The sequence below is a fragment of the uncultured Lactobacillus sp. genome, from assembly GCF_945290125.1.
In the GTDB taxonomy this organism is placed as follows: domain Bacteria; phylum Bacillota; class Bacilli; order Lactobacillales; family Lactobacillaceae; genus Lactobacillus; species Lactobacillus rizhaonensis.
The window spans coordinates 1-46,298 of the sequence record NZ_CALYQV010000010.1 but is presented as its reverse complement, the minus strand read 5'-3'; the positions used below and the strand labels follow the sequence as shown (position 1 = coordinate 46,298).

Genomic DNA, 46,298 nt, shown 5'->3' with positions numbered 1-46,298 from the left:
AAATTGGTAAAATTGGTGAAAACCAAGGAGCTGATGGTGGAGAATTAGCATCTGTTGAAGACGCAAAAACTTTTGTAGCCGCAGGTGTTGATAAACTTGCTTGTGGTATTGGTAACATTCACGGCGTTTACCCAGAAGGCTGGAAGGGATTGAACTTTGATCGCTTAAAGGAAATTGCTGATGCAGTTTCTGTACCATTGGTATTACACGGTGGTTCAGGCATTCCTGAAGAGCAAGTTAAGAAGGCTATTTCCCTTGGAATTTCTAAAGTTAACATTAACACTGAATTCCAATTAGCTTTCCAAGCTGCTACTCGTAAGTACTTTGAAGCTCATAAAGATGAAGACAAGGACAACAAGGGCTATGACCCTCGTAAGCTTCTTCTTCCTGGTACTGAAGCAATTACAGCTTCAATGAAGGAAATGATCACTTGGCTTGGTACTCCATCAATTGATGACAAGATTAAGTCAGCTGGTTTTGACAAGAGCTCATTGAATTTGGAATAATAAAATAAAAAGTTTGAAAAAACTTTAATTTACAGGCTAATAAATTACGTTGATGAGACGTTAATTTATTAGCCCTTTTCTTTTTCCAAACTTTTATCTATTCTTTTTGATCAGACTTTATTTTTACTACTGTTTTTTCTTTCTAATTTCCAAAGGAAGTTCGTGGTATTTTTCTCTAAATTTCTTATAAAAAAAGGTTGTATTTGAAATACCAACTGAATTAGCAATTTGATAAACCGAATCATTACTATGCAATAGCTTCTCATAGGCAACTGACAGTCTTTTATCAGTTAAGACATTTGAAAAAGTATCTCCAAGCTTTTCTTTAAATAGGTTGCCTAAATAATTTCTATTATAATTATATTTAGTAGCAATACGATTGAGTGATATTGTTTGATAGGAGTTCATTATCTCTCTTAAGATTAGTAATACTAGTTTATCTTGTTCACTATCATAAATAGTTTTTGAATTAATATTAATATTACGAAATAATAATTTAAAAAAAACATTTATGTATGAGTCTAGTATGGAATCCGCATTTTTTTGGTTTTGTAAATATTCTGTAATCATTAATTCCACTATTGTTTGTAAACTAGATTCGGTATCTTCTTTTTTGAATAAAAGAAAATGTTTGTCAAAAATATTAGAATAATATAGGTTTCCAATCGTATCATTTTCACTGATTTTATTTAAATTATCAAATGCATAATTAATATCTCTAAAAACAATATTTATAAGAATATCTTTAAAGTCAAGTGACTTAATAGAATGTACTGTTCCTATATCCAATAGCAACAAATCTCCACTTTCAAGAATTATTCTTTGACCATTAACAATTTCTTCTGCTTTTCCACTGAGTACGTAATTGATTTCCACAAATGTATGTGAATGCTTGGGATATGAGGCAAAGCGATTATGCTTCGCAATATAAATCTCTCTGTTTTTAATAAATCCAGTTGTAAAAATAGGTATCTGTGAATTTTCTAAACTAATAAGAGTTTTATTTTTAAAATCGCTATGGAATTTGTGGTCAATTAATTGAGAAGACTCAATGGGATTAGGCTCAAGCAATTGAGCGTATATATTTTTTTCCATTATTCTTACCTGTATTTTTGTTCTAAATGATTAAACTTTTTGATATTGTAGCATTAATATGAATCGCTTACAATTCGAATTGAAAGAAAAAGTAAATGCATTTACATAGAAAGTGATAACATGGAGATTCAATTATGAAAACAAGTCAGACAGAAAAAATACAAGGAAAATTGGGAAAATTATCAGCTTTTTTCAATTCAAATGCGTATATTCAAGCAATTAAAAATGGAATGCTAGCTTATGTACCATTTACTATTATAGCGTCAGTATTTTTAATAATTGGAAGTTTTCCAATTCCAGAAGTAACTAGTTTTTTAGCTTCTCTTTTTAAGTTAAGTGTAAATGAATTCGCTGCAAGATTGGGAATAGTAAACGATGCTAGTTTAGTAATTGGCGGTCTAATTGTTTTGCTAGCTATATCAAAAAACCTTGCGATTGAAATGAAGTTAGATGATACACCGATAATGTTAACAGCATTAGTGTGTTTCTTTATTTTGACACCTTATCAGCTTGATAAAAATGGTAATAACATACTTCAGGTTACAAACATAGGGGGTCAGTCTATCTTTTTAGCAATAGTTGTTTCAATTCTTGTCGCTATCATTTATAGAACTATAGATAAAAAAGGGATTACAATAAAATTACCATCTTCAGTGCCACCTGCTGTTTCAAAACCTTTTGAATCAATTATTCCTTCATTGATTGTTATAACTGTCTTTTGGGTTATAAGAATAATTTTAGGAACATATTTTAATTTGAGTGCGCTTGAGATAATTAATAAGATTCTTGGTACACCATTAAAAGCAGTTGGAGGATCAATTTTTGGTATTGTAATAGCAAAACTGTTTTCACAATTTTTATGGTTTTTTGGTATACATGGAGATAGTATCGTTAATAGCGTAATGACACCAATTCTACAGGTATTGCAAGATCAAAATAAAACAGCTTATTTAACGCATAAAGCACTACCTAATGTTATAAATCAAAGCTTTTGGGATCAGTTTGCCAGCATTGGTGTAGCAGGTGCTATAATTGCCATAACTATAGTTGCACATAGCGAAAGATACAAAGCACTAAAAAAAGTTGCACTTATACCTTATATTTTTGGAATAGGTGAACCAACTTTATTTGGTATTCCATTGATGCTTGATTTTACTTACTTTATTCCTTTAATAATAACTCCGGCAGTTTCAGCGATTATTTCATACATAGCATTTGTTACGAATTTAGTTCCAATACCCAATGGAACGGTTCAAGTTCCTTGGACTACCCCTCCAATTATTAGTGGATTTTTAGTAACTGGAAGCTGGCGTGGTGCAATCTTACAACTTGTTTGCTTCATTGTTGCTACACTCATATGGATACCGTTTGTTAAAATTGCAGATGAACAAAATTTAAAATTAGAGATTAAAAATGAAAAAGGGAAATAATGACTAGAACTTTTCAGGGACATTGGTTAACGCGAAGACATATTAATTATGGTTTAAATGAAGAGAAATATTATCAAAAAAATCCATCAGTCATATATTCTGGGAACTTTAATTTAGAAAAAGTAATTTCCTTAAAGTTAAAAATATGTGTGCTAGGTTACTATATTTTAAAAATTAATGGTAGACTCGCAAGCAATACTGTTTTGAACAACGATTGGACCTATTTTTCGAAAAGAAAATACTACGATGAATATGACATTACAGGCCTGATTCATTTAGGTGAAAATTTTATAGAAGTTGAATTAGGTAATGGTATGTATAATCCATTTCCCTTAAAGTTTTTTGGAAAACATAATTTTCGCCATGGTTTAAAAGATGTTGGAGAACCTAAATTTGTCTTAGATCTTTTAGATTTAGAAGGTAATGTCATTTTTACCAGTAATAGTGCTTGGCATTTAATGACAGGTGATCGTATTTTTAATAATTTATTTTTAGGTGAAGAAGTTGATTCTTCTTTTAAAGGGAAACGGCTATCTTACAAAACTGTAAAACTTACTGAAAAAGAACAGCAAACACTAGTTAAAAGTTTTATTCCAAAAATTAGAGAATTTGAACCTATTCACTTTGTAAAAATGAGCAAGAAAGGTGAAAAGTTAGTAATTGACTTCGGAAAAACAACTTCTGGCTTTTTAAAATTAAACTTTGAATGTACAAAAAATAAAAAAGTTCAGATATTTTATTGCGAAACTAAAGAAAATGGGAAATTAGCTTATGAAACTTCTTTTGCAGGCGGAATTGGAAATATTCCAGGAATAACAGGTGGACCTGGTTCTCCTGAAAAAGCATTTGAAAAGGATGTAATATATGCTAAAAAAGGTACAAATAACTTTAAAAATAAGTTCACTTATCATTCATTTAGGTATATTGAAATAGAAAATTTGAGTATTGATGAAATAAATAGTATATTTGCCATACCTGTGCATACCGATTTGAGTCAAACAGGTTTGGTTAAAACAAATAATACTTTTTTAAATAATTTATTTGATGCCGGTATTAATACAAGATTAAATAATGTACATTCAGTTTATGAAGATTGTGCACGTGAACGCCTTCAATACGGAGGAGATATTGTTGCTTTAATTACAGCAATGAGTGACACTTTTGATTTAAGCCAGTTTAATCGTAAGGTAATTGATGACTTCTTGTTAGGTCAAACCGATAGAGGTGGAATACCTGAAACAGCTCCTTATATGGGTATTCAAACAAACGGTACAGGAGACGGTGAAGGACCTTTATTGTGGCAAATAGTTTTTCCTTATCTTATATATAAATATTATCAATATTATGCGGATCAGAAATTTGTAGCTGATCGTTATCCATACGTTAAAAAGCAATATGACTATCTAATGTCATGGGATTTATCAACATTAGCTCAAAAAGATATTGGTGATCACGCAAGTCCGAAACTAACAAATTTTTATGAAGCGACGCCTGACAAAACATTTGTGGGTTATTGCACAATATTATTATTCAATGAATTGACAATCAAAATATCTAACATTTCGGGTAAAGAAACAAATGAGTTATTAGAAGAAAACAGAAAAATTAGGAAAACAATTGATCAACTTTATAAAAATGAGGATGGTACATATGGCCAAAGGTCTCAAACTGCATATGCTTTTGCGCTTTTCCTGAATCTGGGAAGTAAAAATATACTTTTAAAAGGTTTAGAAAAAAAAATTAAAGATGAAAAAAATATATTTAATTGTGGAATTTTTGGTCAATCCATTCTTTATACAATTTTACATAAAGAGAATAGAGACGACATTGTTTATAAATGGCTTACCAAGTCAGGTGAGATTAGTTTTAAACACATGTTATCCAACGGAAATCAAGTTTTAAAAGAACAGTTTACTGATGGAAAACTTTCTGACTCTGGTAATCATGCAATGTTTGCTAGTTATCTAAAATGGTATTTTGAAGCTTTAGGCGGTATAAGTCTTACTGAAAATGCTGTTGGGTTTTCAAAAATTTCAGTTAATCCGTATTTTAATGATGAAGTTACAAAAATAAAAACGTCAATTAATACAATGCAGGGTAAAATTGACACTAAAACTATATTTAAAAAAAATCATTGGCATTATTACTTAAGCTTGCCAAATAAGATTGAATATACTTTGGGAACAAATTTAAAGTCATTCACCATAACTATGAAAAAGACAGAAAGCAGAACTAATCTACATTTTTGTCAAAAATGAGTACAAAATTCTTTAATGTGAAAGTAAAAAGTTGGGTAATAAAAAGGCTAATAGGTTAGTGTTATTTACTCCGTAAAAGTGGATTAATAATACTAATTATTAGCCTTTTTGATTTTAAATTCCTTCAACAGCTAGGATTAAATATTGACTGCAAACGAAAAATACCATTTTCATATTCGTATTTTAAAACGGCACAATTCTGATAGTGATTATTACGGTTAAATATATTATATTTTTCCCACTTTCTATAAAAATTAGCTATAGCTCCGGCATGGGAGACGATTAAAATTTGTTTATGGCATGAAGATTCTACAATCTCTGTAATCGCTTTATTGATTCTAAAAGCTACCTGACTTTGAGATTCGCCACCAAACTGAACAAAAAAATCATTGTACGGTAGTGGAGGATTAAGGTGCTCTCCCTCACCTTCATACGCACCAAAATTCCATTCTCGTAAATCTTTATGAGTTTTAAAGGGTAAATTAGTAACTAATTTTAAAGTATCTATTGCCCTTTCAGAAGTGGAGCAATGTGCTTCTTCTAAAGTAATCTGCTCATTTTCAAAATATTCTTTTTTTGTAGTTTGTGCTTGTTTAATTCCCAGAGAGGTCAGTGGTGAATCACAAAAGCCCTGAATCTTGTGTTGGACATTAAATAAAGTTTGTCCGTGACGCATTAAGTAAACATTTTTCATAAATTTGCCTTCTTTTATCTATTTAAACTTAATTGTAACTAAAAAAGTTTTAAAAATCTAAGTGAAAAATGATTGACTTAAACATGAAGTTAAGCGTTATACTCAAAAAAAGGCATAAGGAGGGCAAAATTATGATTTTTGAAGAAACATTAACACTTAATAGCGGGGTAAAAATCCCTAAACTGGCATTGGGAACATGGAAAATTCCCGATAATGAAGTAGCTTCACCAGTCGAATCTGCTTTAAAAATGGGTTATAGGCATCTTGATACTGCTCAAGCTTATCATAACGAGAGTGGAGTAAGTCAGGGGATTAAAAATTCAGGTATTGCTCGGGACCAAATTTTTGTTAACTCAAAAGTAGAGGCCGAAATTAAAGACTATCAAAAAGCTAAAAAATCTATTGATGAAACTCTTTTGCGAATGGATCTTGATTATTTAGATATGATGATTATCCATAATCCACAGCCATGGAAAGAGGTAAACCAATCTGATGATCGGCATTTTGCAGGTAATTTAGAAACTTGGCACGCTTTAGAAGACGCTTTGAAAAAAGGAAAATTGCGTGCTATTGGAGTTTCTAGTTTTCAACCAGAAGACTTGCAGAACTTAATTGACAATAGTGATGTTAAGCCTATGGTTAATCAAATTCTTTGTCATATTGGTGCAACACCTAAAAAACTAATTGATTTTTGTCAGCAGCAAAATATTATAGTTGAGTCTTTTTCACCTGTTGCGCATGGTGAAGCTTTAAATAATGCAATAATTCAAAAAATGGCAGAAAAATATCATGTTTCAGTTGCACAACTTTGTATTCGTTATGATTGGCAACTTAACACAGTAGTTTTACCTAAGTCTGTCAATCCAGAACATATGAAGCAAAATTCCGAATTGAATTTTGAAATAAGTGAAGATGATATGGCTACTTTGGAAAATATTAATACTTTTGATTATGGCTTTGCCAGTCATTTTCCAGTTTTTGGCGGAAAAAGATAAGTTAATGTCATAAAAAGTTTTACTTTGGAATTTTGAGGTTAATGCCTTAATGATGTCAACTAAGTAGTATAAAAGTATTTTAAGTCAAGAACTCTCATTTTATGAACTATAGCCAAAATTTATAAAACTTGGAAAGCGGAAACTTTTGTAATCCAAACTTTTTCATATATTTTCTTAAGAAAAATACTACAAATTGCGAAACTTAAATCTTAGATAGACATATTGAAAAATTATATCTTTTGAAATCGCTTGCAATAGGGACAAAAATAAAATATAATAATTTCAGTGAAATTGTTAGCTTTGGCGCAAAATTCATGAAATTAAATATGGGTGCTATTTCGTTTTGAAAGCAAGACCAAATATTAGACTATTTTAAAATAGTTAATATTTGGCCTTTTTATTTTGGCTTAAAACGGAAAGGAGGTAGAAAATGAAGATTCTTCATAAACTAAATAACAGTGCAGCTATTTGTACCAATAGTTTTTCAAACTCAATTATTGTTATTGGCAAAGGAATTACTTTTGGTAAAAAAGAAGGAGATGAAATAGATAAGTCGAGAATTGACAAAATTTACACTAACGCTGATCAAAAAATTACCAAGCTAATTGAACAAATACCTGATGAATATTTTGAAATGGCCACTATTATTATTCGCTATGCAGAAAGAAAATTAGAACAGCCACTTTCAGATGATGCCTACTTTGTTATTTCAGATCATATTGAAGGAATAATGTATCGCTATAAACATAGTATTAGTATGCCTTTTGGTTTTATGCAGGAAGCTGAACTTTTTTATCGCAAAGAATTTCAAGTTGCGGAATGGATATTAGATTATTTGGATGCTGCTTTAAATGTTGAATTATCTAATGATGAAATTGGTTTTTTAACTATAGATGTTGTGAATTTGATTGGGAATAACAACGGAATGAATGAGCTCAAGCAGATAATGGAAGTTGTAAAAGAAGTCGAAGGGGAAGTAAATGCAGCTTTTCCCAATCTTGATAAAAAAAGTTTTTCGTATAAAAGGTTTAGAACACATTTGCAATACTATGCTTATCGCTTTGTATCCAATCAGGAATATCACGATCAAAATATCAAATTTGATTTTGATCAAGAATTTATTACTAATACAAAACAGCTAATAAAGAATATTAATAATAAGCTGAAAGAAAAATATGGACATTCAATGGACAAATTAGAACAGAAATATTTGTTGTTACATCTACAACGTCTAATTTATTCAGATAATTGAAATGAGGTAAAAAATGGCTTTAGATTACAATAAGATGTCTCAGGAAATTTTGCAGTATATTGGTGGCAAGGACAATTTAACTTCAATTAATCATTGTGCTACAAGATTAAGACTAGGCATAAAAAGTACTGAAAATGTCGATAAAAAGAAGCTAACTCAAATAGAGGGCGTTCTGGGAGTAGAAATAATTTCAAACCAAGTTCAGGTCATTGTGGGTCAAATTATAGAAGATCTTTATAATTCTTTTGGGCAGATTGCCGGTTTTTCAGGTTCAAGAAATGTAGAGAATAAGCAAAGAGTAAAAAAGCGCAAAAACGTTGGTACTCTTTTTGTGGAGTTTTTGGAGTTAGTCGCTAAAATTATGGCCCCTGTCATTCCTGCCTTAATTTGTGCCGGCTTTTTCTCGTTAATTATTATAGTTGCACAAATGTTTTTCCAATTGAAAACTACTGATTCAACTTATATTATTTTAAATAGTTTGGGCCAAACAGCTCTATACTTTTTGCCAGTCATGGTGGCATACTCATCAGCTAAGCAATTTGATACGGATCCAATTTTATCAATCATGCTAGCTTGCTTCTTACTTTATCCCGACTGGAATAATTTGGTTGCAAAAGGTTCTGCAACGGGCTTTACATCTTATTTTGGGTTGCCAGTTCATTTGCAAACATACAATGGTCAAGTAGTTCAAATTATCTTATCCATTTGGATTATGAGCTTACTTGATCGTTGGCTTAAAAAAATAATTCCTAATTCAATTCGTTATTTTTTAAAACCAGTATCTTTACTACTTTTAATGTCAATTATTACATTAACTTTGACGGGACCGTTAGGCGGTCTGTTTACGAATGGTATTAGTACATTCATAGCATTCCTTAGAAAAACAGTGCCATGGCTAACAGTACCAGCTATATATACTTTTGCAATGACAGTTGGTGTATTCATGCCGGGCTTCCACTTGGCATTAATTCCGATAGCAACTCAAAATTTAAGCACTCTAGGTTATGATGATATTATTAACATTTGGTTTATGGCAGGTACGCTAGTACCTGGATTCGTAGCATTATGGGTTGCATTAAAATCAAAAAATGTTAAAGGAAGAAATATTTCCTGGACAGCTGCTATCTCAGCTCTATTTGGTGGTGTTTCAGAACCGACTATTTATGGTATTCTATACAAAATGCCAGTTTTGTATGCTGTAGATTTTGTCACTGGCTTAATTTTAAGTATATACAACGGAATAGTAGGGACGAAAGCATATGCGTATGGTGCATATTATTTAACTAATCTACTTTTGTTTTACAATGCAAAGGATCCTAATAATTTAATCAAAGCAATAGGAGGAATTGTGCTTGTTGCGATAGTATCCTTTATAGGTGTTTGGTTCACCAAATGGTCATGGAATGATGATGCCAAAGTAGATCAAATGTCATTAAAATCTATTTTTAATAGGAAAAAATCAGATAATGACACCAACAGGTCAAATGTTAGTCATAAATTTAAAGAGGCTAAACAGTTGTCAAATCTAAAAAGTGATATCGTCTCTGCTCCCGTAATAGGCAAAATTATTTCTCAAAGTGAAATAAGTGACCATGCATTTTCTAGTGGAAGTTTAGGAAGCTGCTTTGGAGTTAAGCCGGAAAGTGATGACGTCTACTCTCCAATTGACGGTAAGGTTAATTCAATTGCGCCAACAAAGCATGCGATTACGATCAGAGGTGATCATGGTGATGAAGTAATGCTGCATTTAACTTTGGATTCAATGAAACTTCAGCCAAATGATATTTCCGTACTAATTAAACCAGGTGATCAAATTGCACAAGGGCAAAAAATAGCTGTATTGCACCGAGAGAGACTAAAAAAGCGTAAGTTGGATGATACTGTAATTGTAGTGTTACTAAACTCAAACAAATACAAAAACATAAAGTTTGAGAAAAACAAGCTTATAGCTGAAATTTAAGGAGATAATTATGAAAGAAAAACTTTGTTTTGTGAAATGTATTGATCATGAAGTACCATTGCAAATAGATTTACCAGATAAAGGTCAAAAGTTTCCTGCCATACTTTTAATTCACGGATTTATGTCAGCCAAAAATTTGGATGGTCATATGTTACAAAAAATAAGTTTGCAACTGACCAAAAATGGTATTGCTGCGGCAAGAATGGACCTTTGCAGTATGGGTGAAAACATCTGCTCACGTGAAAAATATGGTATGAGGATTATGATTGATGAGGTTAAGGCATGCTTTAATTACTTACAGTCTTTACCATATATTTCTGAAAAAAATGTAGGTATGCTGGGTCACAGTCTTGGCGGTCGTTTAGCTTTTACTTGTTCAACCCTGCCTGCCAAATTAATTGTCACGTTAAATGGTGCAGTCAATACCAATGAGATTATGGTTCCTTCATATAATAAATTGGAAATGAAGCAGTTAGGTTATGGTATTATACATACTAGTGATGGGAGAGTCGAGTTAATATATCAGAAATTTGAAAAAGACATGAAAGATACTCTTAATATGAATATTAGTAACTTTAAAAATCCAATATTGGTTTGTATTGCAGCTAACGATCCTACTCTTGATCCGAATATTGGACTTAATTTTGTCAAAAACTGTCATATGGAAAATGTTGATTCTGTTGTTATTGAAGGAGCAAATCACACCTTTAATGCCAAAACAGGTGATTATACCAAATTAATTGAATTGAACAAACAAATGATACCTTGGATTTGTCGAAATATAAAATAATTTTGTATTCCTGATATCAAGTTAACTAATATTATTTATTAAAAAGAAATTTTAAAGCATAAAAAAGCTTTCTAAGCCAATTTTTAGTTTAGAAAGTTTTTTTGATTCAAAAATATTGAATTTAGTCAGACAGAGTGACGAAATAAAGTAAATTTTAACATGTTTAAATATTTATAATTAATGTAAATGTCCGTTGATTCCTTTTTCAACGGACACTTTTTGATTAATTAAGCGTTTACATAAGTAGCAAAATAAAAATATCAGGAGGGATGATAAGTGCGTAAAGAAATTAGTCAAGAAATTATTGATTATCTTAAGCTTCACAATAAGTTCATTACTTCTGAAGAACTATCAAATGGCTTGAAAGTTTCAAAAAAAACAATTGCCCGCCATATTAATAGTATTAATAACAAATATTCTAAACCAATAATTATTTCCCAAAGGGGGCGAGGCTATGAACTTAATTATTCCAACTACTTAAACGTAGCAAATAATAATGTTCAAAATGATTCATCCACACAACTTAGACAAGAAAACATGCTGGCAAAATTGCTTTTTGCTTCTCCTAGTGAAGTTAAAATTTATGATTTAGTAAACAGTTTATATATCAGCGAATCAGTACTGAGGAATGATGAAAGACAAATAAGTAAAAAAATACATAAATGGAACTTAAAACTAAAAAGCAAACAAAGGTCGGTCCAAATTATTGGTACTGAAAAAGATATCAGAAGTGCTTTGATGGAAGTAGTTCTTCATATTGATAAGTCTACAGATATTGAGACATTACGAAAAAATACGTCTCAATTAGATCAAAAAGACTTTAATTTTGCTTTAAGTCAAGTTGAAATGGCTCTGCGAGTATTAAATGGTTCTTTACCGTATCCGTATAATATAAATTTTTTTGCTCATATTTATGTTTTGTTAATAAGAGCCAAAAAATATAAATCTATGGATAAGTCAATTTCATTAGATACTGGTTTGCAGGCAGAAATTAAAATGAATCCTGAAATTTTTAGTATTTGCAAAAGTATTGTAACTAATATCAAAAAGTACTTGGGTTTTGATAATAAAGAATTGGATCCAGAAGTCTATTACCTATTTAAATACTTACTAACTTCGCGCTTCAATTCGTTTGATGGAATTGTTCTTGATGATCGCGACTTGGCTGATGAAGTCACCGACTTTTTTATTTGTAAGGTATCTAATTATTTGCATTGTGATTTTTCACCATCTATCAAAAATGAAATTAAGAATCATGTTTTAGCAATGATAAGCAGGCTAAAAATGAAGATAGCTCTACCTAATGCCTTGTTAAAAGATATTAAGCTAGAATATCCTCAAGTTTTCAAAGCTACTAAAAAGGCAGCAAAATTGGTCAGTCAAAAATTCAACTTACCAATAATTTCAGATGATGAAACAGGATTTATCTGCTTATATTTTGCTAAATATTACGAAGAAAATAATAAACCTAACAAGAAAATTAAAGCTTATGTGATATGTACAACTGGAATTGGAACTTCAGGAATAATTTCTACCAAGATCAAAAATACTATTCCTGAAATTGAAATTGTAGGTCTTGCTTCGAATTATAATATTGAAACCATTATCAGAAATAAGCCTGAGATTGAGTTGTTAATTAGCACTGTTCCCATTAATTATCAAGGAGACATCCCTGTAGAATTAGTTAGCGCTTTTTTTACAAAAAAAGATGAGCTAAAAGTTAAAAACGTAGTGAGGAAAATCATTAATGACCGAAATTTTGCTTAAAACTTGTGATAGAGATTTGACAAATCAAAGAATAGCTTTCCAAGTTATAGCAGGTATTGTTGCTTGCAAAATGAATGTGAGAAAAGAAACAGTACTGCAAAGTCTATCGACTAGAGAAAAAATCGCTAATACTGCTTTGGTAAAGGGAGTTGCCATTCCTCACATAATCTTAGACCGCAATTTTTCTCCTTGGCTGCTGATTTTTAAATCAAATACATTAATATCTGATTGGAACTGTCTTGATAACTCTAAGGTCAATAAACTTATCTGTTTAATAGTTCCCCGAGTAGTAAAAAAGTCAAGCAGTGGTTTCAGAGAGATAATTGCCATCATGAATAAACTTGCAGATGACACTGTAATTACGAAAATCAATGAAGCCGAAAATGCAGCAGAAATTGCTCAAATTTTAAAAAGATAGGAGGTCATATAAATTTGACTGAAAAAGAAATCGATATTACGAAAGTCATTAATCCAAACTTAATTGACCTTCACTTAAATGGAAAAACTAAAGAAGATGTAATTGAAGAACTCAGTCGTCTTTTGCAAAAGGATGACGATATTACTGACATTCAGAAATTTGTAGATGATGTTTTTAATCGAGAAGAAGAAGGTGAAACCGGCATTGGACAAGGTGTAGCTATCCCTCATGGTAAATCAAAAGCTGTCAAAAATACTATGATAGCGATTGGTTTAAGTGATCATCCAATACCTTGGGAAACTCTAGATGACCAACCTGTTACTGCTGTAATTTTATTTGCAGTTAGAGATCAGGATGCAGATACATTACATTTAAAGCTTTTACAAAAAGTAGCAATTTTATTATCCGACGATACCTTTATTAAGAAATTACATGCTGCTACAAATAAAGATAGTGTTATTAAACTTTTGTATGCAAATAGAGGAGATGATTAATTATGAAAATTGTTTGCGTTTGTGCTTGTACTTCTGGTATTGCCCATACTTATTTAGCAAAAGCTAAGTTGGAAAAAGCAGCAACAGAACTAGGAGATGAGATTCACATTGAGACTCAGGGGACGATAGGTACAGAAAATGCCTTGACACCAGAGCAAATTGCTGAAGCTGATGTTGCTTTGCTGGCAGTTGATATAGCTACTACCGGTAATGAACGTTTTAAAAATATTCCAACTGTAAAAGTTGGTACTTCACTAGTGGTTAAAGCACCTAAAAAGCTTTTAAAAAAAATAGAAGAAGAAATAAAAGAAAGAAAAAGTAAAAAGGAGTGATTTAAATGAAAACATTTGTCACAGGTGCTAAAAAAGCTGGCTCTGCTGTAAAAAAGCATTTGCTAACGTCTATTTCATATATGCTTCCACTCGTTGTAGCTTCAGGCCTATTGATAGCAATAGGAAACCTGATGGGCGGTAAACAAGTTACCAGTTTGGCTCAAATGAACTTTCCTAATAGTATGACTACACTTGGTGTTTTGGGAATGGGCCTTTTACCGTCATTTATTGCAGGTTATATCGGTTATTCAATTGCTGATAGACCAGGGATTGCTCCTGGATTCTTAGCAGGACAAATAGCTTCGTTTTTGGGAGCTGGATTTCTGGGCGGTATAATTGGTGGATTTATTGCAGGTTATATTGCTTTAGGTATTAGAAAAATTAAAGTCCCCCGGTGGGCTAACGGACTTATGCCGATGCTGATAGTTCCTACGGTTACTGCAATTTTTACCGCACTGATAATGTTCTTCTTGTTAGGTCAGCCTTTAACTGCAGCAACAACTGCTCTTAATCATTTTATTACCGGTTTGGATCGGTCACAAAGAGCATTGTATGGTTTCTTAATTGGTTGGATTGGTTGTGCCGATTTTGGCGGTGCTATTAGTAAAATTCCAAATTTAATTTGTGATGGTTTATTGCTTGATGGAATCAAAGGACCAGAAGGAATTAAAGTTTTGGCTGCCATGGTTCCACCATTTGGAATAACAATGTCGTACTTCTTTGCAAAACTATTTCATAAAAATATTTATACCAAAAGAGAAGTTGAGAATATTGAAGTTGCTTTTCCGATGGGATGCTGCATGATTACTGAAGGTGTTATTCCTATTGCAATGAATGATTTGTTACGGACTTTGCCTTGTACATGGATTGGTTGCGGAATAACTGGAATGATTAGTTATGGTTGGGAAAATGAAAGTTCTGTGCCTTCTGGCGGCATCTTTGTTATTCCGGCCATGTCAAAGCCGTTGGTAGCAGTTATTGCACTTGTGGCAGGATCATTGGTAACCGGTATTCTACTGGCAATTATTAAAAAGCCGTTAACTGCTGAACAGGTAAATGAAATAGCAAACGAAAGTCAGGATGATGAAAAGGATGTTGATTTGTCAGGTGTGAATTTGCAATAAATTATATTTTGAGGAAGTGATGCAATTTTCAGTTGTAAAAAGTCGTTAATGTTATTAAGTTTAACTAATATATAAGGAGAAAAAATGACCTTAGTAAATATGAATCAATTGCTTGAAGTAGCAAGAAAAAACAATTTTGCAGTAGGAGCTTATAATGTTTCAAACTTGGAATTAATGAGAACATCAATAGAGCAGTGTGAAGCTGATTACGCTCCAGCAATCATTATGATTCATCCCACAGAATTGAGATATTGTAAGGATGATTTCGTTACTTATGTTTTAACGCGTATTCGTGATAGTAAAATTCCTGTAGCTCTTCACCTCGATCATGGTGATTCTGTAGATAGTGCAGCACGAGCAATACATGATGGCTTTAGTTCAGTAATGATTGATATGTCAGCTGAAGACTGGGATACAAACGTTGTTTTGACTAGGGAAACAGTAACTATGGCACACAGAGTTGGTGTTTCGGTTGAGGGCGAAGTTGGTACTATTGGCCAGACAGGAGTCCATGTTGAGGGGCATAAAAAAGAAGGTATTTATACCACACCAGAAGAGGCACAAAAATTTGTTGAAGAAACTGGTGTTGATACTTTGGCAGTTGGTATAGGCACTAGCCACGGAATATATCCTTCTGATGTGACCCCTAAAATTAGAATTGATATTTTACAAAAAATAGTACAAGCCGTTCCTGATACCCCTTTAGTTTTGCATGGAGGTTCATCTAATCCAGATGAACAGATTGCTGAAGCAGTAAAGAACGGTATTAGCAAAGTAAATATTTCATCTGACTATAAACATGCTTTCTTTGAAAAGACTCGTGAAATTCTGGCCAAAAATGATGGCTGGGATCCGAACCATTTACTGCCAGAAGCAATTGAAGCTGGTAAAAAGGTTATACATCATAAAAATGATCTGTTTAATTCAATTGGTAAGGCCAAATTGTATGAAGGCATTGATCCTTGGAGAGCCGATAAGATTTAATTATAACTACGATTATTAAAAAAAGGTCTAGAACATTGAAATTTCCAGTGGTTGCAGGCTTTTTATATATAAGAAAATAATCACATATTGTTTTGGTGTGTATGCCACAAAATAACAGTATAATATATCTAAATCATAAAATCATTGAGATATACAAGGAGATAAATGAAGTGCGTGAAGAATTACGGTTTTTAAAGTGCATTGATCATGAAGTGCCAATACAGATTGATATTCCAGATGGTGGAGATAAGTTTCCGGCTATGTTGCTGGTCCATGGCTTCATGTCCTCTAGAAACAACGATAATCATATGTTAGCAAGAATCAGTGAAAAAATAGTTGAAGCAGGAATAGTAGCGGCCAGAATTGATTTATGCAGTATGGGTGAGAACCTATATTCTAGAGAAAATTATGGTATGAAAGTAATGACAGAAGAGGTCAAGGCCAGTTTTAAATACTTGCAAAGTTTACCTTATGTTGCAGAAAATAAGGTTGGTTTATTAGGTCATAGTCTCGGTGGACGTTTAGTATTTACTTGCTCAAATTTGCCAGCTAAAATCATAGTTTCTTTAAACGGTGCGATTAATACTTCAGAACCTTTGGAAATGGCATATGATAAATTTGAAATGGAAAATTTAGGTTACTGCATTGTTCATACTAGTAGCGGTGGTGTTGAACTAGTATACCGCAGATTCTTTGACGAACTTAAAACGACTTTGAATAATAACATTAAAAACTTTAAAAATCCGATTTTAGTTGAAGTATGCACCAGTGATCCAACTTTAGATCCCAATATCAGTTTAAATTTTATTAAAAATTGTCACATGTCTAACGTAGATTCTTTTACTGTAGAAAATGCAAATCACACATACAATGTTGAAACTGGCGATTTTACCAAGCTTAATGAGGTAATAGGTAAAGTTGTGCCATGGATTAGTTCGCTTATCAAATAAAAAAAACCAGCTTTCTTAATCAAGCTGGTTATTAGAAAATATTTTTGAGCCTAGCTTTAATGTCAAAAAAGCTAGGCTTTTTATTTTACCTTTTTAAATACCGTTGGTTTATTAAGTGTGCGGTCAGTCCACAATAAAACTTGTTTTTCTTGAAGTTCAATCGGCAATAGTTCGTGCTGGTACAACCTTTCTGCCTTTCTCATTTACAAATATTGGGTAGTCCCATTTACCGATGGTAACCAACAAATCACCATTTTTTTCTTTTAGTGTAATTAAACCATATCCAGGGTTTTCATAATCGCCTAAAGGATTACTCTCTGCTTTAACATTTTGAGGGATTTTACCTTTTTGTTTTCTGATATTTTCTTCACGAATTACAGCTTTTTTATCAACTATCTTTTTAATTTTACTAGTCCAGTCTGTTTCGTGAATATCCAGAACATTATCAATAGTTTGATAAGCTAAAGCAAAAATGGCATCAGTTGAATCCATATTTGTTGTTGACACAAAAGCTAAGTCAAGGTCAGGAACAAAGCCCATGAAAGAACAATAGCCAATATATGAACCACTATGGTAGAAATACTTATGTCCGCGGTAATCTTCCATCATCATTCCCAGACCATAAGCACCAAAATTTGCACCACCATATGCACGGCTGGGAGACATAATAGATTGAGGAAGAAAGTGCTCAGCCATTGCGTTATTTTTGCTTTCTTTTTGCAATTTTAATTGGTATTTTGCCCAAGTTAGCAAATCAGAGATAGTTGAAAGCATGCTGCTGGCACCACCAACTTTACCTGGGGCAATAAATGGGACTTCTTCTGTATCTTCATTATCTCTAATATACGGCTTGACTATTCTTTCCCGTGGTGCCTCGTGATGATTAACATAGGTATTATCCAGATGCAAAGGCTCCAGTAAATGTTCGTGCTCATAAAAGCCATAATCTTGATTGATAGCTTGTTCAAAAGCATAGGTAGCAACAGCAAATATTAGATTACTATATTGCATTTTGTAACGCAGTTCATGATTTGGCTCTAAAAAACCGACATGTTCTGCCTTTTCTTTTAAAGTAAGATCGTGCTTGTTCATATTAGTAAAACGCATTAAGTCGTGAGCTGGCAACCCACTTTGGTGACTTAGAGCATCCCTCCAAGTTAAGTGGTCTTCAGCGTATTTATCTCTTAGTTTAAAACCGGGCCAGTATTTTTTTAATGGCTCATCCAAAGCAATTTTACCTGAATCAGCTAATTGACAAACTGCAGTTGCAAAAAAGGTTTTTGAAATTGATGCTAGGGGATATAAGCTATCCTGCTCTGCATTACCAAAAACGTGACTGTAACTATCACCTTTATGATAAACACCTACACCTAAACTGGGTAAATTAAACGTGTTAATAACATTTTTTGCTAAATCAGCAATTTCTTGATTATTCATGTTCACTCTCAATTTCTTTATATAATTTTTCAATAATAAAATTATACAAGAGCATCTAGTAATTTACACTAATGAAGTCGCGTAATTAAAATAATTGTTGTGCTCAATGTGATATTTAGTTAAATGATCATTACTTTATTATCGAAAACAGCAATAGGAGTTTTTAGCACTTAATACTTGAGTAAAAGCCATTGAAGGATTTTTTACTTGAGTAAAGGTATTTTAGCTTTAGGTAGATTGACTTTTAATTGTTCAAATGAAAATGGCAGTACCAGAGAAATTTGATAAGCGGTTAAATGTAAATATTCTTTGTTTACAAAATTGGGATTATACAAAGGATCACCCACAATCGGACAACCTATTGCCGCTAAATGAACACGGATTTGGTGTGTTCTTCCTGTTTCTAGTTCGAGCTTAATTAAAGCAGTATTATTGCTAAAGTACTTTAGAATTTGGTAATGTGTGATTGCTTTACGTTCGTCAGCAATAATCTTGCGTTTGCGCTTATCAAGTGGGTCTCTTCCTATTGGCAGGTTAATTATGCCAGTATCTGCAATTGGCTTAGTCAGATCAACTACTGCTAAATATTCACGGTGAAAAAGTTTACTGCTTAATTCACGATTTAAAATAGGAACCACCGCTGGATTTTTAGCAACCAAAAGTAAACCACTAGTTAGCATATCCAAACGATGTACAATAAAAGGAGAATAACCTAAATAAGTGGCACAATCATTCAAGGCAGTGGTGGTTTCACTTAAGTTGGGATGTGTTTTTTTCCCTGCGGGTTTATTAATAATTAACAGATTTTGATCTTCGTAAATCACTTCTGGCATTTGTCCACTTGCTGGGTACGTATTTTGACTACTCTCAATGTGACTAAGCCATAGCTCAATTTTATCGTCCGGAAAGACCATTTGATTAAAATAATGATAAGTGCCGTTAATCAAAATTTGGTGTTCAGTTCGCAAGTAATGACGCCATTTGCGTGGGATCAGCAAAAGACGCAATAAGTCGTTTACTGAGCATGGTTTGAGATTTTGGGGAAAATTAAATGTAAAATAATAGCTCATAAATATTTGTTAAATCTTTTTGAAAATAAAGGTAATGTCCTCTAATATGATACAATTTTAATTGTTTCTAAAGGAGCAGATAAAATGGAAAACAATGAACCAAAGAAAAACGATAAACGTGGTTTATGGTACCGTTTTGATCATCGTTTTTTTATCGGTCGCTGGATCATTCTGATTTTGCTTACCGTCATTCTCTTGGTTTGTACTTATTATACCGTTAAAGTTAAAACATCCAATATTCCAAATTTAAAAGCATCATTACCTGCTACGACAGGCATTTATGACCAAAAAAGCCAACGAGCAGGCTCATTATACTCACAAAAAGGAACTTATGTTGAATACAACAAGATTTCACCTAACGTGAAAAATGCTGTAATTTCGACTGAGGACAGGACTTTTTGGAAAAATCCCGGCTTTAGTATTAAGGGAATGGGGCGGGCCGCTCTAAGTATAGTGCTTAATCACGGGCAAATTGCCGGAGGTGGTTCAACTATCACCCAGCAATTAGCCAAAAATGCCTTACTAACTCAAAAACAAACATTTTCGCGTAAAGTTGAGGAACTTTTCTTTGCTATCGAACTTAATCATGTTTATTCCAAAAAAGATATATTAACCATGTATCTTAACAATTCCTATTTTGGTAATGGCGTCTGGGGCGTAGAAGATGCCAGCCAAAAATATTTTGGCAAGAGTGCCAGTCAATTGACAGTTGGTGAAGGTGCAACTTTAGCAGGTATTTTGCGTAATCCTAGCAAGTATAACCCCATTGATCACATGTCTTATGCTTTATCACGGCGTAATTTAATTTTGAGTTTGATGGTTGATAATAAAAAATTATCAAAATCACAGGCTGAAAGCGAAAAGAAAATTGGGTTAACTTTACGTGATACATATCACAATAAAGATGGCTATCGTTATCCCTATTTCTTTGACGCTGTCGTTGATGAAGCAATTAATCGCTATGGCTTAAAAGAAGAAGATGTGATGAATAAGGGTCTAAAAATATACACTACCCTTAATCAAAATTATCAGAGTCAGCTGCAAGAAAGATTTAACCAGGATTATTTATTCCCTCAAAATGCTGCTGATGGTACTAAAACTCAAGGTGCAACTGTTGTAATGGATCCCACTACTGGTGCAGTAAGAGCTGTAGTAGGAGGTCGTGGCAAGCATGTCTTCCGTGGTTATAATCGGGCTACACAAATGAAGAGACAACCTGGTTCTTCAATTAAACCTATCGTTTCATATGCGCCTGCCTTGCAACAAGGCTATCATTATGATTCCCAGCTTTCTAACCAATTGCAGCGCTTTGGGAAAAATGGTTATCAGCCACACAATGTTGACAATGGTTATTCAGATAAAATTCCAATGTATGTAGCTTTAGCTCAAAGTAAAAATGTGCCTGCTGTTTGGCTATTAGACCGCATTGGAGTATCTAAAGGCGTTCAGTTTGCTAATAATTTTGGTTTGAAGGTACCGAAAGAAGATCAAAATTTAGCTTTGGCTTTAGGCGGATTATCAACTGGTGTTTCACCTATCCAAATGGCACGCGCCTATTCGGCTTTTGCTAATAAAGGTAATTTACCGAACAATTCTTACTTTATTACCAAAATTACTGATGCGAGTGGTAATGTTATTGCTGAAAATCACGATATAGGAACCCATCGAATTATCTCTGAAAACACGGCAAAAGAGATGACCACAATGCTATTAGGAGTATTTGCAGGTGGTACAGGGACATCAGCTCAGCCTGCCGGATATCGTGTTGCTGGCAAAACCGGTTCTACCGAAGTTCCTAATTCATACGGTTTTGGTACTAAGGATCAATGGATTGTTGGTTATACCCCAGATGTTGTTGTAGCTACTTGGGTCGGTTTTGATCGCACTAATCAGCAACATTTCATGCATGGTGTATCTGAAACTGGTATCACTAGGCTTTATAAAGCAGAAATGGAGGGCATTTTGCCATACACGGCACAGAATCAATTTAGAGAACAAGCGCCAAGGCAAATTATCCAAAATAACGGTGCTGGTACTGATTGGACAAAAGGTTTTGGCGACAAAATTGAAAAAGGGCTCGGATCTGCCAGTGAAAAGATTAATGAATGGTATAATGACATAAAAGGACTTTTAGGTCACTAATTAGGAGGAAAAAATATGATAAATATTTACGATTCAGCAAACCAGGTAGCGACAGATTTGCAAAAGCTTGATGAATTTAAGGCTTTAGAAAATGCCGTCAATGCAGTAAAAAACAATGAAGAAAGTGCAGCTTTGTTCAAGCAGATGGATGAGATGCAAACTAAAATCATCAATTCTCAAACTGAAGGAAGGGACTTTCCTAAGGATTTAGAGGAAGATTATAAAAAGTTGAATGAAAAAGTGCAAAAGAATGATCAAATATTGCAACTATTGCAAGCTGAGCAGGCTGTCTCTAAAACAATTGAAGATGTTCAAAAGGCAATTACCAAACCCGTTAGTGACCTTTATGACGGTCTTAGAAATTAAAAAATAACGATGAAATTTATCCATTTTTCTGACGCACATTTAGATAGTCCATTTTTGGGGCTATCTTTTTTACCATCTAAGAGTTTTAACCAAATTCAAAAAGCTCCGATGCAGTCTTTAACTAATATTGTTGATTTAGCTATCAAAGAAAATGTTGATTTAGTATTAATTGCAGGTGACACTTTCGATAGTTTCAAACCTAATCCCAGTGCCCAGATTTTTTTCGCACGTGAAATTGAGCGCTTAATCACAGCTAAGATTCAAGTAGTTATGATCTTGGGCAATCACGATCATATGGCAAAAGAAGACCTTTTGGTACCCGAAAACCCGTATTTTAAATTGTTAGGTGAGGGCGAAAAAGTTGAAACTGCTTCTTACACTACTAAAAGTGGTTTTGAATATGACGTGACTGGTTTTTCATATTTGGCTAATCATATTACTGATGATCTTGCCGCCCAATTTCCTCCTAAAAGTAAACATTACACTTTTGGTATTATGCATGCTCAGGAAAGGGCAGGTTTGAGCTCTCAAAATGTATATGCCCCTTTTAGTTTAAGTGAATTACAAAATCTTAATTACGATTATTTTGCTCTCGGTCATATCCATTTAAGGCAGGTATTGTCAGAAACACCACTAATTGTTTATCCTGGCAATATTCAAGGTCGTCACATTAACGAAACTGGTCCAAAAGGCTGTTATTTAGGCACTATTGATGAGCAAACAAAGCAAACCAAAATTCATTTTGTTCAGACTAATCTTATTTCATGGAATAAAAGACAGCTTGAATTAACTAAGCCAATAGCGAAAACCGAGCTGGAAAAGATGATTATTAATTGTTTGAAAGCGGCTGCCACTACCTATTTTTGCTTACAAATAAAGGGCGCAAATTTTTTACATGAAAAAGAAGCAGAATTAATTCAAGACAGTGATTTTTGGCAAATGATTTCAGAAAAACTTGCTCATGGTTCTCAGTTGGTAGATGTGCGTTTTATTAATGGAAGCAAATTAGCAGTTGCTGTTAACGATCAAAAATATTTTAAACAGGCTGAAGAAGAGATTTTTACCACGGATCAATTTGCTCAAATTAGTAAAGACTGGTCCTTAAAAACTGAGTTTACTAATAATTTAGTTCAAGACCCAGATTTTATTCAGGAGGTTAAACAACTGGCAGAAGTAAAACTGAACAGTAAATTGAAAGGAGTCAATGATGAAATTAATTAAACTTAAGATAATTAATTTTGGTCAATTTTCAAATTTCACTTTTGATTTACTTAATCCTGACATTAACGTCTTTTATGGTGCAAATGAAGCAGGGAAAAGCACAATCGTTGCTTTTATTAAGCAAATTTTATTTGGCTTTCATCTTGGTTCACACAATTCGCCCTTTTTTGAAAACTACACTCCTTTGGCACAAGTTAGTCCAATGGGAGGCTATTTGCTTTTTGAGAATGAAAAAGGACAGCGCTATGAGCTGGAACGGCTTTACGCACATGGCAAGGGCTCTAAATTGGGCACACTAACAGTTAAATGTGACAATCAAGTAGTGCCCGAAAATGTTTTTTTTGACCAAATAAAAAATATTGACGGTAACTTTTATGCCGACAGTTTTATCTTTAATCAGGATATGTTGACCAAAGTTGACCAGATTAAGCAAAAGGACTTATTAGAACGCATATATTACTTGGGCGCAGCCGACAGTGATAAATTGATAACTGTGCGCGATGATTTTGCCAAAAACGCTGACAGTTTATTTAAAAAGAAAGGTAGGAAACTTCCGGTTAATCAGCTTTTGCTGCAGATTCAAGAACAGCAAAGTAAAGTCAGTGATTCTGAAAATGAGTTTTCTGTGTATAAAGAGCTGAGCAGAGACTTAAAAAAGCAAAAAGAGCTGCAGCACAATGAAGAAGAAAAAAGACTAGAACTGCAAAGAAAATATGACAGCTTGGAGAAGATTGAAAAGCTTGTCCCCAGTTACGAAAAATTGCAGGATTTACAAAATCAGATCAAAACTATTCATTTTGATCCGGAACAATATCAATCTGCACAAAATTTAGCACTTCAAGCAGAAACTTTGCGTAAAAAACAGCAAAAAATCTCAGAAAAGCTAAATGAATATTCTCAAGTTAAAGATGAGGATATTAGTGAAACAAAGCTGCTGCAAAAGAAGCCAGAAATTTTACAATGTCAAGCGGAATATCACAGCTGCTTACAAAAAGAGAAGCAAATTAAAAACGAACAACAGCAACTTATAACTCTTGATCCTAACCTTGGCAAAATTGCTGCATTGAGTGAAGAACAAATAATAAAACTGCAGGAAGATTTTCGAAAACTACCGCCAAAAGAAACAGTTATTAACCAGGATAAAAGCACTAAGCCAAAACAATTTCTTTTGCTAGGTGGAACCATTTTCATTTTAGGGCTAATTTTACTATTCATTGCGCGTGCCTTCGGTTTGCTTGCTACAGGTGTTGGTATAGCTCTTGCAGTGTTTGGTTATTACCAGCAAACGCAAATGCAAAAATCTGCTAAAGTACAAGCTGAAAGAAACAGAAGAGTTAAAGAGCAACGGTTTTTATTTGAGAAACAATATGGCATTAATCCCAGCAATTTAGATCTCAATAATTTAATTAATGAATGGAGACAGTTTCAGGTTCTGTCCCAAAACTTAAAGAGAAATCAGTTGCGTAAAAAGGAGTTATTTGATTTACTCACACCGTTTGCTGTCGAGTTAAGTCAAGAACTGAAACAAGCAATAGATGCAAATTTTTCGGATGTATTGCGTGCTTTAGACCAACTTACTGAAAAAATAGACACGGATCGTAAACGCAGAGAAAAGCAAACTAGTTTAAAAAACAATTTAACTGAAAATGATGAAGAGCTCCAAGAAGTTAATGTTAAGTTGAAAATGATTTTGGCTAGAGCTCAAGTCAACAACTTAAATGAATATAGAGAAATTCAAAAACAAAAGCTGAAACAGGATAATACTAAAAACCAGATTAGTGCTCTCAAATCCAGTTTGCAAAGCGATCTCACCCAATTGCAAGAATTTGTACAAGATAAAAATAGTGGACACAAGAAATTACAGGATTTAGCGACTCAAATTTCCTTATTTAATGAAAATATTAATCATTTACAAAGTAAAACGGCTGAAATTAAAGTTAAGATGGAAAATTTGGCCAATTCAACAGCAGTATTCGAAGAAAGACAAAAATTAGCAAACTTAAAAACTAAACTTAGAAATTTAAGTGCTGAATATTTGGCTAATTTATTTACTGCTAAGTGGATTAGTCGCGCACTTGACCTTGCATCTAATGAACGGTTTCCTAAAATGCTAATTACTGCAAAAGAATATTTGCGACTATTAACAAATAATCGGTATAATAATATTGAAATAGGTAAAAAAATAACGGTTACTCGTTTTGATGGTAAAAAATTAGCGGTGGAATATCTTTCTCGGGGTACCTCTGAGCAACTTTATTTTGCTTTGAAGCTGGCTTTTGTTGAACAAATAAAGGATCAAATTAATTTACCAATTTTGATTGATGATTCTTTTGTTAACTTTGATGATCAAAGGATCAATGAAATTGAAAAGTTGCTTCAGACTATTGCACAAAGCAATCAGGTATTAATTTTTACTGCCCAAAGAAGCCTTGTTGCTAAACTGCAATTACAACCGCTAACTTTTAAGAAAGGAACCGAACATGTATAAACGTTTGCTGGATTATAATGATGGCGAAGAACTAGAGCTGGTCGTGTTGATTAAAAATTCGCAGCTAAGACACACCAAAAAGGGTAAGCTTTATTTGGCAATGTCATTTGGTGATTCATCTGGTGAAATTCGTGGTAATTTTTGGGATGCCAATGACCAGGATGCCTCTACATTTAATTCAGGAACAATTGTTGAACTTAACGGTAAACGGGAAGAATATCAGGGCCAGCCACAAATAAAAATTTATAGTTTACGTGTTGTTGGGCCTGAAGAAGGTTATGATCTCAGGCAGTTTATTAAATCAGCACCTGAAAAAGTTGCTGATATGAAGGAAGAAATCAATCAGTATGTTTTTGAAATTTTAAATCCAACTTGGAACCGAATAGTACGTTTTTTATTAAAAAAATGGGATAAACGCTTCTTTGAGTTTCCAGCTGGAAAAAGTAACCACCATGCCGTACGAGGAGGTCTAGCATACCATACATTGTCAATGTTGCGCGATGCCAAAGGATTGGCAAATAATTATGCGCAAGTTAATCGCTCGTTATTATATGCTGGCTGTATTTTACATGATATGGGTAAAGTATTGGAATTAACTGGTCCGGCTGCAACTCAATATACTAATGAGGGTAACTTGATTGGTCACTTGGTTTTAATTGACGAGCAAATTATGTTAGCGGCGCAACAATTAAATATTGATCTTGAATCAGAAGATCTACTCTTATTGCGTCACATGGTTTTGTCTCATCATGGTAAATTTGAGTATGGTTCCCCCAAACTGCCGGCGCTCCTGGAAGCAGAATTGTTACATCGCATTGATGATTTAGATGCGTCTATTTATGCTATTACTAATGCATTACAACATACACGACCGGGGAACTTTACCGAAAACATTATGAGTCAGGGTGGTCGAAAATTTTATCGACCTAAAAATGATGAATCCTTAGCTAAATCACATAAATTAGAATAGTTACTCAGAGAATATGAGAAGCAAATAACTTAAAAATTGCAAATGCATAGCTAGAAAGCAGCTAAAAGTATGACATTACTTTTAGCTGCTTTTCTAATTTACTTTAATTTGAAAGAGGATGCTCTTGATTACACCGTTAGCTGTCCAAAAATAAAAAGCAATGCAATTATTGATATTCAAACTATTCTTTTATGATTTTAAAAAATATAACTTTATTTTAAAATATATATTTCGATTATAAAATGTTTAGCGTATAGTAAAAGACATAGATATATTTAAATTATTGATTACTTTTATTAATAATTTTAAAAATAGGAAGGATGTATATATTAATGAAAAATACCAAGAATACGATAAGCTGAATTATTATCTGACGTTAATTTTTTCCGGCTTAGTTTATCCACTGATAAATTTATTACTTGCCCTTGTCTTAAAAAAGTTAATTGATTCAGGAATTGCTAGGAATGTTAGTGCTTTAAAGCAAACGATATTTGTTTGTTTATTGGTATGTATTTTGTTGGCCTGTGCTGTTTTTGTTAGTGAACAGACTAAAAACAAATTTAGCAACAATTTTAGTAAGAAATATAGAAAACAAATTTTTAATAAAATTATTACAAGTGATTTAAATGAATTTAACAATAGCAGTATTGGCGCTTTTTTAGCAACTATGACAAATACCATTTCAACTATTGAAAAAAAATACATTAAAAGCTACTTTAATGTAATATCTGATTTATCTCTATTAATATTTTCAATTAATATTTTCAATTTTTGGAATGTTTATGATTAATTGGAAACTATCAATAGCTGTACTAATAGTCAGTTTTGCACCTATTATATTTATGAGTTTATTAGGTGGTAAAATGCAAGAAAAGCAAAATGCAGCTTTGGTACAACAGAACGCTTATGTTTCTAAAGTAAAAGATGCGCTTTCCGGTTTTCTAGTTATTAAGAGTTTTAATATTGAAAGGCAGATAAGTAAAGAATTTGAAAATAATAATAATAGACGCGCAGACAGCGATTTCAGATTTTTCAGGTTATTTGGTTTTTCTAGTAGCTTATGGACTCGGTCTGTTTATGATTTTTAATGGCAGTACGAGTATTGGGGCGGTCACAGCAATTGTCCAATTAGTTAATTTTATCGTGCTGCCGCTGAGTAAATTGGGCATTGAGATGAATAACAAAAAAGCTGGCGAGGCTGCTATTAGATCATTAAATCAATTATTGGCCAAAATACATAAACCAAAAGATACCAGCAATTATCATATTCTGAAAAAATTTGAGAAAGATATTAAGTTTACTAACGTCAATTTTTCGTACCCGCAGCAAGGTAAATTAGGAAAGAGAGTACTTACAAATATTAATTTACGAATAGAAAAAGGAAAAAAGTATGCTCTTGTGGGCATGTCAGGAAGTGGTAAAACCACATTACTAAGGTTATTAATGAGATATTACCAGTTAGGAAGAAATAGTAGTATTAGTATTGATGATGTAAATATCAATACTATTGAATTATCATCACTCTACCAACTGATAAATATTGTGCAGCAGGAAGTCTACATTTTTAACAATTCTCTTGGATATAACATAACTTTGGGCAAATCCTTTACCAAGCAAGAACTAAACTATGCTATTAATAGATCTGGCTTAAGAAGATTGGTTGAAAGCAATGCTAAAGGAATTGAAATGGATGTTGGTGAAAACGGTAAAGAGATATCTGGTGGACAGAAGCAAAGAATTTTAATAGCACGAGCATTAATTAGAAAAACGCCAATTTTATTGCTTGATGAGGCAACATCATCTTTAGACCAAAAAAATACTATTGCAATTGAAAATACCATTTTAGGAATAGAAGATCTAACAGCTATTGTAGTTACCCATAAATTAAATCCTAACTTATTAAAAAAATATGATGCCGTGATTTTCATGAAAGATGGATCTGTCACTGAACAAGGTTCTTATGAAAGATTGATTGAGCAAAAAGGTGATTTATATAACTTATGTAGTTTAACTGCTAATTAACTCGACAAATTATGTCAAGTTATCTGGTCAATCAGAAAGTTGCTGTAAGAGCAAAGGTTATCTGTAAATTTAATTAAAAGTATGTTGAGACATTACAATCAAAAAATTTAATGCAAAAATCCCGCTAATAGCTATTTGTAAAAATAACTGATAACGGGATTTTTATATTTTTATTATTAAACTGGTCTTAACTGCTATAGTTCAATTACTTTTTGTTATTAGAATTAGAAACGTAGGCAGCTAAAACATCTTTAAGATCATTATCCTTTATGTTGACTCCAGCCTTTTTAATAACCTTGGCAAGGACGTCATGCATGGTTTGTTGATTTTGCGACATTGATTGATAAATTTGGTCATCAATTTCTTTTTTATGTGAAGCAAAAGAACCTTTGGCAGGGTGTTTAATCATTCTAATTACGTGGTAACCTGATTGAGATTTGACTGGGCTCTTTGTAGTTTCACCGGTCTTTAACTTAAATGCTGCATTTTTAAAAGCTGGATCTAGACTAGTATCAGTAGAATCAAATGCTGGCAGTTTACCTTCATTGTTTTTTGTTCCAGTATCTAGAGAATACTTTTTAACTAAGCTCTTGAAACTTTTACCATTTTTTAGTTCTTTAGTGATTTCTTCGGCTTTGGATTTCTTTGAAACCAAAATGTGTTGTACTGTAACTTTAGGCTGATATGCTTTCCAAGCTTTTTCTTCTTGACTCTTCGAAATCTTTTTAATATCTTTCAAAGCGGCTTCGGACAGCAAGTTTGTTTTCAGGTTTTGCTTGAAACTTGCAGCAGTCATACCATTTTGTTGTAAAACAGCATCAAACTGACTGCCATACTGTTTCTTGTAGTTGTTATATTGTTTGTCAACCTGCTTTTTGGAAACCTTGTTGCCATATTGTTGTTCTAGAACACGATTAATAATCATGTTTGCCAAAGCGGTTTTACCAGCTTGAGATTTTTTCATATCATCATAATATTCTTGCTGGGTAATCTTTCCGCCTTTATAAGAAGCAACGGTTTTGCCACCATTAGAACAAGCAGCTGTTGATAATGCTATACCGGCTACGGCAATCACAGCTGCAGCTTTTTTAATATATTTTTTCATAAAATAAATTCTCCACATCCTTAATAAATTAAGTCACCGACAACTAATATAACATAAACTGGCAAAACTAGTTTTTATTTTTATTTTTTTTAAAACAAAAAAGAGAGTTTCTTTACTATTTTTTAGAACTATTAGTTTCATTTGTGCTATTGAAATTAATTGTTGCAGTTTTGGCTTTCAATTTGCCTATAATCCGATTAATACTGATTTGATAATATTCAATTTCGTTTTGTAACTCCGAAGCAGCTTTCTTTGCTAGCGGCAAAGATTTTTTTAATTCTTGCTGAGCAGCCTTAAATTTATTATTTGCTACAGAAATGTCACTAATATCTTCTTTTACTGATTTTATTTGCTTTTGCACAGGAGGAAACAGGCGATCGCCATTTTTATCTTTGAACAGTGAAAGGACCACGCCAAAACCCGCTCCTACAGCCAGTCCTAAACTAAAACGTTTCATCTCGTCACCTTAAAATTGTGCTCTAATAGCAGCAGCAACCTTTTCATAATCTTCTTCAGTGTATTTTTCTGCGTTGTTTCGTGTAGCAATCTTTAAGCCATCACCTTCAAACCGCGGAATGAAATGGATGTGCGAGTGCATAACTACTTGACTTGCACTGGCACCATTATTGCTGCTAATATTCATACCGGTGATTCTGGGATCAAATTTTTTAATTGCGTTAGCAATGGTAGGAATATATTGTAAATAGCGTTGAGCATCTGCTTGGGTATAATCAAAAAAGTTTGTGATGTGTTTTTTAGGTACCATTAAAGTATGACCGGGATTAACTTGAGATAAATCTAAGAAAGCTTTTACATCGTCATTTTCAAAAACAGTGTAGCTGCTTGCTTCACCCTTGATAATTTTACAAAATAAACAATCTTTATCTAAATCTTCCATTTTAAAACCTCTACATTTCAAAATTTAGTTTCTTTTAATATCATGCTATCATAATAAATGAGTAAATTCATTAAAAGAAAGATAGGAATTATGACTTTAAAAATTGAGCATTTGACAGGTGGCTATACTGGTGTGCCGGTCATTAAAGATATTAATTTGGAAATTAAACCAGGAGAGGTTCTTGGAGTGATTGGCCTAAATGGCGCTGGTAAATCTACTACTATTAAACACATTCTAGGATTACTAAGACCGCAAAAAGGGAAAATTACGCTAAATGGCATTGATTTAGCGGCTCAACCTACTAAATTTAAAAGACAGGTCGCATACATTCCTGAAACGCCAGTTTTATATTCAGAATTGACTTTAAAAGAGCATCTTGACCTGACAATTCTTAGTTACCAGTTAGATGAAAAACAGGCTTGGGCAAAGGCCCGTGAGTTGCTACAATTGTTTAGGCTGGATGACAAGTTAGATTGGTTGCCGATTCATTTTTCTAAGGGTATGAAGCAAAAAGTGATGATTGTTTCCGCGTTTTTAGCAAATACTGACTTACTGGTAATCGATGAGCCGTTCACAGGACTTGATCCGTTGGCAGTGGCTAATTTAGTGCAATTGATTAAAGATGCTGCTGGTCAGGGCAAAATGGTGTTAATGTCAACTCACATTTTAGGTGACGGTGTGCAGGCAGTTTCTCGTTATGCGGTCTTAAACAATGGCAAAATTAAGGCTGCCGGCACTTTGGCTGAAATTCGCATATATTATGGTCTGAAGGAAACGGATTCATTTGACCAAATTTACCAAATTTTAAGTCAGGAGCAACAAAATGCGTAATTTGGCTAAAAAGAGGCTACAGGAAAACTTGCGTCAGTCTTTGAAATATCTAGTATTGGTTTTTAATGACTTCTTTATCTTAGCTCTGATTTTTCTTTTTGGAGCACTCATGTTCTGGTATGCACAGGCAATGAAGACCATGCCTGAAAATCTATGGTATTACCGTCCCCTAGTTGGTGTTTTGCTGTGGCTGCCACTTTTAATAGGCAAACTGGTAACACTGCTAAAACCAGCTGATTTACAATTTTTACTGCCTGAGGATGAAAATTTATCATCATATTTGCAACCAATGTTAAATTACAGCCTGATCGTACCTACAATTTGCTTAGCTTTGATAGCAGGAACTATATTTCCATTTGCTACGATTAAAGCAAGGATTGAACCTTTAGATTATATTTTCGCAGTTTTTGCTGTTTTTCTAGCTAAGATGTTGCAGCTTAAAATTATGGAATATAATTTGTTTTTTAACCGTAAAATTGCCATTTCGATGGTAAATATCCTTTTCCTTTTTTTATTCGCATTGGGAATGTTTAGACCAAAAAGTATGATAATTGTTGCAGGCTTGCTGATAATTATTTTGATTATTTTGATTTTAAAACCGCAACATGTGGCCCTTTTTGACTGGCAATTTGCCATTGAGCAGGAAGAAAAACGTAAAAACGTTGTTTATAATGCTTATAGCATGTTCACCGATGTTAAGGAAAGGCAAACCAATATTAAAAGACGGAAATATTTGGACTTTTTATTGCCCAAAAATTTGACAATGGAAAATCCTAATAAGTTTTTGTATAGGCGCTCAATTCTTCGTAATCCTGAAAACATTAATCTGGTAGTCAGGATGACTGCTTTTGCAATTTTAATCTCTTGGTTAGTGCAGAATTGGCTTTGGGCATTAGGCTTGTCCTGCTTAGTAGTATTCTTAACTATTTACCAGTTAGTCCCAATGGTTGATGAATTTGATAACAATATCATGTATCGTGTTTATCCTATTGAGCGCACTAAACGAGGTTTAGATCTCGTTTCTGCGCTTGCTGGAATAATGCTGGTACAATGGTTCATCATCAGTATTTCATGGCTGATAACATTACCTATCAGTTTACATTTGTTTGAAGCAATGGGGATTTTAGTTGTTTTCAGTTGTGCGGTATTAAGGTTATACTTACCAGCAAAAGTAAAGAAAAGGAAGTTGTAAATAAATGAGACTACGTAACAAACCGTGGGCTGTAAAACTTGTGCAAGAACATCCAGAAAGTATGATAGATCGCCCTGATCCGACTCAAAAGATCGATTGGTCAAAACGGTTTGCTGATATTTCAAAGCCATTGGAAATTGAAGTTGGTCCAGGTAAAGGGAAATTTATCACTACAATGGCTGCTGAACATCCTGAAAAAAATTTTGTTGCGCTTGAACTGCAAATGACAGCAGCTGGCATCATTTTACGTTCAAAACTGGCAAAAAATTTGTCTAATTTACAAATTTTATGCGCAGATGCTGCTAATATTGACTGCTTTTTCGAAAAACATAGTGCAAATACCATTTATCTAAATTTTAGTGATCCGTGGCCTAAAACTAGGCACGAAAAGAGACGATTAACCTATAAAACTTTTTTGCAAAAATACCAGACTGTTTTGCAAGAAAATGGTCAGATACAATTTAAAACAGATAATGCAGGTCTTTTTGCTTATTCTCTTCAGAGTATGAATAATTTTGGCATGCATTTTGATTTTGTTACAGTTGACCTCCATAATGAAAAAGAAGAGATTTTGACTTCAAATATTGAAACCGAGTATGAGCATAAATTTGCCAGCCAAGGCAACCCAATTTATGCCTTGCATGCGGATTTTGGGGTAAAATAGGTAATAATAAGGATTGAGAGGTTTTTTCAAAATGGAACAAATAAAAGAATTAGATCAAGAAAAATTAGATGCTATTACCAAAAATGGTCGTGTGGTTTTAGAATTTTCTGCTGGTTGGTGTCCTGATTGCCGTTTTTTGGATCCGTTTATGCCGGAGATTGAAAAAGATTTTTCTGATAGTAAATTTTATCAAATTGACCGTGACGGTTCTGTAGATGTAGCTAAGGAAATGAATATCATGGGTATTCCTTCTTTTGTGGTCTACCAAGATGGTAAAGAAATTGGTAGACTAGTTAATAAGGACCGTAAAACCAAAGAAGAAGTTGAGAGCTTTTTGCGGTCACTGGACTAAGTGAAAGAGGATAATTGATTAATGATTACTAGTATTAATAAACGTAGCTATCCCAATACCCTAATTGTAATTTTAGGTCAGGATAAGGGCAAGAGCGAATATGAGGAAAAAGACGATGTCACACGAATTACTGATGAAGATGGCAATGTGACTGGATATAATTTCTTCAATGTCGACCAAATTATTGCTTATGACAAATTGCCAGACGGTCAAGTTAAACTGACTAATGACGATTTAGTAGCATTAAATAAAAAGCTGGCAGAAGTCGGTTTTAATGATCAACTTGCTTACGGTAAGCCGACGCTGGTTTATGGCTATGTCAAAAGCTGCGAAAAACATCCTGATTCTGACCACCTTCATGTCACTACTGTTGAGGTTGGCCCTGATGAGGAACATCAAATTGTCTGTGGTGCACCTAATATTGCTCAAGGGCAAAAAGTAGTGGTGGCTTTACCTGGCACTTTAATGCCAAATGGCCAAATGATTTGGCCTGGTCAATTACGTCATGTTGATTCTTATGGGATGATTTGTTCGGCTCGAGAATTAGGTTTGCCGCACGCACCGCAAAAACGGGGAATTTTAGTAGTTCCAGACACTTTTGCTGTGGGAGACGCGTTTGATCCTGACAAATGCGATGCACTTTTGGCAAGTGGACAAATTAAATTATAAGATTAAGGGACTCTATCAAGTTATTGGTAGAGTCTTTTTTCATAGTAATGCAAAAGTGAGCTATGGCTTTTCATTGTTTCTGCACACTTTCTGTTAGAAATGATAAAATAAGAGGCAATGATAAAATTATGGAGTTTGGCAAATGTTAGATAAAAATAAGCAAATTTGGTTTATCGGTATTAAAGGAACTGGAATGGCTTCTTTAGCCTTAGTATTAAATGATTTAGGTTTTCATGTCGCTGGTAGTGACATCAAAAAATATACTTTTACACAAGAACCGCTCGCAAAAGCTGGAATTAAAGTGGCAGAGTTTAGTGCAAACAATATTAAAGATTCTGGTCAGGTGATTGTTAAAGGAAATGCGTTTAAAGATGACAACGTAGAAGTAAAAACTTGTGAAGAAAAGAAGATTGCCTGGCAGAGCTATCCTGATACTGTAGAAGAAATAATCAAGATGCATACCAGTATTGGTGTTTCTGGAACTCATGGCAAAACTTCTACTACTGGTCTTTTAGCTCATGTTTTGGGTGAAGCAGCGCCCACATCATACCTAATAGGCGATGGTGAAGGAAAAGGAGTTAAAGGGTCCCGCTTTTTTGTTTATGAAGCTGATGAGTATCGTCGCCATTTCTTGGCATATCACCCTGATTATCAAATCATGACCAATATTGATTTTGATCATCCGGATTATTTTAAAGATCAAGCAGATTATACTTCAGCCTTTCAAACTGCAGCTAATCAAACCCAAAAGGGACTATTTGTCTGGGGAGGTAATGACAGATTAAGACAACTGCATTCTGTCATTCCTAAATACACTTATGGCTTTGAAGAAAATGATGATTTTCAGGCGGTTGACGTTAACCGCAATACTATAGGCTCAAGTTTTACAGTTTTAAAGCACGGTCAGAAGATAGGTAAGTTCACAATTCATCTTTTTGGCGATCATAATATTTTGAATGCTACTGCCGTGATAGCTGTTGCTTATACTGAAAACATTCCGCTAGCAGACATTCAAAAGGGCTTACTTACTTATCAAGGGGCAAAACGTCGCTTTTCTGAAAAGGACTTTAAGGATATTAATATCATTGATGATTATGCCCACCATCCGACTGAAATGCGTGCGACAATTCAAGCTGCTAGACAAAGGTTTCCCCATAAATGCTTAGTTGTCGTTTTTCAGCCCCATACTTTTTCGAGAACAAAAAAATATGCGCAAGATTTCGTAGAAATATTAAGTTCAGTGGATAAAGCATACATTACTCCTATTTATGCTTCAGCTAGAGAAGCTAGCGGAGACATTTCAAGTAATGATTTGGTAGCTAAAATTCCTGGTTCTGAAGTAATTGACCTTGATAATATTTCAGACTTAACCCAGAACAAAGACAGTGTCATTGTTTTTATGGGCGCAGGCGATATCCAGAAATACGAAGATGCTTTAGAAAGATTACTAAAATAAATTAAGTTATTAAGATCGAGTTTCAAGACTTGATCTTTTTGCTTTTTATAACAGATTTTACATGTAATAAGGTACAGAGAAATCGGTATCGTACAAGATGAATGGAAAAACTGTTAAAATGGTAGTTAAATAAAGAAACTTGGTTTAAATTTAAGGAGATCAAATGGCTGATAAAAAATTACTTTTAATTGATGGTAATTCAGTTGCCTTTCGTGCTTTCTATGCACTGTACCGCCAACTTGAAAATTTTAGAAATCCTGAAGGATTACACACTAACGCCATTTATACATTTAAAAATATGCTTGATGTCGTGCTGAATGACGTTGAACCTGACCATGTTTTAGTTGCTTTTGATGCAGGTAAAACAACTTTTAGGAATAGTATGTATGAAGACTACAAAGGTGGTAGACAGAAAACCCCGTCAGAATTATCTGAGCAATTACCCTACATTCAGGAACTTTTGCATGATTTGGGTCTTTCTACGTATGAGCTTGATAACTATGAAGCTGATGATATTATTGGTACATTTGTAACTATTGGAGAAAAAGAGGGCTTTAAAATCACAGTTGTTACGGGCGACAAGGACTTGACGCAACTGGCATCTCCTCAAACTACTGTTATGGTTACTAAATCCGGTGTTTTAAACTTGGAAGCTTATACTCCCGAACACATGAAAGAAGTTAATGGTGTCACTCCAACTGAATTCATTGATATGAAAGCATTAATGGGTGATAATTCGGATAATTATCATGGTGTTACCAAAATAGGGCCCAAAAAAGCTTCACAACTTATTCAGGAATATGGCTCAGTAGAAAATCTATATGATCATATAGATGATATGAAGCCTTCTAAAATGAAAGAAAACCTGATTAATGATAAAGATAAGGCTCTACTAGGTAAAAAGCTGGCAACAATTGATCGTAATGCCCCGTTAACTGTTGGTATTGATGATGTCAAAAGGCGTGAAGTCGATTATCAAAAATTGCGCAGATTCTATGAAAAGATGAATTTTCGTAAGTTCTTGAGTGAACTGGATCCAGGAAGTGCTTCACAATCAAAAGAACAACCCGCAAAAAATAATAAAACAGTTCATTTTACAGAGCTTAAGGGAAATGACATTAACAACTTTGCAGTTAAAGATGGTCAAACTATTACTTTTTACTTAGGAATGCTGGGTGCCAACTATCATTTAGCAGATTTTGTTGGTTTTGCCTTAAAAATTGATCAGAAAATATTTGTTAGTCGCAACGTGGAGTTATTAAAAGAAGATAAACTTAAGAATTTACTTGAAAATAAGCAAATTGCAAAAAATGTGTTTGACTTAAAACGAACTACAGTTGGTTTAAACCGATTGGGTATTCATGCTCGCGGAATTGATTATGACATGTTACTTGCTTCATATTTGATCAATAATGAAAACAATTCTGACGATATGGGCGAAATTTGTCGCATGTACGGTGATGATTCGGTTAAAAGCGATTACGACGTTTACGGCAAAGGTAAAAGCGTCCATATTCCAGAGGACGATCAGGTGTTGTTTAACCATTTGGCTGGTAAAATAGAGGCAATCGAGAACTTAAAAGATACTCTGCTGGCTAAACTAAAAGAACACGAGCAGGACGACCTTTTTGCCAACATTGAAATACCGGTTGCGCGGGTTTTGTCTGTCATGGAGATAAATGGTATCAAGGTTCAAGCTGATACTTTAACGCAGCTCCAGGATGAATTTGCGGTTGACCTCAAGAAAATGGAAAAGCAAATTTATGATGAGGCCGGTGAAGAATTTAATATTAATTCACCTAAACAATTAGGTCATATTTTGTTTGAAAAAATGGGCTTAAAGCCAGTTAAAAAGACTAAAACTGGTTATTCGACTTCTGTTGATGTTTTGAATCAGTTGAGGGATGAAAGCCCAATTATTGATCAAATTTTGACTTACCGGCAAATTGCCAAAATACAGTCAACTTATGTTAATGGCCTATTGGATGTTATCCAAAAAGACGGTCGGGTTCATACAAGGTACTTGCAAACATTGACTGCTACTGGTCGCTTGTCCTCAGTTGATCCTAACTTACAAAATATTCCTACCAGAACGGAGGAGGGAAAGCAAATTAGAAAAGCGTTTGTTCCAAGTGAACCAGACGGCTACATTTTTTCCTGTGATTATTCTCAAATCGAATTACGAGTATTGGCACAAGTTTCCGGTGATGAACAAATGCAGGAAGCTTTCAGAACGGGTTATGACATCCACGCTCATACGGCTATGAAAATTTTTCATCTGAAATCAACTGCTGACGTTACACCGTTAATGCGTCGCAGAGCAAAAGCCGTCAACTTCGGTATTGTTTATGGCATTTCTGATTATGGCTTATCTAAAAATCTTAATATCAGTCGAAAACAAGCCAAGGAATTTATTGATAATTATTTTGAACAATATCCGCAAATTAAGGATTATATGGATAATGCAGTTCAAGTTGCTAGAGAAAAAGGTTATGCCGAAACAATAATGCACAGAAGGCGTTATCTGCCAGATATTCACGCCAAAAATTATAATGTGCGCTCATTTGCGGAAAGAACTGCGATTAACTCACCAATTCAAGGTTCAGCTGCAGATATAATCAAGATTGCAATGATTAACATGCAGAAAAAATTGGATGAGATGCATCTTAAAACTAAGATGGTGGTTCAGGTTCATGATGAGTTGATTTTTGACGTGCCAAAAGATGAATTAGAAACAATTAAAAAGATTGTGCCAGAAGTAATGCAATCTGCTGTGAGACTCGATATACCTCTTGTAGCTGATTCCGGCTATGGTCACAATTGGTTTGATGCTAAGTAAGGAGTAATTTTAATGCCCGAAATGCCAGAAGTTGAAACTGTCAGACGGACGCTACTTCCCCTGATTAAGGGAAAAACGATTAAAGAAGTAACTGTTTGGTATCCTAAAATAATAACTGGCGATGCCCATGAATTTGCCAGTCAATTAGCTGGTAAAAGAATAGAAACAATTGATCGTTATGCTAAATATTTGCTTATTCGTCTCAGTGGTCATTTAACTGTGGTATCGCATTTACGCATGGAAGGTAAATATCGTTTAGTCAAAGTAAATACCAAAAAAGATAAACACGATCATGTGCAAATTGTTTTTAACGATAATTCTGCTTTGCGTTACAATGATGTGCGTAAATTCGGACGCATGCAGTTGATTAAAACCGGCACAGAGAAAGAAAATACTGGTATTGGCAAATTGGGTGCTGAACCTAATTCAAAGGTGTTTACAGTTTCATACTTGCAAAATGGCTTAGCTCGTAAAAAGAAAAATATCAAAAATACATTGCTTGATCAATCAGTAGTGGCCGGCCTTGGTAACATTTACGTGGATGAAGTTTTGTGGGAAACAAAAATTCACCCATTAAGTATGGCTAATAGTATTCCAGCAAAAAAAGTTGCAGAACTGCACGATAATATTAATTCGTTGATAGAATTAGCTATAGCAGAAAGGGGTACTACTGTTCATACCTATCTCGATGCTAACGGCAAGACTGGTGGTTTTCAAAAAATGTTGCAAGTATATGGTCACAAGGGCGAACCTTGTGAGCGTTGTGGAACTCCTCTTGAAAAAATTAAAGTAAACGGCCGTGGAACTACTTTTTGTCCTAAATGTCAGGTGATCTATAAATGACAACTATTTTGGGCTTAACTGGTGGAATAGCCAGTGGCAAAAGCACAGCAGATATCTTTTTTAGGGAAAAACACATACCGGTTATAGACTGTGACCAAATAGCTCATGATATATTAAATGTTGGCAATAAAGGTTATGAATTAGTTAGAAAACAGTTTGGCCCTCAAATAATCACTGAAGATCAATCAATCAACCGGGCAGTTTTAGGACAAATAGTTTTCAATGACGAAAAGCAACTTGACATTCTTAATAAAATTACCCATCCGTTGATTTTTAAAGAAATACAAGCTAAAATTGCGCTAAACAAGGTTGCTAAAAAACCTTTAATTATTGTAGATGCACCAGTTTTGTTTGAAGCAAATGGTCAAAAATATTGTGATTGCACTTTATTAATTGCAATACCTGAATCTTTGCAGTTAAAGCGGCTGATGTTAAGGGATCACTTAAGTAAAGATGCTGCTTTGAAACGCATCCGCAGTCAGATGCCCTTGTCTCAGAAAGAAAAACTAGCTGACTTTGTAATTAAAAATGTTGGTACAAAGCAAGCTCTGAAATATCAACTTGAGCAGTTGCTTCTTAAAATAAAAGAGGAGTATTAATATGGAATGTCCAAATTGTCACAAAAATGCATCAAAAGTAATAGATTCTCGTCCCAGTGATGAAAATCGTGCAATCAGACGGCGGCGTGAATGTGAAAACTGTGGTTTTCGTTTTACTACGTTTGAAAGAGTTGAGACTACACCACTACTGGTAATCAAAAATGATGGCACTCGTGAACCTTTTAACCGTAAAAAAATTTTACACGGCGTAATGGCTGCGGGACAAAAGCGTCCAATATCTAGTTCTCAATTTGAAGAATTAGTTGATCATGTAGAAAACAAAGTTCGTCAGCAAGGAGTTAGTGAAATTTCTTCCAAAAAGATTGGTCAATTAGTAATGGATGAACTGGCTAAAATTGATGATGTCGCTTACATTCGTTTTGCTTCTATTTATCGTGAATTTAAAGATATGTCCAGTTTCATGAAAACCATGGAAGACATGATTGCAAAAAGAGAGAAAGGTAATTAATTATGTTTGAGACAAATGATCCCAAACAACCATTTTTCATTGCTAACAGGGTAGATATTTTTCCTAATGATTTAAGAGTTTTAATCAAATTATACCAGCCACTCATAGGATCTTTGGCACTGGCAGTTTATTTAAGCTTAAATGAAGACTACAATCCGCAGGCGATGCTCTCTGATGCTAAAGGTATCTATTTCTTGCAGGAACAAGCGGACTGTGATATCAAAAAATTGTTTCCTGCTTTGCATAAACTTGAAGCAGTTGGTCTAATTGAAAGCCATTTGCTTGCTAACCAAATTATGGGTCATGTTTTGTGTTTCGAACTTAAGAATGTTCCTTCCAGCAGTGAATTTTTTACAACCGCACTTTTAGCAAGTTTATTAAAAGAAAAAGTCGGTATTACAGTCTTTAATAAATTGAGCCATGAGTTTGCCAGAGAAACAAAGCAAACTCAAAGCAGCATAAGTGGTATAAAGGAAGCACCTAACGTATCTGCATCCTTTATGGAAGTTTTTCATTTACCTGACCAAGAAGCAATTGATCCTTCAATTGATGTTAAAAAAGCTGCTAAAGAAAACAGATATGCTTCTAAAGATTTTGCCACCGTTAATGATCAAGATCATATTGACTGGGATTTTATGAAACAACAATTTGAAATTTATCAAATTGCGGGCAGTGAAATTGATCAGAATGAAGAAGCTATTCGAGCTGTTATGCGCATGTACGGACTTTCTGAGCAAGAATTTGTTGACGAAGCAATACCTTGTTTACATGGTGATTATCGTTTGAATATGCGTCAAATTAAGCAATCTATCGCTAACAGTATTCATGGCAGTGACACGCGCCGGCATTTGCCAAAAATGGAAGAAATAACAGACAAGGTCGTCAATAATAGTCACTTAAATGAAGAGCAACAACAGTTATTACAGAAAGCTCAATCTGATTCTCCAGCTCAGTTTTTGTATCATTTAAAAACCGAGCGAAATGATTTTGTTGATGCCAGTGAATATCAAGTGCTTGATAATTTATATAACGATAAAGGAATACCGGCAGAATTGCTTAATATTTTGACTTATGCTTGTTTAAAGAGTGGTCCCAATGTCTCTTTTCGCCTAGCAAATAAAATACTTCATGATTGGCTGCAGCACGGGGTTAAAACTGCTAGTCAAGCTTTGGAATACATGGAAAAGAGAAAAAAGGTACAGGAACAAAGAAGCGGTCGTTATCGTTCTTTTGCTCCCAGAAAAACGGTTGAAAAGGGCACGGATTGGAACAAACAAAAGCCAAAAGTAAAATCGGATGTTTCCAGTGCAGAATTAAAAGAATTTTTCAAGAATTTTGAAGATAAAAACGGCATGAAGTAGGTGAAAAAATGCAATCCATCAAAAAAATTATGGTTAAAGGACAAACAGCTAAAGCAGAAGACGAGAGTACTGCTAAAATTAAACAAAAAGTATTGGCTGAGCCCAAAGTGCAACAATTTATCAGCCAGCACCAAGAGCAGCTTAACGACAGTATAATTGATAAAAGCTTACCCAGCCTTTTCGAGTTTTATCTCAGTCAACATAAAAAAGACCCGGTAACTCAAGGATATTATCCTGATTTAATTATGAATAAAAATGCAATTAGTTTAAAGTTCGTTCCTGAGGACAGTAAGCTGATTCATGATAGAGAAATTAGTATTAAGAAACACTTACGCTTAATTAATTTACCTGACGGACTGCATGATATTCGTTTGAGTCAAATTGAACTGACTCCTGAAAGAAAAGAAGTAATGACAGCTATTCAAAAGTTTTTATATCATTATTCTCAGGATATTCATCAAAAGGGGTTATATTTATCAGGTAATTTTGGTATTGGTAAAACCTATATATTGGCGGGATTGGCAAATCAGGTTGCTGCCATGAACAAATATGTTGTTTTTTTACATGTTCCTACTTTTATTGCCAGTTTGGCAAGCCATTTTAATGATAATAGTCTGCAAGATGAAGTTCACACAATCGCAAACTGTGATTTATTAATACTTGATGATATCGGTGCGGAAAACTTGAGTCAGTGGTCACGCGACGAGGTTTTAGCAGTAATTTTACAAGCAAGAATGGATAATATTTTGCCAACCTTCTTTTCGTCCAACTTTGCTATGAATGACTTAGAAGATCATTTCAAAGAGACCAAAAATGCTATTGAACCAGTAAAAGCTGCCAGATTAATGGAAAGAATACATTCTCTAGCCACTGAAATAGTCATCTCTGGTCCTAATCGGCGGCATTAGTGACTAAGAAGTCCAGTTTGAATATTTTTAGTGAAAATATACTTGCATTAAAAAATTATTGGGTTATAATTAACTGCAATGAATGAACATGTTGTGATACGATTCAGAGAGAGAAGCATTATTCTGGAAGCTTCCATTAGTGTTACAACCCACTCATTCGTACCTGAAATTAAAAAGATGGGTTAGATCCATTATAATCTTCAACGAGATAGTCTGGAGTCCAGACTAAATTTTGGGTGGAACCACGTTAATTAACGTCCCAGTGCTTAACTGCACTGGGATTTTTTTATTTATTTGATTTTTGGAGGAAAAAATGAGTTTTGCAATTACTTTGCCAGATGGTTCTAAAAAGGAATATGAAGATGGAGTATCAGTTTCTGATTTAGCACATGATATAGGTACATCCTTAGGTAAAGCTGCTATTGGAGCAAAAGTAAACGGTCGAGTTGTTTCTTTGGACTACAAATTAAATAAAGATGCTGAAGTTGCAATTATTACCGATAAGGATGAAGTAGGCTTAAATATTTTACGGGCTACAGTAGCCTTTGTTTTTGAAGCTGTTGCTAAAAAAGCTTATCCTGAGATTCATTTTGGTGAACATGCAGCTAATGAAGATGGATTTTTTGTTGATACTGACAAAGAAAATCAGATTAAAGTTAATGAACTTCCAGAATTAGAAAAAGCAATTAAAAAAGTTATTAAGGCTGGAAATAAAATTGAATCTTCTTTCATGTCAAAAGCAGAATTATCTGAAATTTTTAAAGATGATCCGTATAAAAGTGAATTGCTAAAAGCAGAAAAAGATAATCAAATTCAAGTATACAAGCTGGGTGGCTTCATTGACTTTGGCTTCGACGCGTTACTGCCTAATACAGGAAAGATTAAGCAATTTAAATTGTTATCGGTTGCTGGCGCTTATTGGAAAGGTCAATCATCTAACCCTATGCTTCAAAGAATTTCCGGTACAGCCTTCTTTAAAAAGGCTGATTTAAATGCGGATATTAAGCGTCGTGAAGAAATTAAAGAACGTGATCACAGAACAATTGGCCGGGATCTTGATTTATTCTTTGTAGATCCCAAAGTCGGAGCTGGATTACCTTATTGGATGCCTAAAGGAGCAACAATTCGCCGGGTAGTTGAACGTTACATTATTGATAAAGAGGTAGCTGACGGTTACCAACACGTTTATACCCCTGTGCTCATGAACGTTGACGCTTATAAAACATCAGGCCACTGGGCACACTATCGTGATGACATGTTTCCACCGATGGATATGGGAGACGGGGAAATGCTTGAGCTGCGTCCTATGAATTGTCCGTCACACATTCAAATTTATAAGCACCATATTCGTTCATACCGCGAGTTGCCAATTCGAATTGCAGAGCTGGGTATGATGCACAGATATGAAAAATCTGGTGCTTTGTCAGGTTTACAACGCGTAAGAGAAATGACTTTAAATGATGGTCATACATTTGTTACCTTAGACCAGGTTCAAAGTGAATTTTCTAAGATTTTAACTTTGATTCTAGATGTATACAAAGACTTTGACATCACCGATTACTACTTCAGACTTTCCTATCGTGACCCGAAGAATACTAAAAAGTATTTTGCCAATGATGAAATGTGGGAAAGAAGCCAATCAATGCTGAAAAAGGCAATGGATTATATGGGCCTTGATTATGTCGAAGCAGAAGGTGAAGCCGCATTCTACGGTCCTAAGCTTGATATTCAGACTAAGACTGCTTTAGGAGCTGATGAAACCATGTCTACTATTCAGTTAGACTTCATGCTTCCTGAACGTTTTAACTTAACTTATGTTGGTCAAGATGGTGAAGAACACCGTCCAGTTATGATCCACCGTGGTATTGTCGGAACTATGGAACGTTTTATCGCTTACTTGATCGAAATATACAAGGGTGCTTTCCCAACCTGGTTAGCTCCAGTTCAAGTTGAAGTAATACCCGTAAACTTGGACGCTCATTCAGATTATGCTAAGAAAGTTCGTAATGAGCTTAATAAGAGAGGCTTTAGAGCTGAAGCTGATTTACGTAACGAAAAATTAGGCTACAAAATTCGTGAATCACAAACACAAAAAGTACCATATACCCTTGTTTTGGGTGACAAGGAGCTCAAGGATAACAGTGTTAACGTTCGTCGCTATGGTACTGAAGACGAAATTGCAAAGAGTTTTGACGAATTTATTCGTGAAATTGAACAAGATGTTAAATCATACTCACGCAATGAATAAAAGAATAAAAGCTAATAAAAACAATTTAATAGATGGCAGAAATAGTTTGATAACTTAAACCATAATATAAAACCGCTAAAATTTGTACGTCGAGTAACAAAATGTAGTGTTGACGGGATGCACTTTTGATTAATTAATCAATTGATAAGAAATAGGTTGGATAGTTAAATTAAAACTGCTAAAAGGAGCATTAATTGTGTCAATGGTAGAATTTCATGACGTGCAGAAATTTTATGGCAAATTTCACGCGTTGCATAATATCAATTTACAAATCGATAAGGGTGAAACTGTTGTTTTGATTGGACCTTCCGGTTCTGGTAAAAGTACGCTTATTAGAACAATAAATCGGTTGGAATCAATTCAAGGTGGCAAGCTGATAGTCAACAATCAGGATTTATCCAATCCCAAGACTGATTCAAACAGATTGCGTCAAGATGTGGGAATGGTTTTTCAGCATTTTAATCTCTATAAAAATAAAAATGTTTTGGAAAACGTCATGCTGGCGCCTAGAATAGTAAGTCATTTACCCGAAGACGAAAATAAAAAGCAAGCAATGCATCTGCTTGATATGGTTGGTATGTCAGATAAGGCTCAAAATATGCCGGCGCAAATATCTGGTGGGCAAAAGCAACGTGTGGCGATCGCTCGGTCTTTAGCAATACATCCCAAATTATTACTTTTTGATGAACCAACATCAGCACTTGACCCAGAAATGATTGATGAGGTGCTACAAGTAATTAAAAAGGTGACATCAGCCAGTGATATGACTTCCTTGATTGTGACACACGAAATGGGTTTTGCTAAAGAAGTAGCTAATCGCGTTATCTTTATGGATCAGGGTCAGATTGTAGAAGATGATGACAGTACTTCCTTTTTTAAGCAGCCTAAAACAGATCGTGCTCAACAGTTCTTAAGCAAAATAATAGCGCATTAAAATGGGGACATTGTCATGAAAAAAATAATTTGCTCAATCTCGCTACTAATCGGAATGTTCCTTTTATCTGGTTGCGGTAATAAAGTCGCAGATCAATCAGCTTTAAAAAATGTGCGTTCAGCCAATACTATTACTTGGGCTGTTGAAGGTGATAAAAAGCTATTT

The 46,298-nt window shown here is 34.0% G+C and carries 43 protein-coding genes; 36 read left to right on the top strand and 7 right to left on the bottom strand.

What is annotated here, in order from left to right:
- On the top strand, positions 1–506 hold a 506-nt coding region (locus tag Q0K80_RS03075; protein ID WP_294602952.1), incomplete at its 5' end, for a class II fructose-bisphosphate aldolase.
- 126 nt (positions 507–632) lie between these two features.
- Here Q0K80_RS03075 and Q0K80_RS03070 read toward each other — a convergent pair.
- Positions 633–1,601 carry an AraC family transcriptional regulator gene (locus tag Q0K80_RS03070; RefSeq protein WP_294602949.1) on the bottom strand — a complete coding sequence of 323 codons (969 nt, stop codon included), beginning with the start codon at positions 1,599–1,601 and terminating at the stop codon, positions 633–635.
- A 134-nt stretch (positions 1,602–1,735) separates the two neighbouring features.
- Between Q0K80_RS03070 and Q0K80_RS03065 the strand changes: the two genes are divergently transcribed.
- Both Q0K80_RS03065 and Q0K80_RS03060 read left to right on the top strand, forming a co-directional pair.
- On the top strand, positions 1,736–3,031 hold the full coding sequence (locus Q0K80_RS03065) for a PTS transporter subunit EIIC (protein ID WP_294602946.1): 1,296 nt from the start codon (positions 1,736–1,738) through the stop codon (positions 3,029–3,031).
- Positions 3,031–5,289: a family 78 glycoside hydrolase catalytic domain gene (locus tag Q0K80_RS03060; RefSeq protein WP_294602945.1), complete on the top strand. Its 2,259-nt coding sequence runs from the start codon at positions 3,031–3,033 to the stop codon at positions 5,287–5,289. Before Q0K80_RS03065 ends, Q0K80_RS03060 begins: the two co-directional genes overlap by 1 nt.
- 124 nt (positions 5,290–5,413) lie before the next feature.
- Here Q0K80_RS03060 and Q0K80_RS03055 read toward each other — a convergent pair whose 3' ends face one another.
- Positions 5,414–5,983: a histidine phosphatase family protein gene (locus tag Q0K80_RS03055; RefSeq protein WP_294602942.1), complete on the bottom strand. Its 570-nt coding sequence runs from the start codon at positions 5,981–5,983 to the stop codon at positions 5,414–5,416.
- A gap of 128 nt (positions 5,984–6,111) precedes the next feature.
- Here Q0K80_RS03055 and Q0K80_RS03050 point away from each other — a divergent pair, with 128 nt between their 5' ends.
- The 11 genes from Q0K80_RS03050 to Q0K80_RS03000 all read left to right on the top strand — a co-directional run bounded on the left by Q0K80_RS03050 (position 6,112) and on the right by Q0K80_RS03000 (position 17,049).
- The gene (locus Q0K80_RS03050; protein ID WP_294602958.1) at positions 6,112–6,978 is read left to right on the top strand and encodes an aldo/keto reductase; all 867 of its coding nucleotides are present in this window, start codon (positions 6,112–6,114) and stop codon (positions 6,976–6,978) included.
- A gap of 430 nt (positions 6,979–7,408) precedes the next feature.
- The gene (locus Q0K80_RS03045) at positions 7,409–8,230 is read left to right on the top strand and encodes a PRD domain-containing protein (RefSeq protein WP_294602940.1); all 822 of its coding nucleotides are present in this window, start codon (positions 7,409–7,411) and stop codon (positions 8,228–8,230) included.
- A gap of 13 nt (positions 8,231–8,243) precedes the next feature.
- A complete protein-coding gene (locus Q0K80_RS03040) occupies positions 8,244–10,190 on the top strand; it encodes a PTS glucose transporter subunit IIA (RefSeq protein WP_294602937.1) in 1,947 nt (648 codons plus the stop codon).
- A gap of 10 nt (positions 10,191–10,200) precedes the next feature.
- Positions 10,201–10,980: a dienelactone hydrolase family protein gene (locus Q0K80_RS03035; protein WP_294602935.1), complete on the top strand. Its 780-nt coding sequence runs from the start codon at positions 10,201–10,203 to the stop codon at positions 10,978–10,980.
- 276 nt (positions 10,981–11,256) lie between these two features.
- Positions 11,257–12,747 carry a PRD domain-containing protein gene (locus Q0K80_RS03030; RefSeq protein ID WP_294602932.1) on the top strand — a complete coding sequence of 497 codons (1,491 nt, stop codon included), beginning with the start codon at positions 11,257–11,259 and terminating at the stop codon, positions 12,745–12,747.
- Complete coding sequence (locus Q0K80_RS03025) at positions 12,728–13,165, top strand: PTS sugar transporter subunit IIA (RefSeq protein WP_294602929.1); 438 nt, start codon at positions 12,728–12,730, stop codon at positions 13,163–13,165. The genes Q0K80_RS03030 and Q0K80_RS03025 overlap by 20 nt, the downstream gene beginning before the upstream one ends.
- Positions 13,166–13,173: 8 nt before the next feature.
- A complete protein-coding gene (locus tag Q0K80_RS03020) occupies positions 13,174–13,659 on the top strand; it encodes a PTS sugar transporter subunit IIA (RefSeq protein ID WP_294602955.1) in 486 nt (161 codons plus the stop codon).
- Positions 13,660–13,661: 2 nt separating this feature from the next.
- On the top strand, positions 13,662–13,991 hold the full coding sequence (locus Q0K80_RS03015) for a PTS fructose transporter subunit IIB (protein WP_294602926.1): 330 nt from the start codon (positions 13,662–13,664) through the stop codon (positions 13,989–13,991).
- 5 nt (positions 13,992–13,996) lie between these two features.
- Positions 13,997–15,115 carry a PTS fructose transporter subunit IIC gene (locus Q0K80_RS03010; RefSeq protein ID WP_294602923.1) on the top strand — a complete coding sequence of 373 codons (1,119 nt, stop codon included), beginning with the start codon at positions 13,997–13,999 and terminating at the stop codon, positions 15,113–15,115.
- Between the two features lie 84 nt (positions 15,116–15,199).
- Complete coding sequence (locus Q0K80_RS03005) at positions 15,200–16,099, top strand: ketose-bisphosphate aldolase (RefSeq protein WP_294602921.1); 900 nt, start codon at positions 15,200–15,202, stop codon at positions 16,097–16,099.
- A 170-nt stretch (positions 16,100–16,269) separates the two neighbouring features.
- The gene (locus Q0K80_RS03000) at positions 16,270–17,049 is read left to right on the top strand and encodes a dienelactone hydrolase family protein (protein ID WP_294602919.1); all 780 of its coding nucleotides are present in this window, start codon (positions 16,270–16,272) and stop codon (positions 17,047–17,049) included.
- A 156-nt stretch (positions 17,050–17,205) separates the two neighbouring features.
- Here the strand turns inward: Q0K80_RS03000 and Q0K80_RS02995 are convergent, their stop codons facing one another.
- Positions 17,206–18,486 carry a serine hydrolase gene (locus Q0K80_RS02995; RefSeq protein WP_294602916.1) on the bottom strand — a complete coding sequence of 427 codons (1,281 nt, stop codon included), beginning with the start codon at positions 18,484–18,486 and terminating at the stop codon, positions 17,206–17,208.
- Positions 18,487–18,689: 203 nt separating this feature from the next.
- Entirely contained in the window at positions 18,690–19,556 is an 867-nt protein-coding gene (locus tag Q0K80_RS02990) for an RluA family pseudouridine synthase (RefSeq protein WP_294602914.1), read from the bottom strand.
- A gap of 84 nt (positions 19,557–19,640) precedes the next feature.
- Here Q0K80_RS02990 and Q0K80_RS02985 point away from each other — a divergent pair, with 84 nt between their 5' ends.
- The 8 genes from Q0K80_RS02985 (at position 19,641) to Q0K80_RS02950 (ending at position 28,765) form a co-directional block, all read left to right on the top strand.
- Positions 19,641–21,698 carry a PBP1A family penicillin-binding protein gene (locus tag Q0K80_RS02985; protein ID WP_294602912.1) on the top strand — a complete coding sequence of 686 codons (2,058 nt, stop codon included), beginning with the start codon at positions 19,641–19,643 and terminating at the stop codon, positions 21,696–21,698.
- Positions 21,699–21,713: 15 nt separating this feature from the next.
- Positions 21,714–22,064: a YlbF family regulator gene (locus tag Q0K80_RS02980; protein WP_294602910.1), complete on the top strand. Its 351-nt coding sequence runs from the start codon at positions 21,714–21,716 to the stop codon at positions 22,062–22,064.
- A 9-nt stretch (positions 22,065–22,073) separates the two neighbouring features.
- On the top strand, positions 22,074–23,285 hold the full coding sequence (locus Q0K80_RS02975) for a DNA repair exonuclease (RefSeq protein ID WP_294602907.1): 1,212 nt from the start codon (positions 22,074–22,076) through the stop codon (positions 23,283–23,285).
- Entirely contained in the window at positions 23,272–25,773 is a 2,502-nt protein-coding gene (locus Q0K80_RS02970) for an AAA family ATPase (RefSeq protein WP_294602905.1), read from the top strand. Before Q0K80_RS02975 ends, Q0K80_RS02970 begins: the two co-directional genes overlap by 14 nt.
- Positions 25,766–26,743, top strand: coding sequence for an HD domain-containing protein (locus Q0K80_RS02965; RefSeq protein ID WP_294602903.1), 978 nt, complete (start codon positions 25,766–25,768; stop codon positions 26,741–26,743). Before Q0K80_RS02970 ends, Q0K80_RS02965 begins: the two co-directional genes overlap by 8 nt.
- A gap of 283 nt (positions 26,744–27,026) precedes the next feature.
- On the top strand, positions 27,027–27,533 hold the full coding sequence (locus tag Q0K80_RS02960; protein ID WP_294602900.1) for an ABC transporter transmembrane domain-containing protein: 507 nt from the start codon (positions 27,027–27,029) through the stop codon (positions 27,531–27,533).
- Positions 27,526–27,831, top strand: a complete 306-nt coding sequence (locus Q0K80_RS02955) for an ABC transporter transmembrane domain-containing protein (RefSeq protein WP_294602897.1) — start codon at positions 27,526–27,528, stop codon at positions 27,829–27,831. The genes Q0K80_RS02960 and Q0K80_RS02955 overlap by 8 nt, the downstream gene beginning before the upstream one ends.
- Positions 27,821–28,765, top strand: a complete 945-nt coding sequence (locus tag Q0K80_RS02950) for an ABC transporter ATP-binding protein (RefSeq protein ID WP_294602895.1) — start codon at positions 27,821–27,823, stop codon at positions 28,763–28,765. Before Q0K80_RS02955 ends, Q0K80_RS02950 begins: the two co-directional genes overlap by 11 nt.
- Positions 28,766–28,970: 205 nt before the next feature.
- On the opposite strand, the gene Q0K80_RS02945 is transcribed toward Q0K80_RS02950, so the two are convergent.
- From Q0K80_RS02945 to Q0K80_RS02935, 3 genes are all read right to left on the bottom strand, one after another.
- Positions 28,971–29,870 carry a peptidylprolyl isomerase PrsA gene (locus tag Q0K80_RS02945; protein WP_294602893.1) on the bottom strand — a complete coding sequence of 300 codons (900 nt, stop codon included), beginning with the start codon at positions 29,868–29,870 and terminating at the stop codon, positions 28,971–28,973.
- A 115-nt stretch (positions 29,871–29,985) separates the two neighbouring features.
- Positions 29,986–30,327: a hypothetical protein gene (locus Q0K80_RS02940; RefSeq protein WP_294602890.1), complete on the bottom strand. Its 342-nt coding sequence runs from the start codon at positions 30,325–30,327 to the stop codon at positions 29,986–29,988.
- Positions 30,328–30,336: 9 nt separating this feature from the next.
- Positions 30,337–30,768, bottom strand: a complete 432-nt coding sequence (locus tag Q0K80_RS02935) for an HIT domain-containing protein (RefSeq protein ID WP_294602888.1) — start codon at positions 30,766–30,768, stop codon at positions 30,337–30,339.
- 90 nt (positions 30,769–30,858) lie between these two features.
- On the opposite strand from Q0K80_RS02935, the gene Q0K80_RS02930 reads away from it, so the two are divergent.
- The 14 genes from Q0K80_RS02930 (at position 30,859) to Q0K80_RS02865 (ending at position 46,133) form a co-directional block, all read left to right on the top strand.
- A complete protein-coding gene (locus Q0K80_RS02930) occupies positions 30,859–31,599 on the top strand; it encodes an ABC transporter ATP-binding protein (RefSeq protein WP_294602885.1) in 741 nt (246 codons plus the stop codon).
- Positions 31,592–32,791 carry an ABC transporter permease gene (locus Q0K80_RS02925; RefSeq protein WP_294602882.1) on the top strand — a complete coding sequence of 400 codons (1,200 nt, stop codon included), beginning with the start codon at positions 31,592–31,594 and terminating at the stop codon, positions 32,789–32,791. The genes Q0K80_RS02930 and Q0K80_RS02925 overlap by 8 nt, the downstream gene beginning before the upstream one ends.
- A 4-nt stretch (positions 32,792–32,795) precedes the next feature.
- Positions 32,796–33,455 carry a tRNA (guanosine(46)-N7)-methyltransferase TrmB gene (trmB, locus tag Q0K80_RS02920; protein WP_294602880.1) on the top strand — a complete coding sequence of 220 codons (660 nt, stop codon included), beginning with the start codon at positions 32,796–32,798 and terminating at the stop codon, positions 33,453–33,455.
- A gap of 31 nt (positions 33,456–33,486) precedes the next feature.
- Positions 33,487–33,807 (top strand): thioredoxin family protein, encoded by a 321-nt coding sequence (locus Q0K80_RS02915; protein WP_294602878.1) that lies wholly within the window; start codon positions 33,487–33,489, stop codon positions 33,805–33,807.
- Positions 33,808–33,828: 21 nt separating this feature from the next.
- Entirely contained in the window at positions 33,829–34,476 is a 648-nt protein-coding gene (ytpR, locus tag Q0K80_RS02910) for a YtpR family tRNA-binding protein (protein WP_294602875.1), read from the top strand.
- Positions 34,477–34,618: 142 nt separating this feature from the next.
- On the top strand, positions 34,619–35,932 hold the full coding sequence (gene murC / locus Q0K80_RS02905) for a UDP-N-acetylmuramate--L-alanine ligase (RefSeq protein WP_294602873.1): 1,314 nt from the start codon (positions 34,619–34,621) through the stop codon (positions 35,930–35,932).
- 163 nt (positions 35,933–36,095) lie between these two features.
- Complete coding sequence (gene polA / locus Q0K80_RS02900; protein WP_294602871.1) at positions 36,096–38,771, top strand: DNA polymerase I; 2,676 nt, start codon at positions 36,096–36,098, stop codon at positions 38,769–38,771.
- Between the two features lie 12 nt (positions 38,772–38,783).
- Positions 38,784–39,614, top strand: coding sequence for a DNA-formamidopyrimidine glycosylase (gene mutM / locus Q0K80_RS02895; protein ID WP_294602867.1), 831 nt, complete (start codon positions 38,784–38,786; stop codon positions 39,612–39,614).
- Positions 39,611–40,213 carry a dephospho-CoA kinase gene (gene coaE / locus Q0K80_RS02890; RefSeq protein WP_294602865.1) on the top strand — a complete coding sequence of 201 codons (603 nt, stop codon included), beginning with the start codon at positions 39,611–39,613 and terminating at the stop codon, positions 40,211–40,213. Before mutM ends, coaE begins: the two co-directional genes overlap by 4 nt.
- Before the next feature lies 1 nt (position 40,214).
- Entirely contained in the window at positions 40,215–40,682 is a 468-nt protein-coding gene (gene nrdR / locus Q0K80_RS02885; protein WP_046325124.1) for a transcriptional regulator NrdR, read from the top strand.
- Positions 40,683–40,684: 2 nt separating this feature from the next.
- Complete coding sequence (locus tag Q0K80_RS02880) at positions 40,685–42,043, top strand: DnaD domain protein (RefSeq protein ID WP_294602860.1); 1,359 nt, start codon at positions 40,685–40,687, stop codon at positions 42,041–42,043.
- Positions 42,044–42,051: 8 nt separating this feature from the next.
- Positions 42,052–42,951, top strand: coding sequence for a primosomal protein DnaI (gene dnaI / locus Q0K80_RS02875; protein WP_294602857.1), 900 nt, complete (start codon positions 42,052–42,054; stop codon positions 42,949–42,951).
- Between the two features lie 313 nt (positions 42,952–43,264).
- Positions 43,265–45,199: a threonine--tRNA ligase gene (gene thrS / locus Q0K80_RS02870; RefSeq protein WP_294602856.1), complete on the top strand. Its 1,935-nt coding sequence runs from the start codon at positions 43,265–43,267 to the stop codon at positions 45,197–45,199.
- Positions 45,200–45,395: 196 nt separating this feature from the next.
- Positions 45,396–46,133: an amino acid ABC transporter ATP-binding protein gene (locus Q0K80_RS02865; RefSeq protein WP_294602853.1), complete on the top strand. Its 738-nt coding sequence runs from the start codon at positions 45,396–45,398 to the stop codon at positions 46,131–46,133.
- Positions 46,134–46,298 lie beyond the last annotated feature (165 nt).

What these genes read in the sequence shown, in the direction of transcription:
- Q0K80_RS02995 (WP_294602916.1), bottom strand. Translation starts at nt 18,486, where the DNA reads ATGAATAATCAAGAAATTGCTGATTTAGCAAAAAATGTTATTAACACG.
- Q0K80_RS03070 (WP_294602949.1), bottom strand. Translation starts at nt 1,601, where the DNA reads ATGGAAAAAAATATATACGCTCAATTGCTTGAGCCTAATCCCATTGAG.
- Q0K80_RS02980 (WP_294602910.1), top strand. Translation starts at nt 21,714, where the DNA reads ATGATAAATATTTACGATTCAGCAAACCAGGTAGCGACAGATTTGCAA.
- coaE (WP_294602865.1), top strand. Translation starts at nt 39,611, where the DNA reads ATGACAACTATTTTGGGCTTAACTGGTGGAATAGCCAGTGGCAAAAGC.
- Q0K80_RS02940 (WP_294602890.1), bottom strand. Translation starts at nt 30,327, where the DNA reads ATGAAACGTTTTAGTTTAGGACTGGCTGTAGGAGCGGGTTTTGGCGTG.
- dnaI (WP_294602857.1), top strand. Translation starts at nt 42,052, where the DNA reads ATGCAATCCATCAAAAAAATTATGGTTAAAGGACAAACAGCTAAAGCA.
- Q0K80_RS02915 (WP_294602878.1), top strand. Translation starts at nt 33,487, where the DNA reads ATGGAACAAATAAAAGAATTAGATCAAGAAAAATTAGATGCTATTACC.
- Q0K80_RS03045 (WP_294602940.1), top strand. Translation starts at nt 7,409, where the DNA reads ATGAAGATTCTTCATAAACTAAATAACAGTGCAGCTATTTGTACCAAT.
- ytpR (WP_294602875.1), top strand. Translation starts at nt 33,829, where the DNA reads ATGATTACTAGTATTAATAAACGTAGCTATCCCAATACCCTAATTGTA.
- Q0K80_RS03005 (WP_294602921.1), top strand. Translation starts at nt 15,200, where the DNA reads ATGACCTTAGTAAATATGAATCAATTGCTTGAAGTAGCAAGAAAAAAC.
- thrS (WP_294602856.1), top strand. Translation starts at nt 43,265, where the DNA reads ATGAGTTTTGCAATTACTTTGCCAGATGGTTCTAAAAAGGAATATGAA.
- Q0K80_RS02945 (WP_294602893.1), bottom strand. Translation starts at nt 29,870, where the DNA reads ATGAAAAAATATATTAAAAAAGCTGCAGCTGTGATTGCCGTAGCCGGT.
- Q0K80_RS02950 (WP_294602895.1), top strand. Translation starts at nt 27,821, where the DNA reads ATGATTTTTAATGGCAGTACGAGTATTGGGGCGGTCACAGCAATTGTC.
- nrdR (WP_046325124.1), top strand. Translation starts at nt 40,215, where the DNA reads ATGGAATGTCCAAATTGTCACAAAAATGCATCAAAAGTAATAGATTCT.
- Q0K80_RS02970 (WP_294602905.1), top strand. Translation starts at nt 23,272, where the DNA reads ATGAAATTAATTAAACTTAAGATAATTAATTTTGGTCAATTTTCAAAT.
- Q0K80_RS02930 (WP_294602885.1), top strand. Translation starts at nt 30,859, where the DNA reads ATGACTTTAAAAATTGAGCATTTGACAGGTGGCTATACTGGTGTGCCG.
- Q0K80_RS03010 (WP_294602923.1), top strand. Translation starts at nt 13,997, where the DNA reads ATGAAAACATTTGTCACAGGTGCTAAAAAAGCTGGCTCTGCTGTAAAA.
- Q0K80_RS02985 (WP_294602912.1), top strand. Translation starts at nt 19,641, where the DNA reads ATGGAAAACAATGAACCAAAGAAAAACGATAAACGTGGTTTATGGTAC.
- Q0K80_RS02965 (WP_294602903.1), top strand. Translation starts at nt 25,766, where the DNA reads ATGTATAAACGTTTGCTGGATTATAATGATGGCGAAGAACTAGAGCTG.
- Q0K80_RS02975 (WP_294602907.1), top strand. Translation starts at nt 22,074, where the DNA reads ATGAAATTTATCCATTTTTCTGACGCACATTTAGATAGTCCATTTTTG.
- Q0K80_RS03040 (WP_294602937.1), top strand. Translation starts at nt 8,244, where the DNA reads ATGGCTTTAGATTACAATAAGATGTCTCAGGAAATTTTGCAGTATATT.
- Q0K80_RS03055 (WP_294602942.1), bottom strand. Translation starts at nt 5,983, where the DNA reads ATGAAAAATGTTTACTTAATGCGTCACGGACAAACTTTATTTAATGTC.
- Q0K80_RS03060 (WP_294602945.1), top strand. Translation starts at nt 3,031, where the DNA reads ATGACTAGAACTTTTCAGGGACATTGGTTAACGCGAAGACATATTAAT.
- Q0K80_RS03025 (WP_294602929.1), top strand. Translation starts at nt 12,728, where the DNA reads ATGACCGAAATTTTGCTTAAAACTTGTGATAGAGATTTGACAAATCAA.
- murC (WP_294602873.1), top strand. Translation starts at nt 34,619, where the DNA reads ATGTTAGATAAAAATAAGCAAATTTGGTTTATCGGTATTAAAGGAACT.
- Q0K80_RS02925 (WP_294602882.1), top strand. Translation starts at nt 31,592, where the DNA reads ATGCGTAATTTGGCTAAAAAGAGGCTACAGGAAAACTTGCGTCAGTCT.
- mutM (WP_294602867.1), top strand. Translation starts at nt 38,784, where the DNA reads ATGCCCGAAATGCCAGAAGTTGAAACTGTCAGACGGACGCTACTTCCC.
- Q0K80_RS03065 (WP_294602946.1), top strand. Translation starts at nt 1,736, where the DNA reads ATGAAAACAAGTCAGACAGAAAAAATACAAGGAAAATTGGGAAAATTA.
- Q0K80_RS03035 (WP_294602935.1), top strand. Translation starts at nt 10,201, where the DNA reads ATGAAAGAAAAACTTTGTTTTGTGAAATGTATTGATCATGAAGTACCA.
- Q0K80_RS02935 (WP_294602888.1), bottom strand. Translation starts at nt 30,768, where the DNA reads ATGGAAGATTTAGATAAAGATTGTTTATTTTGTAAAATTATCAAGGGT.
- Q0K80_RS02990 (WP_294602914.1), bottom strand. Translation starts at nt 19,556, where the DNA reads ATGAGCTATTATTTTACATTTAATTTTCCCCAAAATCTCAAACCATGC.
- Q0K80_RS03015 (WP_294602926.1), top strand. Translation starts at nt 13,662, where the DNA reads ATGAAAATTGTTTGCGTTTGTGCTTGTACTTCTGGTATTGCCCATACT.
- Q0K80_RS02880 (WP_294602860.1), top strand. Translation starts at nt 40,685, where the DNA reads ATGTTTGAGACAAATGATCCCAAACAACCATTTTTCATTGCTAACAGG.
- Q0K80_RS02955 (WP_294602897.1), top strand. Translation starts at nt 27,526, where the DNA reads ATGATTAATTGGAAACTATCAATAGCTGTACTAATAGTCAGTTTTGCA.
- trmB (WP_294602880.1), top strand. Translation starts at nt 32,796, where the DNA reads ATGAGACTACGTAACAAACCGTGGGCTGTAAAACTTGTGCAAGAACAT.
- polA (WP_294602871.1), top strand. Translation starts at nt 36,096, where the DNA reads ATGGCTGATAAAAAATTACTTTTAATTGATGGTAATTCAGTTGCCTTT.